Annotated in this window: 47 protein-coding genes, 1 tRNA gene and 1 pseudogene (1 of these 49 only partly in view); 21 read left to right on the top strand and 28 right to left on the bottom strand. The window is 71.3% G+C overall.

Going from position 1 to position 57,220, the window contains the following annotated elements; translation table 11 throughout:
- Positions 1-118: 118 nt before the first annotated feature.
- The 9 genes from F7Q99_RS05665 (at position 119) to F7Q99_RS05625 (ending at position 13,359) form a co-directional block, all read left to right on the top strand.
- The gene (locus F7Q99_RS05665; RefSeq protein WP_153460335.1) at positions 119-364 is read left to right on the top strand and encodes a hypothetical protein; all 246 of its coding nucleotides are present in this window, start codon (positions 119-121) and stop codon (positions 362-364) included.
- Between the two features lie 139 nt (positions 365-503).
- On the top strand, positions 504-1,022 hold the full coding sequence (locus F7Q99_RS05660) for a MauE/DoxX family redox-associated membrane protein (protein ID WP_153465835.1): 519 nt from the start codon (positions 504-506) through the stop codon (positions 1,020-1,022).
- Positions 1,023-1,071: 49 nt separating this feature from the next.
- On the top strand, positions 1,072-1,950 hold the full coding sequence (locus tag F7Q99_RS05655; protein ID WP_326846298.1) for a DsbA family protein: 879 nt from the start codon (positions 1,072-1,074) through the stop codon (positions 1,948-1,950).
- Between the two features lie 141 nt (positions 1,951-2,091).
- Positions 2,092-3,111: a prolipoprotein diacylglyceryl transferase gene (gene lgt / locus F7Q99_RS05650; RefSeq protein WP_153460334.1), complete on the top strand. Its 1,020-nt coding sequence runs from the start codon at positions 2,092-2,094 to the stop codon at positions 3,109-3,111.
- Between the two features lie 161 nt (positions 3,112-3,272).
- Positions 3,273-3,995 (top strand): VIT1/CCC1 transporter family protein, encoded by a 723-nt coding sequence (locus F7Q99_RS05645; protein ID WP_153465833.1) that lies wholly within the window; start codon positions 3,273-3,275, stop codon positions 3,993-3,995.
- 441 nt (positions 3,996-4,436) lie between these two features.
- A complete protein-coding gene (gene gltB / locus F7Q99_RS05640) occupies positions 4,437-9,038 on the top strand; it encodes a glutamate synthase large subunit (RefSeq protein WP_195911201.1) in 4,602 nt (1,533 codons plus the stop codon).
- Positions 9,031-10,491 (top strand): glutamate synthase subunit beta, encoded by a 1,461-nt coding sequence (locus tag F7Q99_RS05635; protein ID WP_153460332.1) that lies wholly within the window; start codon positions 9,031-9,033, stop codon positions 10,489-10,491. Before gltB ends, F7Q99_RS05635 begins: the two co-directional genes overlap by 8 nt.
- Before the next feature lie 390 nt (positions 10,492-10,881).
- Entirely contained in the window at positions 10,882-11,748 is an 867-nt protein-coding gene (locus tag F7Q99_RS05630; protein ID WP_153460331.1) for a helix-turn-helix domain-containing protein, read from the top strand.
- A 153-nt stretch (positions 11,749-11,901) separates the two neighbouring features.
- Positions 11,902-13,359 (top strand): aldehyde dehydrogenase family protein, encoded by a 1,458-nt coding sequence (locus F7Q99_RS05625; protein WP_153460330.1) that lies wholly within the window; start codon positions 11,902-11,904, stop codon positions 13,357-13,359.
- A gap of 9 nt (positions 13,360-13,368) precedes the next feature.
- Here the strand turns inward: F7Q99_RS05625 and F7Q99_RS05620 are convergent.
- From F7Q99_RS05620 to F7Q99_RS05600, 5 genes and pseudogenes are all read right to left on the bottom strand, one after another.
- Positions 13,369-13,677, bottom strand: a pseudogene (locus F7Q99_RS05620) (helix-turn-helix transcriptional regulator); the annotation flags it as partial.
- A gap of 298 nt (positions 13,678-13,975) precedes the next feature.
- Positions 13,976-15,814, bottom strand: a complete 1,839-nt coding sequence (locus tag F7Q99_RS05615) for a bifunctional metallophosphatase/5'-nucleotidase (protein WP_153460329.1) — start codon at positions 15,812-15,814, stop codon at positions 13,976-13,978.
- Between the two features lie 285 nt (positions 15,815-16,099).
- Positions 16,100-16,627, bottom strand: a complete 528-nt coding sequence (locus F7Q99_RS05610) for a hypothetical protein (RefSeq protein ID WP_153460328.1) — start codon at positions 16,625-16,627, stop codon at positions 16,100-16,102.
- Positions 16,614-18,275: a VWA domain-containing protein gene (locus F7Q99_RS05605; protein ID WP_326846297.1), complete on the bottom strand. Its 1,662-nt coding sequence runs from the start codon at positions 18,273-18,275 to the stop codon at positions 16,614-16,616. Before F7Q99_RS05605 ends, F7Q99_RS05610 begins: the two co-directional genes overlap by 14 nt.
- Complete coding sequence (locus F7Q99_RS05600) at positions 18,272-19,366, bottom strand: hypothetical protein (RefSeq protein ID WP_153460327.1); 1,095 nt, start codon at positions 19,364-19,366, stop codon at positions 18,272-18,274. The genes F7Q99_RS05605 and F7Q99_RS05600 overlap by 4 nt, the downstream gene beginning before the upstream one ends.
- Before the next feature lie 278 nt (positions 19,367-19,644).
- Between F7Q99_RS05600 and pyk the strand changes: the two genes are divergently transcribed.
- Entirely contained in the window at positions 19,645-21,075 is a 1,431-nt protein-coding gene (gene pyk, locus F7Q99_RS05595; protein ID WP_153460326.1) for a pyruvate kinase, read from the top strand.
- 57 nt (positions 21,076-21,132) lie between these two features.
- Positions 21,133-21,267, top strand: a complete 135-nt coding sequence (locus F7Q99_RS42470) for a hypothetical protein (protein ID WP_268267533.1) — start codon at positions 21,133-21,135, stop codon at positions 21,265-21,267.
- Positions 21,268-21,282: 15 nt separating this feature from the next.
- Here F7Q99_RS42470 and F7Q99_RS05590 read toward each other — a convergent pair whose 3' ends face one another.
- A complete protein-coding gene (locus F7Q99_RS05590) occupies positions 21,283-21,918 on the bottom strand; it encodes a hypothetical protein (protein WP_326846296.1) in 636 nt (211 codons plus the stop codon).
- Between the two features lie 257 nt (positions 21,919-22,175).
- A tRNA-Leu gene (locus F7Q99_RS05585) sits at positions 22,176-22,248 on the bottom strand.
- A 140-nt stretch (positions 22,249-22,388) separates the two neighbouring features.
- Between F7Q99_RS05585 and F7Q99_RS05580 the strand changes: the two genes are divergently transcribed.
- A complete protein-coding gene (locus F7Q99_RS05580) occupies positions 22,389-23,003 on the top strand; it encodes an ANTAR domain-containing response regulator (RefSeq protein ID WP_153465831.1) in 615 nt (204 codons plus the stop codon).
- Between the two features lie 55 nt (positions 23,004-23,058).
- Here F7Q99_RS05580 and F7Q99_RS05575 read toward each other — a convergent pair whose 3' ends face one another.
- The 6 genes from F7Q99_RS05575 to F7Q99_RS05550 form a co-directional block, all read right to left on the bottom strand.
- Positions 23,059-23,775, bottom strand: coding sequence for an ABC transporter ATP-binding protein (locus F7Q99_RS05575; RefSeq protein ID WP_326846295.1), 717 nt, complete (start codon positions 23,773-23,775; stop codon positions 23,059-23,061).
- Positions 23,772-24,614 carry an ABC transporter ATP-binding protein gene (locus F7Q99_RS05570; protein ID WP_153465830.1) on the bottom strand — a complete coding sequence of 281 codons (843 nt, stop codon included), beginning with the start codon at positions 24,612-24,614 and terminating at the stop codon, positions 23,772-23,774. The genes F7Q99_RS05575 and F7Q99_RS05570 overlap by 4 nt, the downstream gene beginning before the upstream one ends.
- A gap of 8 nt (positions 24,615-24,622) precedes the next feature.
- Positions 24,623-26,554 (bottom strand): branched-chain amino acid ABC transporter permease, encoded by a 1,932-nt coding sequence (locus F7Q99_RS05565; protein ID WP_153460324.1) that lies wholly within the window; start codon positions 26,552-26,554, stop codon positions 24,623-24,625.
- Positions 26,555-26,559: 5 nt separating this feature from the next.
- A complete protein-coding gene (locus F7Q99_RS05560; RefSeq protein WP_326846294.1) occupies positions 26,560-27,489 on the bottom strand; it encodes a branched-chain amino acid ABC transporter permease in 930 nt (309 codons plus the stop codon).
- A 116-nt stretch (positions 27,490-27,605) separates the two neighbouring features.
- Entirely contained in the window at positions 27,606-28,841 is a 1,236-nt protein-coding gene (locus F7Q99_RS05555) for a branched-chain amino acid ABC transporter substrate-binding protein (protein WP_326846293.1), read from the bottom strand.
- Positions 28,842-29,459: 618 nt separating this feature from the next.
- Positions 29,460-29,924, bottom strand: coding sequence for a PaaI family thioesterase (locus F7Q99_RS05550; RefSeq protein ID WP_153460323.1), 465 nt, complete (start codon positions 29,922-29,924; stop codon positions 29,460-29,462).
- A gap of 301 nt (positions 29,925-30,225) precedes the next feature.
- Here F7Q99_RS05550 and polA point away from each other — a divergent pair, with 301 nt between their 5' ends.
- From polA to F7Q99_RS05535, 3 genes are all read left to right on the top strand, one after another.
- Entirely contained in the window at positions 30,226-32,913 is a 2,688-nt protein-coding gene (gene polA / locus F7Q99_RS05545; RefSeq protein WP_153465828.1) for a DNA polymerase I, read from the top strand.
- Positions 32,914-33,046: 133 nt separating this feature from the next.
- Complete coding sequence (locus F7Q99_RS05540) at positions 33,047-33,808, top strand: GNAT family N-acetyltransferase (protein ID WP_153460322.1); 762 nt, start codon at positions 33,047-33,049, stop codon at positions 33,806-33,808.
- A gap of 318 nt (positions 33,809-34,126) precedes the next feature.
- A complete protein-coding gene (locus F7Q99_RS05535; protein WP_153465827.1) occupies positions 34,127-35,284 on the top strand; it encodes a UDP-N-acetylglucosamine--N-acetylmuramyl-(pentapeptide) pyrophosphoryl-undecaprenol N-acetylglucosamine transferase in 1,158 nt (385 codons plus the stop codon).
- Between the two features lie 55 nt (positions 35,285-35,339).
- Here F7Q99_RS05535 and F7Q99_RS05530 read toward each other — a convergent pair whose 3' ends face one another.
- The 10 genes from F7Q99_RS05530 to F7Q99_RS05485 form a co-directional block, all read right to left on the bottom strand.
- Positions 35,340-35,999 carry a formyltransferase family protein gene (locus F7Q99_RS05530; protein ID WP_326846292.1) on the bottom strand — a complete coding sequence of 220 codons (660 nt, stop codon included), beginning with the start codon at positions 35,997-35,999 and terminating at the stop codon, positions 35,340-35,342.
- Positions 35,996-37,120, bottom strand: a complete 1,125-nt coding sequence (locus F7Q99_RS05525) for a DegT/DnrJ/EryC1/StrS family aminotransferase (RefSeq protein ID WP_153460321.1) — start codon at positions 37,118-37,120, stop codon at positions 35,996-35,998. Before F7Q99_RS05525 ends, F7Q99_RS05530 begins: the two co-directional genes overlap by 4 nt.
- A gap of 33 nt (positions 37,121-37,153) precedes the next feature.
- Positions 37,154-38,152 carry a dTDP-glucose 4,6-dehydratase gene (gene rfbB, locus F7Q99_RS05520; RefSeq protein WP_153460320.1) on the bottom strand — a complete coding sequence of 333 codons (999 nt, stop codon included), beginning with the start codon at positions 38,150-38,152 and terminating at the stop codon, positions 37,154-37,156.
- Between the two features lie 121 nt (positions 38,153-38,273).
- Entirely contained in the window at positions 38,274-38,861 is a 588-nt protein-coding gene (locus tag F7Q99_RS05515; RefSeq protein ID WP_153460319.1) for a hypothetical protein, read from the bottom strand.
- A gap of 14 nt (positions 38,862-38,875) precedes the next feature.
- Entirely contained in the window at positions 38,876-39,307 is a 432-nt protein-coding gene (locus F7Q99_RS05510) for an ATP-binding protein (protein WP_153460318.1), read from the bottom strand.
- Between the two features lie 83 nt (positions 39,308-39,390).
- On the bottom strand, positions 39,391-39,816 hold the full coding sequence (locus tag F7Q99_RS05505; RefSeq protein WP_153460317.1) for a hypothetical protein: 426 nt from the start codon (positions 39,814-39,816) through the stop codon (positions 39,391-39,393).
- Between the two features lie 103 nt (positions 39,817-39,919).
- Positions 39,920-41,119, bottom strand: coding sequence for a helix-turn-helix domain-containing protein (locus F7Q99_RS05500; protein ID WP_153460316.1), 1,200 nt, complete (start codon positions 41,117-41,119; stop codon positions 39,920-39,922).
- A 99-nt stretch (positions 41,120-41,218) separates the two neighbouring features.
- Positions 41,219-41,893 (bottom strand): HAD family hydrolase, encoded by a 675-nt coding sequence (locus F7Q99_RS05495; protein ID WP_153460315.1) that lies wholly within the window; start codon positions 41,891-41,893, stop codon positions 41,219-41,221.
- Between the two features lie 58 nt (positions 41,894-41,951).
- On the bottom strand, positions 41,952-44,465 hold the full coding sequence (hrpB, locus tag F7Q99_RS05490) for an ATP-dependent helicase HrpB (RefSeq protein ID WP_153460314.1): 2,514 nt from the start codon (positions 44,463-44,465) through the stop codon (positions 41,952-41,954).
- A gap of 8 nt (positions 44,466-44,473) precedes the next feature.
- Positions 44,474-45,328 (bottom strand): class I SAM-dependent methyltransferase, encoded by an 855-nt coding sequence (locus F7Q99_RS05485; protein WP_195910997.1) that lies wholly within the window; start codon positions 45,326-45,328, stop codon positions 44,474-44,476.
- Positions 45,329-45,742: 414 nt separating this feature from the next.
- Here F7Q99_RS05485 and rpsA point away from each other — a divergent pair, with 414 nt between their 5' ends.
- Positions 45,743-47,233, top strand: a complete 1,491-nt coding sequence (gene rpsA, locus F7Q99_RS05480) for a 30S ribosomal protein S1 (protein ID WP_153460312.1) — start codon at positions 45,743-45,745, stop codon at positions 47,231-47,233.
- Between the two features lie 224 nt (positions 47,234-47,457).
- Positions 47,458-49,662: an MMPL family transporter gene (locus tag F7Q99_RS05475; protein WP_153460311.1), complete on the top strand. Its 2,205-nt coding sequence runs from the start codon at positions 47,458-47,460 to the stop codon at positions 49,660-49,662.
- A gap of 13 nt (positions 49,663-49,675) precedes the next feature.
- Here the strand turns inward: F7Q99_RS05475 and F7Q99_RS05470 are convergent, their stop codons facing one another.
- Positions 49,676-50,119 carry a MarR family winged helix-turn-helix transcriptional regulator gene (locus F7Q99_RS05470; RefSeq protein ID WP_153460310.1) on the bottom strand — a complete coding sequence of 148 codons (444 nt, stop codon included), beginning with the start codon at positions 50,117-50,119 and terminating at the stop codon, positions 49,676-49,678.
- A gap of 62 nt (positions 50,120-50,181) precedes the next feature.
- Between F7Q99_RS05470 and F7Q99_RS05465 the strand changes: the two genes are divergently transcribed.
- Entirely contained in the window at positions 50,182-50,823 is a 642-nt protein-coding gene (locus tag F7Q99_RS05465) for an MBL fold metallo-hydrolase (protein ID WP_153460309.1), read from the top strand.
- A 31-nt stretch (positions 50,824-50,854) separates the two neighbouring features.
- Positions 50,855-51,457, top strand: a complete 603-nt coding sequence (gene coaE, locus F7Q99_RS05460) for a dephospho-CoA kinase (RefSeq protein WP_153460308.1) — start codon at positions 50,855-50,857, stop codon at positions 51,455-51,457.
- 57 nt (positions 51,458-51,514) lie between these two features.
- Here the strand turns inward: coaE and F7Q99_RS05455 are convergent, their stop codons facing one another.
- Positions 51,515-52,735: a sensor histidine kinase gene (locus F7Q99_RS05455; RefSeq protein ID WP_195910996.1), complete on the bottom strand. Its 1,221-nt coding sequence runs from the start codon at positions 52,733-52,735 to the stop codon at positions 51,515-51,517.
- Positions 52,736-52,826: 91 nt separating this feature from the next.
- On the opposite strand from F7Q99_RS05455, the gene F7Q99_RS05450 reads away from it, so the two are divergent.
- Together F7Q99_RS05450 and F7Q99_RS05445 are read left to right on the top strand one after the other, a co-directional pair.
- A complete protein-coding gene (locus F7Q99_RS05450; protein WP_153460306.1) occupies positions 52,827-53,420 on the top strand; it encodes a LysR substrate-binding domain-containing protein in 594 nt (197 codons plus the stop codon).
- A 126-nt stretch (positions 53,421-53,546) separates the two neighbouring features.
- Positions 53,547-54,104, top strand: a complete 558-nt coding sequence (locus F7Q99_RS05445) for a hypothetical protein (RefSeq protein ID WP_153460305.1) — start codon at positions 53,547-53,549, stop codon at positions 54,102-54,104.
- Positions 54,105-54,218: 114 nt separating this feature from the next.
- On the opposite strand, the gene F7Q99_RS05440 is transcribed toward F7Q99_RS05445, so the two are convergent.
- The 3 genes from F7Q99_RS05440 to F7Q99_RS05430 all read right to left on the bottom strand — a co-directional run.
- The gene (locus tag F7Q99_RS05440) at positions 54,219-55,031 is read right to left on the bottom strand and encodes a hypothetical protein (RefSeq protein ID WP_153460304.1); all 813 of its coding nucleotides are present in this window, start codon (positions 55,029-55,031) and stop codon (positions 54,219-54,221) included.
- A 502-nt stretch (positions 55,032-55,533) separates the two neighbouring features.
- The gene (locus tag F7Q99_RS05435) at positions 55,534-56,793 is read right to left on the bottom strand and encodes an alpha/beta hydrolase (RefSeq protein WP_153460303.1); all 1,260 of its coding nucleotides are present in this window, start codon (positions 56,791-56,793) and stop codon (positions 55,534-55,536) included.
- A gap of 89 nt (positions 56,794-56,882) precedes the next feature.
- A protein-coding gene (locus F7Q99_RS05430) for a class I SAM-dependent methyltransferase (protein ID WP_153460302.1) crosses the window boundary here: on the bottom strand, positions 56,883-57,220 show its final stretch. The gene runs 391 nt beyond the window's last position; the window shows 338 of its 729 coding nt (coding positions 392-729); its start codon lies off the right edge, out of view — the gene reads right to left on this strand; its stop codon occupies positions 56,883-56,885.

Genomic DNA, 57,220 nt, shown 5'->3' with positions numbered 1-57,220 from the left:
CAGTGGCGGGGACACGCACCAGCCGGGGTTGACCGGCGTTGACTGGAGGGACGAGTGCACGGGCGACGTGCACGGGCGACGTGCACGGGCGTGGCCGAGCGAGCGAAGGGGTGAGCCGGTGCGAGGACTCCACCGAGCCGTCCTGCTGCGGGCGGCGGCAGCCGCGCTGACCCTCGGCGCCGCCGTCGGGGCACACCCCGAGGTGGGGCAGGCGCTGGCCAGGGCGGGCGCCGAGCGGGCCGAGCGGGACGCGTCCGCGTGCGCCGAGGCGGCCCGCTGGGACGCCGCCGTGCGGGCCGCCCACCCGCACCACCAACGACGGGCCGACCCGCCCGACCCTGGCCGCGCGCACGGCTGCCGCTGACGAGCGGGCGTTCGAGCGGATTCGGACGGAACGTCAGCAGACATCACTCCTACGGCTTAATTCCGGAAAACGGAGCAACCACCCCTCACCCCTCACGGTTCATCAGGAAGTGAACGAGCTTCCCCAGGGGGGTCCCCTGATGGCCGGCCCGGCGGCGCCGCCCGGCGACTGCGTGCCCACGCCGGCAGCGCGGCGAACCGTTCCGGCGTGGACGCAGCCGCTCGGCACCGCCGTCCGGCTCGGGCTCGCGGTGGTCTGGGGCTGGGCCGGACTGGCCAAGATCGCCGACCCTGCGGAGGCCGCCCAGGCCGTCCGCGCCTACGAGCTCCTGCCCGAGGCGCTGGTCAAACCGGTCGGCCACGCGCTGCCCTTCCTGGAGCTGGCGCTCGCCCTGCTGCTGGTGATCGGGCTAGGCGTCCGGCTCGTCGCCGGCGTCTCCACGCTGCTGCTGCTCACCTTCGTCGCCGGGATCGGCTCCGCCTGGGCGCGCGGCATCTCGATCGACTGCGGCTGCTTCGGCGGCGGAGGGCACGTGGACGCCTCGCAGACCGAGTACCTGCAGGAGATCCTCCGCGACACCGGGTTCCTGCTGCTGGCCGGGTGGCTGCTGTGGCGGCCCCGCACCAAGTTCTCGGCGGACGGATGGCTGGCCGGCTGACCGTCCCCTCCCACCGCACCCCACCCCCCCCGACCCGGAGGCCCCGACCGTGGACGTCAAGGCAACGAGCGAGAAGAACCGAGAGGGCAAGCGCAACGCCCGCGAGCGCATGCAGGCGCAGCGGGAGGCCGACGAGGCCGCCTCCCGGCGCAGGAAGAAGCTGATCGCGGGCGGCTCGGTGTTCGCGGTGATCGCCGCCGCCGTGGTCACCGGCGTGATCGTGCAGAACCAGCGCTCCGAGCCGGAGACGCCCGCCGCCGCCCCGGCCGGGACGACCGGCGACAAGAACCTGGTCATCCCGGTCGGCGCGGCCAACGCCCCGTCCGTCCTCACCGTCTACGAGGACCCGCGCTGCCCCGCATGCGGCAGCTTCGAGCGCGAGTTCTCCGCGACCATCGACCAGCTGGAGGACCAGGGCAAGATCTCCACCAACGCCCACATCGTCTCGTTCATCGACCGGGCCGTGCCGGGCAAGGGCTCCAAGAGCGGCGCCAACGCCCTGGCGTGCGCCCAGGACGCCGGGCACTTCCGGGACTTCCACGACGTGCTCTACCGCAACCAGCCGGAGGAGACCAACGACGCCTTCGGTGACAAGGCCGTCCTGATCAGCCTCGCCAAGCAGGTCAACGGCCTGGACACGCCCGCCTTCGAGGCCTGCGTCAACGAGGACAGGTACGGCGGGTGGGTGTCCTCCGTGCAACAGGACTTCGACAAGTCCGGCTACCGGTCCACCCCGACCGTGCTGCTCAACGGCCAGCCGATCTACCCGAAGAACGGCAACGACCAGATCACCCCGGCGAACCTGGCGAAGTGGGTGGACGCCGCCAACCAGGGCAAGCAGCTCGGCACCCCGGGCTCCAACGGGCAGACCCCGGCGCCCACCGCCGCCGCCCCGGAGGCCAACAACCCGTCGCCGAACGCCGGCTGAGCCGCGTACGCCGCCGGACGGCCGCCGCCGTCCCCGCCCAGTCCGGAGGCGGCGGCGGGGCGGTTCGTCGCCCGTTGTTCGAGTTCTGTGACACCAGGGGTGTCCGGCGGGGGCCGCCGACCCTGTAGCGTCGGAGCTGCCATGGATATCGCCTACATTCCCAGCCCGTCGCGGGGCGTCCTGTACCTCGGACCGATCCCGCTGCGCGCCTACGCCTTCTGCATCATCCTCGGTGTCGTCGTCGCCGTCTGGCTCGGCAGCAAGCGCTGGGTCGCCCGGGGCGGTGCCAAGCACACGGTCGGCGACATCGCCGTGTGGGCCGTACCGTTCGGCCTGGTCGGCGGCCGTCTGTACCACGTGATCACCGACAACCAGCTGTACTTCGGCGAGGGCAGGAACCCCTGGAACGCCTTCAAGATCTGGGAGGGCGGCCTCGGCATCTGGGGCGCGATCGCGCTGGGCGCGGTCGGCGCCTGGATCGGCGCCCGCCGCCGGGGCGTGCCGCTGCCCGCGTACGCCGACGCCATCGCGCCGGGCATCGCGCTCGCACAGGCGATGGGGCGCTGGGGCAACTACTTCAACCAGGAGCTGTACGGCCGGTCGACGACGCTGCCGTGGGGCCTGGAGATCGACAAGAGGCTGCCGAGCGGCGAGATCGTGAAGGGCGTCTACCACCCGACCTTCCTGTACGAGTCGCTGTGGTGCGTCGGAGTCGCGCTGCTGGTGATCTGGGCGGACCGCCGCTTCACGCTGGGCCACGGGCGGGCCTTCGCGCTGTACGTGGCCGCGTACACGGTCGGCCGGGCCTGGACGGAGTGGCTGCGCATCGACGAGGCGCACCACTTCCTGGGCGTGCGGCTGAACGACTGGACGGCGGGGATCGTGTTCGTCGCCGCCGTGGCCTACCTGGTGATCGTCGGTAAGACGCGGCCCGGCCGCGAGGACCCGGCGAGCATCGACCCGGCCGCGCACGCCCCGGAGGAGCCCGGCGAGGGCGCGGCGGCGGAGAAGCCCGAGAAGCCGTCCGAGAACAAGCCCGCGAAGAAGTCCGCGGAGACGACCGAGAAGAATTCGTCCCGGCCGGCGGAGAAAAAGGTGGACGGCGAGCTTGCTGAGGCGGCCGCCGAGAAGGCCGAGAAGAAGTCCGAACACCTGACCTGACCTGCGACGTTCCCGCACCTTCGGCCGCCCCCGCGACACTCGCGGAGGGCGGCCGAAGCGCTGTTCGGACAGCCTTACTTTGCTGGAAATGCCCAGTTCAGGAGGGCTACGTTCGAAACAGACGAACGAAACGGAGGGGACGAATCGTGAGTGCGACCACCCTGGAGCCCGAGGCCGTGAACCACCCCCGCGTACCGGCCGCGGGGCACCACCGGGACGTCAACGGCGGCTGGCTGCGGCCCGCCGTGTTCGGCGCGATGGACGGACTGGTGTCCAACTTCGCGCTGATGACCGGCGTGGTCGGCGGCTCGGTGTCCAGCGGCACGGTGGTGCTGACCGGGCTCGCGGGCCTGGCCGCCGGCGCCTGCTCGATGGCGGCGGGGGAGTACACCTCGGTGGCCTCGCAGGCTGAGCTGGTGCAGGCCGAGATCGAGGCCGAGCGGCTGGAGCTGCGCCGCAACCCGCACGGCGAGCTGGCCGAGCTGGCGCAGCTGTACATCGCCCGTGGGGTGGAGCCGAAGCTGGCCCACGAGGTGGCCCGGCAGCTGTCCGCCGACCCGGACCAGACGCTGGAGATCCACGCGCGGGAGGAGCTGGGCATCGACCCCAACGACCTGCCCTCGCCGTGGGTCGCGGCCGGGTCCTCGTTCGTGTGCTTCGCGGTGGGCGCGCTGCTGCCGCTGCTGCCGTACCTGCTGGGCGCGACCTCGCTGGTGCCGGCGCTGCTGCTGTCGGTGCTCGGCCTGTTCCTGTGCGGTGCGCTGGTGGCCCGGGTGACGGCGCGCAGCTGGTGGTTCAGCGGGCTGCGGCAGTTGCTGCTGGGCGGCACGGCGGCGGGGGTGACGTTCCTGCTCGGCTGGCTCATCGGCGGGCACGTGGGATGACACGGCGGAGTGCATGACTATGCCGGCCGATGCGTGACGTTCCGCACATGGTCGTCACGTATCGCCTGGCCAAGTCTCATCATCCGATCCGCCGGCCCGCAGATTCGTATCTGTGGGCTGGCCCCGGGAATGGATTCGCAGGCGGCCTTGATCGGCTTCTGTGGCGGTCCGGTTTCGCCCCTGTTTCAGGCGGCCGACCGCCGGGCACAATCGTCGGGACGTGCACTGTGGCACGTCCTTTCGCACATCCCTTGACCTGCGGATCCGTCCCGCCATGTGGACGACATATTCCGCTTCCCGGGATCTTGGGCATCATGTAACTTGCACGAAATCGCATCAGGGCCAACGTCGTCCCTACTGCACCAGCTCCCCCAGCCGCCGGCTGGGAGGTGCCCCCAAGCCGAAATGACGACGACGGGAGAGCCGATGCTGCCTGCATCCATGCACTCCGCCAACGAGCTCCAGGCCGGCGCCGCCCGCCCGCCGTACGCGCTCGTTCCGGATGCGCGACCTGCTGCTCAGGGCCTGTACGACCCGCGAAACGAGCACGACGCCTGTGGCGTCGGTTTCGTCGCCACGCTGACCGGCAGCGCCGACCACACCATCGTCGAGCAGGCGCTGACCGTCCTGCGCAACCTGGAGCACCGCGGCGCCACCGGCGCCGAGCCCGACTCCGGTGACGGCGCGGGCATCCTCACCCAGATCCCGGACGCCTTCCTGCGCGGCAAGGTCGCCTTCGAGCTCCCGGCCGCCGGCTCCTACGCGGTCGGCATCGCCTTCCTGCCCGACGAGGACACGGCCGACGCCGCCGCCGTCGCGCAGATCGAGGCCATCGCCGCCGAGGAGGGCCTGACCGTCCTCGGCTGGCGCGACGTGCCGGTCACCCCGGACCTGCTCGGCGCCACCGCCCGCAGCGTGATGCCCCGCTTCCGTCAGCTCTTCCTGAGCAAGGACGGCCTGGCCGGCATCGAGCTCGACCGGATCGCCTTCGTCGTCCGCAAGCGCGCCGAGCGCGAGGCCGGCGCCTACTTCCCGTCGCTCTCCGCCCGCACCATCGTCTACAAGGGCATGCTGACCACCGGCCAGCTGGAGCCCTTCTTCCCCGACCTGTCGGACCGCACTTACGCGTCCACCATCGGCCTGGTGCACTCGCGGTTCTCCACCAACACCTTCCCGAGCTGGCCGCTCGCCCACCCGTACCGCTTCGTCGCGCACAACGGCGAGATCAACACGGTCAAGGGCAACCGCAACTGGATGCGCGCCCGCGAGTCCCAGCTCGCCACCGACCTCATCCCGGCCAACAAGAACGGGCAGGGTCTGAGCCGGATCTTCCCGATCTGCACCCCGGACCACTCCGACTCGGCCTCCTTCGACGAGGTCCTGGAGCTGCTCCACCTCGCCGGCCGGTCGCTGCCGCACTCGGTGCTGATGATGATCCCGGAGGCGTGGGAGAACCACGCCACCATGGACCCGGCCCGCCGCGCGTTCTACCAGTACCACTCCAACCTGATGGAGCCCTGGGACGGCCCGGCCTGCGTCACCTTCACCGACGGCACCCAGATCGGCGCCGTCCTGGACCGCAACGGCCTGCGCCCGGCCCGCTACTGGATCACCGAGGACGGCCTGGTCGTCCTCTCCTCCGAGGTCGGCGTGCTCGACATCGAGCAGGAGAAGATCGCCAAGAAGGGCCGCCTCCAGCCCGGCCGGATGTTCCTCGTCGACACCGTCGAGGGCCGCATCGTCGAGGACGACGAGATCAAGTCCGCCCTCGCCGCCGAGCACCCCTACGAGGAGTGGGTCGCCGCCGGGCAGATCCAGCTCGCCAAGCTCCCCGAGCGCGAGCACATCGCGCACACCCACGCCTCGGTCACCCGCCGCCAGCAGACCTTCGGCTACACCGAGGAGGAGCTGCGGGTCATCCTCGCGCCGATGGCCAGGACCGGCGCCGAGGCGCTCGGCTCGATGGGCACCGACTCGCCGATCGCCGCGCTGAGCGAGAAGCCGCGCCTGCTGTTCGACTACTTCGTGCAGCTCTTCGCGCAGGTCACCAACCCGCCGCTGGACGCGATCCGCGAGGAGCTCGTCACCTCGCTGCTCAGCAACCTCGGCCCCGAGGGCAACCTGCTGACCGCCGAGGCCGCCTCCTGCCGCTCGGTCGGCATCACCTTCCCGGTGATCGACAACGACGAGCTGGCCAAGCTCGTCCACATCAACGCCGACGGCGACCAGCCCGGCCTCAAGGCCGTCACCCTGTCCGGCCTCTACAAGGTCGCCACCGGCGGCGCCGGCCTCGCCTCCCGCCTGGCCGAGATCGCCGCCGAGGCCGACGCCGCGATCGCCGACGGCGCCCGGATCATCGTGCTCTCCGACCGCCACTCGGACGCCGAGCACGCCCCGATCCCGTCGCTGCTGCTCACCTCCGCGATCCACCACCACCTCATCCGCACCAAGCAGCGCACCCAGGTGTCGCTGCTGGTCGAGGCCGGCGACGTCCGCGAGGTGCACCACGTCGCGCTGCTGGTCGGCTACGGCGCCGGCGCGGTCAACCCGTACCTGGCCATGGAGTCGGTCGAGGACCTGGTCTCGCAGGGAGTGTTCATCCAGGGCGTCGAGCCCGAGAAGGCCATCAAGAACCTGATCAAGGCGCTCGGCAAGGGCGTGCTCAAGGTCATGTCCAAGATGGGCATCTCCACCGTCGCCTCCTACCGCGGCGCCCAGGTCTTCGAGGCCATCGGCCTCTCCCAGGAGCTGGTGGACGGCTACTTCGCCGGCACCACCACCAAGCTCGGCGGCATCGGCCTGGACGAGATCGCGCGCGAGACCGCGGCCCGCCACGCCAAGGCCTACCCGGCCTCCGGCATCCCCGCCGCGCACCGCGCGCTGGAGATCGGCGGCGAGTACCAGTGGCGCCGCGAGGGCGAGCCGCACCTGTTCGACCCGGACACCGTCTTCCGGCTCCAGCACTCCACCCGCAACCGCCGGTACGACATCTTCAAGCAGTACACGGACCGGGTGAACGAGCAGTCCGCCCGCCTGATGACGCTGCGCGGCCTGTTCGACCTGGACGCCCTCGGCCGGACCCCGATCCCGGTCGACGAGGTCGAGCCGGTCTCGGAGATCGTCAAGCGCTTCTCCACCGGCGCCATGTCGTACGGCTCGATCTCCCTCGAGGCGCACGAGACCCTCGCCATCGCGATGAACCGCCTCGGCGGCAAGTCCAACACCGGTGAGGGCGGCGAGGACCCGGACCGCCTGTACGACCCGCAGCGCCGCTCGGCGATCAAGCAGGTCGCCTCCGGCCGGTTCGGCGTCACCTCCGAGTACCTGGTCAACGCGGACGACATCCAGATCAAGATGGCCCAGGGTGCCAAGCCCGGCGAGGGCGGCCAGCTGCCCGGCCACAAGGTCTACCCGTGGGTCGCCAAGACCCGGCACTCCACCCCGGGTGTCGGCCTGATCTCGCCGCCGCCGCACCACGACATCTACTCGATCGAGGACCTGGCGCAGCTCATCCACGACCTCAAGAACGCCAACCCGGTCGCCCGCATCCACGTGAAGCTGGTGTCCGAGGTCGGCGTCGGGACGGTCGCCGCGGGTGTCTCCAAGGCGCACGCGGACGTCGTCCTGGTCTCCGGGCACGACGGCGGCACCGGTGCGTCGCCGCTGACCTCGCTCAAGCACGCCGGCGGCCCCTGGGAGCTCGGCCTCGCCGAGACCCAGCAGACCCTGCTGCTCAACGGCCTGCGCGACCGCATCGTCGTCCAGACCGACGGCCAGCTGAAGACCGGCCGCGACGTCGTCATCGCCGCGCTGCTCGGCGCCGAGGAGTTCGGCTTCGCCACGGCCCCGCTGGTCGTCTCCGGCTGCATCATGATGCGCGTCTGCCACCTGGACACCTGCCCGGTCGGCGTCGCCACGCAGAACCCGGTGCTGCGCGAGCGCTTCTCCGGCAAGCCCGAGTTCGTGGTCAACTTCTTCGAGTTCATCGCCGAGGAGGTCCGGGAGATCCTGGCCTCGCTGGGCTTCCGCTCGATCGAGGAGGCCGTCGGCCACGCCGAGCACATCAACGCCCAGGCCGCGATCGACCACTGGAAGGCCGCCGGGCTCGACCTGGCCCCGCTCTTCCACGTCCCCGAGCTGCCCGAGGGCGCGGCCCGGCACTGCACCACCACCCAGGACCACGCGCTCGACAAGGCCCTGGACAACCAGCTCATCGAGCTGGCCGAGGACGCCCTGGAGCGCGGCGACGCCGTCCGCATCCAGCTGCCGATCCGCAACGTCAACCGCACGGTCGGCACCATGCTCGGCCACGAGGTGACCAAGCGTTACCGCGGCGAGGGCCTGCCCGAGGGCACCATCGACGTCACCTTCACCGGCTCCGCCGGGCAGTCGTTCGGCGCCTTCGTGCCGCGCGGTGTGACCCTGCGGCTGGAGGGCGACGCCAACGACTACGTCGGCAAGGGCCTGTCCGGCGGCGTCGTGATCGTCCGCCCGGCCCGCGACGCCGCCGCCATCGGCAACGACGCGCAGAACCACGTCATCGCCGGCAACACCATCGGCTACGGCGCCACCTCCGGCCGGATCCACCTGCGCGGCAAGGCCGGTGAGCGCTTCGCGGTCCGCAACTCCGGTGCCACCCTGGTCGTCGAGGGCGTGGGCGACCACGGCCTGGAGTACATGACCGGCGGCCGGGTCGTCATCCTCGGCGAGACCGGGCGCAACCTGGCGGCGGGCATGTCCGGCGGCATCGCCTACGTCCTGGACCTGCGTCCCGCGAACGTCAACGACGGCCTGGTGGGCATCGAGGCCCCGACCGCCGCCGACCGCGACTGGCTGCGCGAGACCGTGCAGCAGCACTACGAGGAGACCGGCTCCACCGTGGCCGCCGAGCTCCTGGCCGACTGGGGCGGCGGGGTCTCCCGCTTCTCCAAGATCATGCCGACCGACTACAAGGCAGTGCTCGCCGCCAAGGACGCCGCTGAGCGCGATGGCCTCTCCGAGGCCGAGACCACTCGCAAGATGATGGAGGCGGCACATGGCTGACCCCAAGGGCTTCCTGACCACGCCCAAGCAGCTGGCGGAGCGTCGCCCGGTCGACGTCCGGATCCGGGACTGGAACGAGGTCTACGTCGAGCGCAGCCTCCTGCCGATCATCACCAAGCAGGCCGGCCGGTGCATGGACTGCGGCATCCCGTTCTGCCACAACGGCTGCCCGCTCGGGAACCTCATCCCCGAGTGGAACGACCTCGCCTACCGGGACGACTGGTCCGGCGCGATCGAGCGGCTGCACGCGACCAACAACTTCCCGGAGTTCACCGGCCGCCTCTGCCCGGCGCCCTGCGAGTCGGCCTGCGTGCTCGGCATCAACCAGGACGCGGTGACCATCAAGAACGTCGAGGTCACCGTCATCGACAAGGCCTGGGACGGGGGCGGCGTCACGCCGCAGGTCCCGGAGCGGCTGTCCGGGAAGACCGTGGCCGTCGTCGGCTCCGGCCCGGCCGGCCTGGCCGCCGCCCAGCAGCTCACCCGGGCCGGGCACACCGTGGTGGTGTACGAGCGCGCCGACCGCGTCGGCGGCCTGCTGCGCTACGGCATCCCCGAGTTCAAGATGGAGAAGCGCCACATCAACCGCCGCGTCGAGCAGATGCGGGCGGAGGGCACCCGGTTCCGCACTGGCGTGCACGTCGGCGAGGACATCACCGGGCAGCAGCTGCGCGAGCGCTTCGACGCCGTCGTGGTCGCCGCCGGTGCCACGACCGCGCGCGACCTGCCGGTGCCCGGGCGCGAGCTCAAGGGCGTCCACCAGGCCATGGAGTACCTGCCGCTGGCCAACAAGGTGCAGGAGGGCGACTTCGTCGAGTCCCCGATCAGCGCCAAGGGCAAGCACGTCGTCGTCATCGGCGGCGGCGACACCGGCGCGGACTGCGTCGGCACCGCCCACCGCCAGGGCGCGGCCTCGGTCACCCAGCTGGAGATCATGCCGCGCCCGGGCGAGGAGCGCCCCGGCCACCAGCCGTGGCCGACCATGCCGATGACCTACAAGGTCACCTCCGCGCACGAGGAGGGCGGTGAGCGGATCTACTCCGTCAGCACCACCCACTTCGCCGGCGATGAGGACGGCAACGTCCAGGAGCTGCACCTCGTCGAGGTGGAGTTCAGGGACGGGCGGTTCGAGCCGGTGCCCGGCACCGAGCGGGCCATCCCGGCCCAGCTGGTCACCCTGGCCATGGGCTTCACCGGGACGGACGTCAGGAACGGGCTGGTCGAGCAGCTCGGCGTCGACCTCGACGCGCGCGGTAACATAGCCCGCGACGGCCGGTTCGCCACCAATGTCGATGGCGTGTACGTCTGCGGAGACGCCGGCCGCGGCCAGTCGTTGATCGTCTGGGCCATCGCGGAGGGCCGTTCGGCCGCCGCCGCGGTGGACAGGTACCTCGGCGGCAAGACCCCGCTTCCCGCCCCGATCCGGCCCACCGACCGCCCGCTGGTGGTCTGACGGCCCGACCGGCCACCCCCGAACGCCCGGCGCCGCATCGCCGGGAGCTCAACCCGCTGCCCCCGCCAGCGTCGCCGGGCCAACGCGGTCTCCTGGCGCCCGCCCTCTTCCCCGACCAGTTGGAGGGCGGGCGCCGTCATGCCCTCGTCCTGGCTGCCCGGAAGGCGCCGGTGGCTGCGTCAACTACCCGGCACCCAGCACCAGTTCGGCCGCCTCGGTGCGCAGGCACGGGCCGGTGGGCAGCGGCGATCGTCCCATCCTCCCCGCCACCGCCGGCGGTCCCGCATGCTCCGGCCGGAACGCACCCCCTGACGGGCTGTTGTTCGTCGGTGCCAGATGGCAGACTGCGCCCGACGGCCGGGGGGCTGCGCGAGTGCGGAGGTTGACGCGATGAGCACGACTCAGGCAGGCGGGGGCGCCACGGTGCGGCGCCTGCTGCTGGGATCCCACCTGCGCCGGCTCCGTGAGGCCAGGGGCGTCAGCCGCGAGGAGGCCGGGTACTCGATCCGCGCCTCCGAGTCCAAGATCAGCCGGATGGAACTCGGCCGGGTCGGCTTCAAGGAACGCGACGTCGCCGACCTGCTCACCCTCTACGGCGTCGAGGCCGAGCACGAGCGCGCCGGCGTCCTCGCCCTGGTCCGCGACGCCAACGCCACCTCCTGGTGGCACGGCTACGGCGACGTGCTGCCGCCCTGGTTCCAGAACTACGTCGGCCTGGAGGAGGCCGCCACCGAGATCCGCAGCTACGAGGTCCAGTTCGTCCACGGACTGCTCCAGACCGCCGACTACGCCCGCGCCGTGATCTCCGCCGGCGGCCACGTCACCGAACCCGCCGAGATCGAACGCCGCGTCGAGGTCCGGCTGAAGCGCCAGCAGGTGCTCACCGCCGAACGCCCGCCCCGCCTGCTCGCCGTCCTCGACGAGGCCGCGCTGCGCCGGCCCTGGGGCGGGCCCGAGCTGATGCGGGACCAGATCGACCGGCTGCTCGAACTCACCGACCTGCCCCACGTGCGCCTCCAGGTGATGCCGCTCGGCTTCGGCGGGCTGCGCGCCGAGGGCGGCGCGTTCACCGTGCTCGGCTTCGCCGAACCGGAGCTGCCCGACGTCGTCTACCTGGAGCAGTTCACCACCGCGCTGTACGTCGACAAGCCCGCCGAGGTCGCGTCGTACACCGCCGCGATGGACGGCCTGCTCGCCGACAGCCTCAGTCTGGAGCGCACCCGGGAACTTCTCCGCTCCGTACGCCAAGAGCTGTGACCCGTCAGTACGATGAGCACTGATCAGATCCGATCACCGCTCGATTCATGTGTGCTGCACGTGGCTCACGCCTGATCCAGATCCGATCGGTGGCGTCCCGGGTGGTGTCCCGGGGCGTTCCAGAGGCTCTTCAATCGGCACGAGAGGGATCGGATGTCGTACTTCTCCGAGTTGGCGGCGCAGTACATCGACGGTGAATGGTGCACCGGAAACGGCTCCTGGGACATCGTCGACGTCGACCCCTACACCGGCGACAAGCTCGCCACGGTCACCATCGCCACCGTCGAACAGGTCGACCGGGCCTACCGTGCCGCCGCCCGCGCCCAGAAGGAATGGGCCGCCACCAACCCGTACACCCGCCGCCTCGTCTTCGAACGCGCGCTGCGCATCATCGAGGAGCGCGAGCAGGAGATCACCCGGGCCATCATGGCCGAACTCGGCGGCACCGCCCTCAAGGCCGGGTTCGAACTCTCGCTCACCAAGGACATGCTGCGCGAGGCCATGCAGCTGTCGCTGCTCGCCGAGGGCCGGCTGCTGCCCTCGCCGGTGGACGGCAAGGAGAACCGGCTCTACCGGCTGCCCGTCGGCGTGGTCGGCGTGATCAGCCCGTTCAACTTCCCGCTGTTCCTCTCGATCAAGGCCGTCGCGCCCGCGCTCGCGCTCGGCAACGGCGTCGTCCTCAAGCCGCACCAGGAGACCCCGGTCATCGGCGGCACCCTGATCGCCAGGATCTTCGAGGACGCGGGCCTGCCGGCCGGCCTGCTCAACGTCGTGGTCACCGACATCGCCGAGATCGGCGACGCCTTCATCGAGCACCCGGTGCCCAAGGTCATCTCCTTCACCGGCTCCGACAAGGTCGGCCGGCACGTCGCCACCGTCGCCGCCTCCCACTTCAAGCGGACCGTCCTCGAACTCGGCGGCAACAGCGCGCTCATCGTGCTCGACGACGCCGACCTCGACTACGCCGTCGACGCGGCCGTCTTCAGCCGCTTCGCCCACCAGGGCCAGGTCTGCATGGCCGCCAACCGGGTGCTCGTCGACCGCAGCGTCGAGGCCGAGTTCACCGAGAAGTTCGTCGCCAAGATCGCCTCGCTCACGGTCGGCGACCCCAAGGACCCGGCCACCCAGATCGGCCCCCTGATCAACCCCGTCCAGGCCGACTCCATCAGCGCCCAGGTCGACCAGGCCGTCGAGGCCGGCGCCACCGTCCTGCTGCGCGGCGAGACCAACGGCAGCCTCATGGACCCGGTCGTCCTCACCGGACTGCCCCTGGACGCGCCGATCCTCCAGTGCGAACTCTTCGGCCCGGTCGTGCTCGTGGTGCCCTTCGACGGCGAGGACGAGGCCGTCCGGATCGCCAACGACACCCCCTTCGGCCTCAGCGGCGCGGTCCACACCGGCGACATCGACCGCGGCGTGCGGGTCGCGCAGCGGATCGAGACCGGCATGATCCACGTCAACGACGGCACCATCGCCGACGAGCCGATCGTGCCCTTCGGCGGCGAGAAGAACTCCGGCCTCGGGCGGCTCAACGGCGACTACACGGTGGACGCGTTCACCACCGTGAAGTGGATCTCCATCCAGCACGGGCGCAGCCGCTTCCCGTTCTGAGAACCCTCGTTACGCGGCGCGGGCCTCCCGGCGGTAACCGCCGGGGGCCTGCCCATACTCGCGCTTGAACGCCTTCGCGAAGGCGTACTCCGAGCCGTAGCCGGTCCGCGCCGCCACCGCCGTCAGCGGCGCCTCCGACTCGCGCAGCAGCCGGGCCGCGGTAGTCATCCGCCAGCGCGTCAGGTACGCCATCGGCGGCTCGCCCACCATCGACGTGAACCGGCGGGCGAACGCCGCCCGGGACAGCCCCGCACGGTCCGCCAGCGACTCCACCGTCCACGCCGTCGCCGGCGCCTCGAGGATCGCCGCCAGCACCGGGCGCTGCGCCTCGACGACCTCCAGGACCTCCGGCCCGCCGAACGCCTTCTGGATCACTGCACGCATGCGGACTCTCCCTGTCCGTAGCCGGCCCTTCGCCGGGGGCCGTTCGCGATGCCTCTGCGTTAGGGAGATCGAATGAGCGGCTGAATATCCTCCAGTCTCCAGAAGATGTCCCATCGTCTCGCCGAGGAGCCGGTCAGGACGGACAGCGAAGCAGCGCGTCACCGCGAACGACACGAAGGCCGTCGGCCCGAGGCGGGTGCCTCGGGCCGACGGCCGTTCGGTGCGGGGTGGATCAGAAGACGGGCTGGCCGGAGCGGACGAGGCGCCAGGAGTTGGTGAAGAAGTCGGCCGGGTCGATGACGCCCTTGGCCTTCACCCAGGCGATCATCGTGTTGCGGATCTCGTCGGAGTTCGCCCAGATCTGCTTGGCCTTCGCGACGTGCGGGAAGTTGCCGCCGCCGTTGGCGCGGTAGTTGTTGACCGCGAGGACGAACTGGGCGGCCGGGTCGATCGGCTTGCCCTGGAAGGTCAGGTTGACGATCCGGCTGCCGGTCGGCTGGGCGATGTCGATGTCGTAGCCCAGGCCGTAGACCGAGTCGTAGTTGTAGTCCGGGGTGGTCTCGGCGCCGGTCAGGGCGTCCTTGTCGACCGGGGCGCCCGCGGCGAGCTGGTGGTAGTACTTCGCCGAGAACTCCAGGTAGTCCTTCAGCTGGGCGCCCGTCAGGACGCGGGCCTCCAGGGTGTTCTCGTAGATGTACAGGCCGGCCGCGTCGCGCAGCTTGACCTGGCCGGCCGGGATCAGCGCGGTCCGGTTGAACGGGGACGCCTGGGCCAGCACCGGCAGGTTGCCGTACTGCCCGCCCGCCAGCGCCGCCTTCACGGTGTCGGCCATGACCCGGCCGATCAGGTCGATGATCGGGGTCGCCTTGAAGCGCGACTCGGCGATCGACAGCTCGGCCTTGCAGGTGCCGATCTGCTGGTTGACGTACGCCACGACCTTCTTGTGCTGGTCGGTGATCGCGTTCACGATCTCCGGGTTCTCCGGCGCGGTGTTGGAGTTCAGCACCCGGGAGGAGGCCGAGAGGACCTTCCACGCGCCGTCGACGAACTCGACCTCGAAGTCGAAGCAGCTCAGGCGCTGGCCCCAGCACAGCGGCTCGGAGAGCACGACAGTCCTGCCGGTCTTCTTGTTGACGATCAGCCGCTGCGGCACCTCCTTGTGGGTGTGACCCACCAGCACCGCGTCGATGTCCGCGACCTTCTCCGCCATCTCGCCCGAGGCGTCCTCCGGCCAGGGCAGCTGGTCGCCGTAGGTGGTCGGCTCGTCGATGCCGGAGTGCGCCGAGACCACGATCACGTCCGCGCCGGCCGCCTTCATCCGCGGCACGTACTTGGCCGCCGTCTCGACGATGCCCGGGAAGACCATCTTGCCGCTGACGTTGGCCTTGTCCCAGATCGCGATGCCCGGGTTGGTGAGGCCGAGGATGCCGACCTTCAGCGGGGTGTCCTCGTCCAGCCACACCTCCTTGATCACGTACGGCTTGAAGGCCGGCTTCTCGTTCTTCGCGTGCAGGGCGTTGGCGCCCAGCAGCGGGAACTCCAGCTGGTCCTCGAAGGCCTTCACGGTGGGGATGCCGTAGTTGAACTCGTGGTTGCCGAGCGCGGCGGCGTCGTAGCCCATGAGGTTCATGGCGACGGCCATCGGGTGGTCGGGCACGTTGTTGCCGTCGGTGGCGATCGGCTCGACCCGGGCGTAGTAGTAGGTCAGCTGGGTGCCCTGGATGATGTCGCCGGAGTCGATCAGCAGGCAGCGGTCCCAGCCCTTCTCCTCGCGGACCTGGTTGGCCAGCGTGGAGATCTTGGCGAGGCCGACGGCGTTGTGCGCCTTGTCGGCGTACTCGGCGTCGGTGAAGTAGTCCCAGTTGAGCACCCGGCCGTGCAGGTCGGTGGTGCCCATGACGGTGAAGGCCTGCTTCCGGCTCCCGCCGTCGTGCTTGCCCTTGGGCTGCGCCTTGCCCGGCTCGGCGGCCGCGGCGGCGGGGGCGGCGGCGAGGGCGGTTCCGCCGACCAGGGCGGCGCCGGCGGCGGTGGCGGCGGACCGGGTGACGAAGTCACGACGGTTCAGGGACATGGACGACTCTCCCGGGTGGGGACTGACTGGCGAATGGATCGTCAACTGGCGTTCGCAGGCATGGATGACCATTGACGCGCGTAGAAGGACGCGCGTAGAAGTCTGCCGCGCACCCGGCCGGATGGGTAGTCCTCCGACGTTTCCAACAGGTGAGATCTTGGCGACTCGTTCGTGACGTGAGTCGACCGGGCGGCGGGTGGTAATGGAGGAGTGGTGATGGACCCTCAGGCCAAGGACCCGGGGACGAACCGGGCGGACCCGGGGCAGATCCACCCCGGGTCCGGTTCAGGCCAGCTCGGCGGCCAGCCGGTCGACCTCACGCCCGAGTTCGGCCTCCGCGTCCGGCCCGCCCGGGCCGGTCCACGGCCGCCACGTGCAAGCCCGCAGATAGCCCGCCACCGCGAGCGGCAGCCGATCCCGGGCGATCCGCTCCACCGCCGGCCCCGGCTCGGCGGCGCGCAGCGCGTCCAGCAGGTCGTCCACCTTCGCCGACGGCGGCAGCGGCATCGTGCGCAGGTACGCGGCCAGAGCGTCCAGTTCGGGATCGGGCAGCGCTGTGGGCGGCGGCGCCGGCGCCGACTGGTCGGGCTCGAGGAGCTCGACCGGCTCGACCCGCTGCTGCGTCGGCGCCGGGCCGGGCGTGAGCAGCGCGCCCGCCGCGTACAGCCCCGCCACCACCGCCGGCCACCACGCGCCGCCGAGCCCGGCGAAGTGCAGCACCAGCCCGATCGCGCCGCCCGCGCAGCCGACCAGGTTCCGGGTCGACTCCAGGTACCCCAGCACCCGCCGGCCCGCGCCCTCACTGGTAGCCACGGATCTCCTCGAACACCCCGTCCAGCGACCCCGTCCCGTCGAACAGCTTGCCGCCGGTCAGATCCGCGATCCCCTGCAGCTGGCCCACCGCCGCCTCACCGAACCTGATCGGGAACACCGGGACGGCCTTCTGCCCGGCCGGCAGCCCGTCGTGGAACTTCCGGAAGTCCCCGTCCGTGGCCCCCTCGTTGCTCTCCCCGTCGGTCATCAGCACGATCGACGTGAACCGGTCGTCCCCGGCCGTCTTCTGCTGCCGGTCGATCACCCGGTACGCCTCCTCCAGCGAGTCGTACAGCGCCGTGCCGCCCTCCGCCGCCAGCGACTGCACGTCCGCGTTGATCGACGCCAGCTCCGCCTGCGGGCCCGGCTGCGCCCCCGAGGCCGGCACCGCGTGCGTCTTCGTCCACTTCACCCCGGACGCGAAGGAGATCAGCGTCACCTCCTCGCGGTCCCGGAACCGGCGCGCCCCGCGCGTGTCGTCCGTCCCGGTCAGCCGGCCCAGTGCCGCCTTCAGCGCCTCGATCCGCGCACCCGCCATCGACCCCGAGGTGTCCAGCACGTACACCGTCCGCGACGGGCGGCGCAGCTCGTTCTGGTACGACGCCAGCAGCCCGTCCGCGACCCCCCGGCTCCCCGGGAACGGCAGCTCCCGGCGGCGGTCCGACGGCAGCCCCGCCGCGGGCGACGCCCCCGGCGTCACCGGCCGGCGCAGCGTCACCTCGGAGATCCGCTTCTGCACGTCCTCCCTGAGCAGGTACTGGGTGAGCCGCTGGAAGGAGTCGCGCTCGGTCTGGGCGGTCGAGGAGAGCAGGGAGAGCGGGTAGTCCGCCGACACCACGCCGTCCACCGGCCGGACCACCGTCAACTGCCGCTCCGCCGGCAGCGTCCTGTTCATCGACAGCAGCACCGACTCGTAGTTCACCAGCGCGCCCACCTTGCCCGGCTCGGCCCGGGAGTACGCCTGCGCCAGCCAGCCCGAGGAGCCGGACGTCAGCTTCTGCCCGGTGAAGAACCTCTTCAGCGACGGCGCCGCCTTCTGCACGTCCGCCTCGGTCAGCGCCGCGCCCGCGCCGGAGAACGCCGAGGCGACCGCCACCAGGGTGGAGAAACCCGAGTTCGAGCGGGACGGATCGGCCATCCCGTACGACAGCTTCCCGGCCGACGCCGCGTCCCCGATCTGCGCCCAGGTGACCTTCGAACCGTCGCCCCAGCCCAGGTCGCCGAGGACGGACGAGCGCACGCCCACCGCCACCGGGGAGACCATGACCGGGGTCTCGGAGAGGAGCTTCGCCCGGCCGGCGTCGTCCAGCCGCAGGTACTGGTTCGACGGGAACCAGACGGCGTCGTACCTCCCGTCCGCCCGGCCGGAGGAGACGGCGTCCGCGCCGTCCAGCGACCCCGTCCAGGCGAACTGCACGGTCACGCCGGTGGCCTTCCTGGCGTCCTCCAGGATCGGCGCCATGTCCTGCAGCTCGCTGCCCGCCAGGACCCGCAGCACTCCCGGCCGCGCGGTCGGCGCCGGCGCGTCCGTCGGCTTCGGCGCCGGGGGCGTGCCGCCCCCGGAGGACGAGGTGCAGGCGGTCACCACGAGCAGGGCCAGGGCGGAGCCCAGGAGTCGCCAACTCCTCTGCTTCATCGGGCTGTTCACTGGACCGCCTTCCCCTTGGCCGCCGCGACCAGCCTGAGCAGGAAGTCCTGCGCGGGCACCTGCGGCTGCTTCACCTTCGCCGCCGTGAGATCGGGTGCGAAGACCGGTTTGCGGAAGTCCTTCACCGCCTTGGCGAAGGCACTCGGATCGGCCTGCGGCCGGAACCCGAACCTGGCCTCCAGCGTGCGCAGTTGCTCGTCCTCCTGGAGCAGGCTCGCAAGCTTGGCGCCCTTCTCGTTCCGGGCGACGAGGGTGTGGTCCGAGTAGATCGTGGTGTCCGGGTACAGCACCACCATGTCGCCGGTTGACGTGCCGTTCATCGCCAGCTCGGCGACCTGCGACTCGTAGGCGAACACCAGCGGATTGCCGACGCCCGCGCTGAAGTCCTTGAACGGCTCGTCGCTGCTGCTCTTCTGCCCGCCCTGCAACGCGGTCGCGGTGCGCAGGACGTCCTTGGTGGCGTCGACGCCCGCCTGGTCGGACACCACATGACGATTGTTCAGAACATAGGAGAGCAGGGCGATGTACATCGCTCCCGAGGACGAGCTCTCCGGGTCTGTGGTGGTCACGAAGATCGTGCCGGACAGCTCCGGATGGGCGGCCGCGCCCGCGAGATCCTGCCACCTGCGACCGGACTTCAGCGCGGCCAGGTAGTCGTCCATCTTGAACGTCCAGACCCCGGAGTCGTCCTGGGTGGCCAGGGCGTTCTGCCGCAGCACCTGCGCGACCGGCTCGTGGGTCAGGACCACCAACGGGGAGTAGAAGGGCACCAGCGGCGAGTCCTGGAGGCCCCAAATGCGCTGGATCTCCTTGACCGGCGAGGCGCTGGCCGGGAAGGCGAAGTCCAGGCCGGGCTGCTTGGCCTTGTCGACCATCGTCCAGGAGCCGGTGGAATCGGCGTGGACCTCCAGCCCCTGCTTCGCCAGCTCGTCCTTGACCTGCTGGTTCTCGAAGAAGGCGCGTTTCTCCGAGCCGATCAGGCCGTTGACCTTGACGAGCTCCCTGGGCTCCGGATCCGGATCCGGGATCAGTGCGTACGTCACCCCGCCGAGCAACACCAGCGCCGCCAACACCCCTAAGGCGCGTCTCATACCGAACGGTTCCCCTCGTCCGCTACGTCAACCGGGTGGTCCCCGGGTGAAGAGCGTCCCGCCGGGCCGGGAGCGGCAGCCGAAGCAATGGTGAACCATACGTGAACACCCCTTCACGGAATCGCATCGGCGGACCGCTCCGGCGCGGTGCCGGACGGAGGCCGTCGCACACCGGTCCGACTGTGAGTCAGATTGTTCAACTCCCCTTACGGCAACGGTCATCCCGCCGTGCGGACCCACGTCGTGGTTACGCGCCGGTAATGCCTAGTCTCAGCACCATGCGCCGAGCAAAAATCGTCTGCACCCTCGGGCCCGCCACCGACTCGTACGACCAGATCAAGGCCCTGGTCGACGCCGGAATGGACATCGCCCGCTTCAACCTCAGCCACGGCTCCCACAGCGAACACGAGGAGCGCTACCGCCGCCTCCGCAAGGCCGCCGACGAGACCGGCCGCAGCGTCGGCGTCCTCGTCGACCTTCAGGGCCCGAAGATCCGGCTCGACACCTTCGCCGACGGGCCCGTACTTCTCGAACGCGGCGACGAGTTCACCATCTCCACCGACAACGGCGTCGTGGGGGACCAGGACATCTGCGGCACCACCCACAAGGGCCTCGCCGCTGACGTCTCCCGCGGCGAACGCATCCTCGTCGACGACGGCAGGGTCACCCTGGAGGTCGTCGAGGTCGACGGGCCGCGGGTGCGCTGCATCGTCATCGAAGGCGGGCTCGTCTCCGACCACAAGGGCCTCAACCTCCCCGGCGTCGCCGTCTCCGTCCCCGCCCTCGGCGACAAGGACGTCGACGACCTGCGGTGGGCGCTGCGCACCGGCGCCGACCTCGTCGCGCTCTCCTTCGTCCGCAGCGGGCGCGACATCCAGGACGTCCACCGGATCATGGCGGAGGAGGGCCGGTTCGTCCCGGTCATCGCCAAGATCGAGAAACCGCAGGCCGTCGACAACCTGGACGCCATCGTCGACGCCTTCGACGGCATCATGGTGGCCCGCGGGGACCTGGGCGTGGAGATGCCCCTCGAAGAGGTCCCCCTCGTCCAGAAGCGCGCCATCAAGCTCGCCAAGCGCAACGCCAAGCCGGTCATCGTCACCACCCAGATGCTCGACTCGATGATCAACTCGTCCCGCCCGACCCGAGCCGAGGCGTCCGACGTCGCCAACGCCGTCCTCGATGGGACGGACGCGTTGATGCTCTCCGGCGAGACGTCGGTGGGCAAGTACCCCGGCGAGGCGGTCAGGACCATGAGCCGCATCATCGAGGCCGTCGAGACCGACGTCCTCGCGGCCGGACTGCCCCCGCTGACGGCGGGCAGCAAGCCGCGCACCCAGGGCGGCGCCGTCGCCCGCGCGGCCGCCGAGATCGGCGACTTCCTGCAGGCCAAGTACCTCATCGCCTTCACCCAGTCCGGCGACACCGCCCGTCGCCTCACCCGCTACCGCTCACCCATCCCCGTCCTCGCCTTCACCTACGAACCCGCCGTCCGCAGCCAACTCGCCCTCACCTGGGGCGTGGAGACCTTCCTCGGCCCGTTCGTCCCCACGACGGACCAGATGGTCGAACAGGTCGACGCCGCCCTGCTGTCCCTCGGCCGCTGCCGGAAGGGCGACATCGTCGTGATCACGGCCGGCTCCCCGCCCGGCCTCGCCGGCTCCACCAACCTCGTCCGCGTCCACCACGTGGGGACATTGGACGCCTGACAGGCCTCGGGCGGCATCCCTCGTGCGAGGGATGCCGCCCACACGAGGAGGAATGCAATGCACGAGCACACGCTCTGGCGGGAACTCCGCGAGGAGATCCTCAACTGGCCTGGCGCGGGCGCGGCCTACGAGGCCGCGAGAGCCCGCTTCGAACGCGAAGAGCAGATTGAACCGGAGCCAGAGGACGGCTGAACCGCTGCGCCGCCGTCAGTACTTGGGGCCGATGTGGGCGTCCATGAGGGCGACGGAGTCCCTGCGGGCGATGGAGACGTTGATGGCACCGGTGGGGCGGGCGACGGATTTCCACCGGACGCCGACGGCGTCGAGGGTGGCCGTGAAGAGGCCGACGATGTCGGCCGAGGTGTTGGTGAAGAAGTAGCGCGGGTACTCGTAGCGCTTCTGGACGCCGCCGACCGTGCGGGTCGTCCAGTTGGTGATGCGGCAGCCGTCGGAGTGGATCAGACCGCGCAGGAACTCCCACGGGTGGGCGGCGGTGATCTCCTGCTGCCACGGCGCGAGGGCGATCGGCCGCAGATGCTTCGGGCCGCGGCCGTGCTGCGGAAAGAGGCACGGCCAGTGCTTGCTGGTGCTGACGACGCTGGTGCAGCCGGGCGCGTGGGCGCGCTGGACCTTGTTGTGCGGCATGACGGCCGAGATGGCCAGTGCGCACGCGTCGATGAGACCGGGCCAGGCGTCGCAGCAGGCGATGCGGAGGGCGTAGACCTTGCGACGGCCTTCGCTGATACAGCCGTCGCCAAGGTAGAGGCCAAGCAGATAGGCATAGTCAGGGCGTGGCCGTGCGGGATCGAGGCGGCCGTCGCCAACCGGGCACTCGGCGGTCATGCGTGGGCTTGGCACGGCACCGGATGCCCACTCGCGGATCGCAAATCGAGATATTCCGGTCGCACGGCTGACTTGGCTGACGGTCAGCCCGGATGCGCGGAGGTCAAGCGCTCGTTGCCTTGTGGCCATGTCGTACATGTGACCGAGATTGCACACTCGGATGGACGTCGGCCTGCGAACAACGGGATCTTCACTCGCTTGGGTGAAGATCCCCAGCGGTGGCGCCGGATCGACATTCCTTCGATTTAAAGGAAAAGTGCCCCGAGTGGGATTCGAACCCACGCTGTATGGTGTTTGAGACCATCGCCTCTCCCGCTGGGCTACCGGGGCATTCGCAGTTTCGAAGGCTGGCCCCGACCCTGCGACACCAAACATACCGTGTCTAGGTACCCTCATGCATGCAGTACCCCGCCGGAACGAGGAGCCCCGTGAGCGCCGCCGACGAGCAGGCACAGCCGCTTGAGACCGATATGCCCCAGATCACTCGGATTGTGATCGCCGAGGACGAGGCGTTGATCCGTCTTGATCTCAAGGAGATGCTCGAAGAGGAGGGTTACACCGTCGTCGGCGAGGCCGGGGACGGGGAGACGGCGGTGCGGCTGGTCGAGGAGCTCCGCCCCGACCTGGCGATCTTCGACGTGAAGATGCCGATCCTGGACGGGCTCTCCGCTGCCGAGCAGATCCACGAGAAGCACCTGGCGCCGGTGCTCATGCTCACCGCGTTCTCGCAGCGCGAGCTGGTGGACCGGGCCCGTGACGCGGGCGCGATGGCGTACATCGTGAAGCCGTTCAGCAAGTCGGACCTGGTGCCGGCCATCGAGATGGCCGTGTCGCGGTACACCGAGATGCGAGAGCTGGAGAAGGAGATCGCCGATCTCTCCCAGCGGCTGGAGACCCGGAAGCTGGTGGACCGGGCGAAGAGCGTGCTGCAGACGAAGTTCGGGCTGAACGAGCCCGCCGCGTTCCGGTGGATCCAGAAGACGTCGATGGACCGTCGGATGACGATGGCCGCGGTGGCCGAGGCGGTCATCGAGGAGGGCGAGGCCCAGGACCGCAAGAAGGCCGAAGAGGCCAAGGGGGAGTAGCGAAGACAGCGAGAAGGGCCCGCCGGCACCGGCGGGCCCTTCTTCGTGGCTGGGCTCAGTCCTCGCCCAGGTAGGCCTTCCGCACCGACTCGTCGTGGAGCAGGTCGGCGCCCGTGCCCGTCAGGACGATGCGGCCGGTCTCCATGACGTAGCCCTGGTCGGACAGGGACAGCGCCGCCTGGGCGTTCTGCTCGACGAGCAGGATGGTCGTGCCGCTCGCCTTTAGCTCGACGATCGTCGCCATGATCTTCTGCATCATCAGCGGCGACAGGCCCATGGACGGCTCGTCGAGCATCAGCAGCTTGGGCTGGGACATCAGCGCCCGGCCCATCGCGAGCATCTGCTGCTCACCGCCGGACAGCGTTCCCGCGGCCTGCTTGCGGCGCTCGCCGAGGATCGGGAAGAGGCCGTAGGCCCGTTCCACGTCCGCCTGGATGCCGGCCGTGTCGCTGCGCAGGAACGCGCCGAGGAGGAGGTTCTCCTCGATGGTCATGCGCGGGAAGATGTGCCGGCCTTCGGGGGAGTGGGCGAGGCCGAGGGACACGATCTTGTGGGCGGGTACGGCGGAGAGGTCCTGGCCGTCGAAGGTGACGCGCCCGCTGGTGGGCTTCAGCAGCCCGGACAGGGTGCGCAGGGTGGTGGTCTTGCCGGCGCCGTTGGTGCCGATGAGGGTGGTGACCTCGCCCTGGTTGACGGTGAAGCTGATGCCCTTGACGGCTTCGATCTTGCCGTAGGCGACGCGGAGGTCCTCGACCTCGAGGAGTGCGGTCACTGGTCGGTCTCCGTAACGGTCTCCGCAACTGCGGTGGTGGTGCTTTCGAGCGGGGCGCCGAGGTAGGCGGTGATGACGCGTTCGTCGTTCTGGACGGTCTCGCGGTCGCCTTCGACGATCTTCTGGCCCTGGACGAGGACGGCGGTGCGGTCGCACAGGTTGAAGATGAAGCGCATGTCGTGCTCGATGACGAGGATTGAGACGCCCTTGTCGCGGATGGCGAAGACGAGTTCCTCGGCGGCTCTGGTCTCCTGGGGGTTCATGCCGGCGGTGGGTTCGTCGAGCAGGAGGAGACCGGGGTCGGAGGCGAGGGCGCGGGCGATCTCGAGCTTGCGCTGCTCGCCGTAGGGGAGGTTGCGGGCGAGGTGCTCGGCCTTGTCGGCGAGGCCGGTGAAGGCGAGGAGTTCCATGGCCTTCTCGCGGCTCTCGGCCTCGGCGCGGTGGTAGGAGGGGCCGCGGAGGATGGCGGAGAAGATGCCTTCCTTGGTGCGGCTGTGGCGGCCGACGAGCACGTTCTCCAGGACGGTCATGTTGGCGAAGAGCCGGATGTTCTGGAAGGTGCGGGCGATGCCGGCCTGGGTGACGAGGTGGGGCTTGGGCGGCAGGACGGTGTCGCGGTAGCGGACGACGCCCTCGGTGGGGACGTACAGGCCGGTGAGGCAGTTGAAGAAGGTGGTCTTGCCGGCGCCGTTGGGGCCGATGAGGCCGATGATCTCGCCCTCGCCGACGGTGAGGGAGACGTCGTTGACGGCGGTGAGGCCGCCGAAACGCATCGTGACGTTGGAGACTTCGAGCAGGGGCTTGACGGCCTGGGGCTGCTCCACAGCGGTGGTGGTCATCTGGCTGGTCACGCCCCTGCCTTGGTGAGTGCTGCGGTGTCGGCGATGGGCTGGGCCGGGATGGCGGCCTCGTGGAACTCCAGCTGCTGGCGCCGGTTGGGGATGAGGCCCTCGGGGCGGACGCGCATCAGGACGATGAGGGCGATGCCGAAGGCGAGGAGCTGGTAGTCCGAGAGGAACTCGAGCTTCTTGGGGATGAGGAAGAGGAGGGTGGCGCCGGCGAGGGGGCCGCTGATGGTGCCCATGCCGCCGAGGATGACGGCGGCGAGGAGGAAGGCGGAGTTGGGCGGCAGGGCCTCGGCGAAGGTGTACTGGTCGGGGGTGACGGTGTAGCTGACGTGCGCCTGGACGGTGCCGGCGAGGCCGGCGAGGCAGGCGCCGAGGGCGAAGGCGAGGAGCTTGAGGCGGAAGCCGTTGATGCCCATGGCCTCGGCGGCGGTCTCGTCCTCACGGATGGCGACCCAGGCGCGGCCGATGCGGGAGTTGCCGACCCGGGCGAAGACGAGCACGACCAGGGCGGTGACGAGGAGCATCAGCAGGTAGTAGTTGGAGAAGCGCCCGAGTTCGATGCCGGCAATCGTGTGGGGCTTGCCGAGGTCGAAGCCGAAGATCTCCAGGTCGGGGATCCGCGGGATGCCGTTGGAGCCGTTGGTGATCTTGGGGCCGGTGGTGCCGTTCAGGTTGAGCATCGTGATGCGGAAGATCTCGCCGAACCCGAGGGTGACGATGGCGAGGTAGTCGCCGCGCAGTCGCAGGGTCGGGGCGCCGATGAGGACGCCGAAGACCATGGAGACGGCGGCGCCGGTGAGCATCGCGGCCCAGAAAGGGAACTGGACGTGGATGGGCGAGGCGGGGGAGCCGGAGACCAGGGCGGCGGCGTAGGCGCCGACGCCGAGGAAGGCGACGTACCCGAGGTCGAGCAGGCCCGCGAGGCCGACGACGATGTTGAGGCCGAGGGCGACGGTGGCGAAGATCAGGATGTTGGCGGCGACCGAGGTGTACTGGTCGCTGGTCTGGGTGAACGGGAAGCTGGCGGCGGCGGCGAAGGCGGCGCCGGTGGTGACCGGACGGTGCTTGACGGTCAGCGCGCGCAGCCGGGCGAGCAGGCCGGACTTGGCGAGGGCGGCGACGATGAAGGCGGCGAGCAGCAGGTAGCCGGTGAAGAGCTCGCCGTACTCGGTGTCGATGCCGAAGGTGATCGCGAAGAGGCCGAGGCCGAAGGCGACGACGATCAGCAGGACCTCGGCCCAGGACGGGAGTTGGCGCGGCGCGGTCAGCGGCCGCTCGACGGTGCCGAGGCGCAGCCAGCTGTTGGCGAGGTGGCCGAGCTGGACGAGCAGGATGGCGCCGGTGGCGATGGCGAGGCCGCCGGCGAGGGCGGTCATGACCGGGGCGACGGGCTTGTCGTCGGGGATGGCGTGGGCCGCGTACCAGCCGACGGGGGCGGCGGGGACGAGGAGGAAGAGGCGCCGGTCGAGGACGCGCAGCGGGACGTGGGTGCGCCGGTCGAGGGGGAGGCCGAGGGCGCCGAGGACGGTGAGGATGCCGCCCGCGCCGAGGACCCAGCCGCCGGGTTCGAGGTTGGCGAGCCCGCCGAGTTCGACGGAGATGGCGGTGACGGAGAACAGGCTGATGGCGAGCGCGCCGGCGGCGGCGTACAGGACGGCGTTGTGGCTGCGGGTGGGGGCGGCCCAGCGCAGGCCGGGGGTGCCCTGGGCGGCGAGGAGCAGGACGAGGGTGAGGAGGCCTGCCGTGAGGGCGAGCCACTGGAGGCCGGCGGGGGAGCCGGTGTAGGTGAGGTCGCCGGGGAAGTCGGAGGTCCAGGTCCAGGAGAGGGCGGCGGAGGCCGCGGTGGCGAGGGCGCCGAGGCCGGTGAGGGCGGCGGCGGCCCGGGCCGGCAGGGGGATGACCGGGGTGGTTTCGGTGCTGGTGGTGGTCATGGTGGTCACGCCCTGTCCGCGACGCGCTCGCCGAGCAGGCCCTGGGGCCGGACGAGGAGCACGAGGATGAGGAGTACGAACGCCCAGACGTCCTTCCAGGCGCCGCCTCCGAAGAGGTGCATGCCGGGGAGGTGCTGGATGTAGCCGGTGGCGAGGCTTTCGGCGAGGCCGAGGGCGACGCCGCCGAGCATGGCGCCGTAGATGTTGCCGATGCCGCCGAGGACGGCGGCGGTGAAGGCCTTGAGGCCGAGGAGGAAGCCCATGCGGAAGTCGACCTGGCCGCTGCGCAGGCCGTAGGCGACGGCGGCGACGGCGGCGAACGCGGCGCCGATGGCGAAGGCCATGACGATGATGCGGTCGGTGTCGATGCCCATGAGCTTGGCGGTGTCGGGGTCCTGGCTGGTGGCCTGCATGGCGCGGCCGGAGCGGGTGCGGGTGACGAACCAGCCGAGGGCGAGCATGCAGAGCGGGGCGGCGATGATCAGGAAGACGTCGCTGCGCTGGATGGTGATGGAGCCGAGGCTGAAGGGGTCGCCGGGGATCTTGGGGAAGACGCGGGCCTTCTTGGCGTCGGGGTAGAAGGAGAAGACGAGCTGCTGGAGGAGGATGGACAGCCCGATCGCGGTGATGAGGGGGGCGAGTCGGGGGGCGCTGCGCAGCGGGCGGTAGGCGAAGCGCTCGGCGGCGACGGCGGTGAGGGTGGAGACCAGGATGCCGGCGATCAGCATCAGCGGTAGGGCCAGCCAGAGTGTGGTGCCGCCGGGGAGGGCGAGGTAGGCGGTCAGCGCGCCGAAGCCGCCGACCATGACGATCTCGCCGTGGGCGAAGTTGATGAGCTGGACGATGCCGTAGACCATCGTGTAGCCGATCGCGACGAGCCCGTAGAGGGCTCCGAGGATCAGGCCGTTGGCCAGCTGCTGCGGTAGGTCGTGCACCGCTGGGCCTCCGTTGTGCGTTCGGGGTGTCCGCGTGGGTGGTGGATGTGGGCGCGCGCGGGGGCACTCGTGGCACCCCCGCGCGCTTGTGGTGCTGGAGAAGTGGGGCCGACGGCTCAGCCGCTGAAGGTGCCGGACTTCTCCACGGCCCACTTGCCGTCCTTGACGGTGTAGACGGTGAGCTGCTTGTTGGTGGTGTCGCCGAACTCGTCGAACGAGACCTTGCCGGTCACGCCGTCGAAGGAGACCTTCTGGACGGCGTCGACGACCGCGGCGCGCGGGCTGCCGGGCAGCTTGCCGTTGTTGGCGGTCACGACGTTCTTGAGGGCCTCGATGATGGCCCAGGCGCTGTCGTAGGAGTAGCCGCCGTAGGTCTCGTAGGCGTCCTTGTAGCCGGCGGCCTTGTAGTCGGAGATGAACTTGGCCGCGGTGGGCAGCTGCTCGACGGGCAGGCCGACGGCGGTGGCGTAGTCGCCCTGGCTCTTGGGGTTGAGCTTGATGAAGTCGCCGCTCTGGATGCCGTCGCCGCCCATCAGCGGGATGGCGACGCCGGCCTCCTTGAGCTGGAGGGAGAGCGGGCCGGCGGCGGGGTACTCGCCGCCGTAGTAGACGGCCTCGGCGCCGGAGCTCTTGACCTTGGTGACGATGGCGGCGAAGTCGCGGTCGTCCGGGTTGACGTGCTCCTCGCCGACGATGGTGCCGCCCTGCTTGGTGAACTCTCCCTTGAAGGTGGCGGCGAGGCCGGCGCCGTAGGTCTTCTGGTCGTCGATGAGGAAGACCTTGGTCTTCTTGGCGTCCTTGACCAGGAACTGGGCGGCGAACGGGCCCTGGACGGCGTCGGTGGTGGCGGTGCGGAAGTAGGACTTGAAGGGGCGCTTCTTCTCGCCGCTGGCCCACTTCTCGCCCTGGCTGAGGGCGACGCCGGTGTTGGCGGGGGAGATCTCGACGAGGTTGGCGTCGTTGAAGATCTGCTGCATCGACTGGGCGACGCTGGAGTTGAGGGGGCCGACGACACCGACGACGCTGTTGTCGGCGACGAGCTGGGTGGCGTTCTGCTGGCCGGGGGCGGGCTTGGCGGTGTCGTCGAGGGCCTTGATCTGGAACTTGACCCCGGGGACCTCGTTCTGCTCGTTGGCCTTCTTGACCGCGAGCTCGACGGAGTTGCGGATGCCGAGGCCGAGGGCGGAGAGGTCGCCGGTGAGCGGGGCGTCGACGCCGATGGTGACGGTGGTGGCGGAGCCGCCGTTGCCGCCTCCGTCGCCGGACTTCTTCTCGCCGCGCGAACCGCACGCGGAGAGGCTGAGGGCGCCGATCACGGCAATGCTCACGACAACTGCTGAACGATGACGCACGAGGGTGTCCCCTTCTGTTCAGAAAGGCGCCGCGCCTGAAATGGCGGGAGCCGAGGTGCGCGATGGGCCTGGCCCAATCCGGTGGCGCGGTGACTGGCCGTGACTCTAGATGCCGCCGGGGCGGCTCCGGCAGGGGTGTGGCGAGGCTGTGATTCTCTTGTTATGAGCACACGTAGCAGTTGTCTCAACATGTGGTCGTTCAAGCGCGACCGACCCGGTGGTTTCGGGCCCTCAGGCGCTGGTAGAGCCATGTAAGGGCTGGAAATGGGGGTTGCTGCTGGATACACCGGTAATCGGACGAGAGCGTTCGGTGTGCAGGTTTCGGGCGTTGAGGTCCGTAATACGGACATCAACGCGCCTGTCAAGGGGCTCCGGGAGTGCTTTCGAGCTCCGGAGCTGACGGGTCGTCTGATTTCTCGATTGTTACGGAGCGTTATAAAGTTTAAAAACTGTGTAGCCGGTGTCCGGAAATGACACCGCCCCCTTGTTCGGACCAACGCCTGCCCAGGGCAGTCGATGGTCAAACAAGGGGGCGGAAAAGGGACTTGATGATCCGTCGGCTATCGGGATTGCCGTCGGGATGGCTGACGGGGAGGCGCCGGAGAGGCGCCGGGGACGTCAGAGGTCGCGCAGCATGCAGGTCAGCCGACAGCTGGTCACGCGCTTGCCGGTGTCGTCGGTGATCGCGATCTCGTACGTGGCGGCGGTGCGCCCCTTGAACACGGCGGTCGCGACCCCGGTGACCAGCCCGGAGGTGGCCGAGCGGTGGTGCGTGGCGTTGAGGTCCACGCCGACCGCGTACCGGCCGGGGCCGGCGTGCAGCATGGCGCCGATCGAGCCCAGCGTCTCCGCCAGCGCGGCCGACGCGCCGCCGTGCAGCAGCCCGTACGGCTGCTGGTTGCCCTCGACCGGCATGGTGCCGACCACCCGGTCGCCGGAGGCCTCGACGATCCGGATGCCGAGCTTCTCGCCGAGGTGGCCGCCGGAGAAGGTCTCCGGGGTGACGCCGAGCTTGGCGAAGTGGTCCAGCACGTCCTGCGGGACCTTCAGGACGGGGGCTGCGTCGGGGGCCGCATCGGTCATGGGGGGAAACTCCTGCCGCTCGGGGGTCACGTCGTCGTGTTTGCCTGTGATCGTACGACCGCCCTACTCCGCGGTAGTGATCGCGTCCCGGGAGCTGGCGTGGCGGGACGGACTGCGCGCCCTTCGGCCGCGCCCCGCGCCCGTCCTGCGCCCGGCCTGCACGGCGCCCCTTTTGTCGGTGCCGGGCCATAGGATCGGTGGCCGGTAGTGGAATCGGCAGGAACGGGACGTTGACGTGGCTACGCAGAGTACGGACAAGGGCGCGACGGGTGGCGGCGGGGCCGGCCCGCGACCCCGGCTGATGCTGCTCGACGGGCACTCGATGGCCTACCGGGCCTACTACGCCCTGCCCGTGGAGAACTTCAACACCTCGACCGGCCAGCCGACCAACGCGGTCTACGGCTTCGCCTCGATGCTCGCCAACACCGTCCGGGACGAGCGGCCCACCCACCTCGCGGTCGCCTTCGACCTCTCCCGCCAGACCTTCCGCTCCGTCGAGTTCCCCGACTACAAGGCCAACCGGGCCAAGACGCCCGACGAGTTCCGCAGCCAGATCGGCCTGATCGGCGAACTGCTCGACGCCATGAACGTCCCGCGGCTGACGGTCGAGGGCTTCGAGGCCGACGACATCATCGCCACCCTGGCCACGGCCGCCGAGGCGGCCGGCTTCGACGTCGACATCGTCACCGGCGACCGGGACTCGCTCCAGCTGGTCACCGAGCACGTCACCGTCCTCTACCCGACCAAGGGCGTCTCCGAACTCACCCGCTACACCCCGGAGAAGGTCGCCGAGAAGTACGGCGTCACCCCGCGCCAGTACCCGGACCTCGCCGCCCTGCGCGGCGACCCGTCGGACAACCTGCCCGGCATCCCCGGCGTCGGCGAGAAGACCGCCGCCAAGTGGGTCAACCAGTTCGGCTCCTTCGACGAACTCGTCGCCCGCGCCGACGAGGTGAAGGGCAAGATCGGCGAGAAGCTGCGCGACCACCTCGACTCGGTCAAGCGCAACCGCGTCCTCACCGAGCTCGTCCGCGACGTCGAACTCCCGCTCGGCGTGGCCGACCTGGCCCGCGTGGCGTTCGACAAGGCCGCCGTCGGCACCCTGATGGAGTCGCTGGAGTTCCGCAACGCCAACTTCCGCGACCGCGTCTACGGCATCGACCCGGCCGCCGGCCAGGAGGCCGCGGAGGCCGAACTCGCCCCCGGCGTCGAGGTGGACGGCGAACTGCTCACCGACCCGGGCACCCTCGCCGCCTGGCTGCGGCAGCACGCCTCCGACGGCAAGACCACCGTCGCCCTCGCCGCCGTCTACCAGTGGGCGCTCGGCACCGGCGAGGTCACCGAAGTGGCGCTCGCCGCCGGGCCGTCGGCCGCCTGGTTCGACCCGGCGCTGCTCGCCGAGGAGGACGAACGAGCCTTCGCCACCTGGCTCGCCGACGCGGCCGCCCCCAAGGCCCTGCACATCGCCAAGCAGGTCATGCGCGCCTTCGCCGAGCGCGGCTGGACCATCGAGGGCGTCGTCGCCGACACCGCCCTCGCCGCCTACCTCGACAAGCCCGGCCGCCGCACCTTCACCCTGGAGGTGCTCGCCGAGGAGTACCTGGCCCGCTCCCTCGCCCCGGCCCCCGCCGCCGAGACCGGCCAACTCGCCTTCGACGCACCGGAGGAGGACCCGACCGCACACGCCCAGGCCCTGATGCTGCAGGCCCGCGCCGTGCTCGACCTCGCCGCGCACTTCGACACCCGCCTCGCCGAGGTCGGCGCCACCGAGCTGATGCGCGACATGGAGCTGCCGATCGCCGCCCTGCTGGCCCGCATGGAGCGCTACGGCATCGCCGCCGACCGCCCCTGGCTCACCACCCTGGAGACGCAGTTCGCCGCCGAGATCCAGCGCTGCGTCGAGGAGGCGCACGCCGCCGCCGGGCACGAGTTCAACCTCGGCTCGCCCAAGCAGCTCCAGGAGATCCTCTTCGGCGAACTCGCCCTCCCCAAGACCAAGAAGATCAAGACCGGCTACACCACCGACGCCGACGCGCTCACCTGGCTCGCCACCCAGACCGACAACGAACTGCCGGTCATCCTGCTGCGCCACCGCGACCAGGCCAAGCTGCGCACCACCGTCGAGGGCCTGCTCAAGACCGTCTCGCCCAAGGGACGCATCCACACCACCTTCAACCAGATGGTCGCCGCCACCGGCCGGCTCTCCTCGCAGGACCCGAACCTGCAGAACATCCCCGTCCGCACCGAGGAGGGCCGCGCCATCCGCCGCGCCTTCGTCGTCGGCGAGGGCTACGAGTCGCTGCTCACCGCCGACTACTCGCAGATCGAACTGCGCATCATGGCCCACCTGTCCGAGGACGAGGCGCTCATCGAGGCCTTCGCCTCCGGCGAGGACCTGCACACCACCGTCGCCTCCCAGGTCTTCGAGGTCCCCGGCGCCGCGGTGGACGCCGAGATGCGTCGCAAGATCAAGGCGATGTCCTACGGCCTCGCCTACGGCCTGTCCGCGTACGGGCTCTCGCAGCAGCTCGGCATCAAGCCGGCCGAGGCGCAGGGCCTGATGGACACCTACTTCGAGCGCTTCGGCGGCGTGCGCGACTACCTGCGCCGCGTCGTCGACGAGGCCCGCGCCACCGGCTACACCGAGACCCTGCTCGGCCGCCGCCGCTACCTGCCGGACCTCAACAGCGACAACCGCCAGCGCCGCGAGATGGCCGAGCGGATGGCCCTCAACGCCCCGATCCAGGGCTCGGCCGCCGACATCGTCAAGATCGCCATGCTGCGGGTGGACGACGCGCTGCGCGCCGCCGGCCTCACCTCCCGGATGCTGCTCCAGGTGCACGACGAAATCGTGCTGGAACTGGCCCCGGGCGAACGCGAGCAGGTCGAGGCGATCGTCCGCGAGCAGATGGCCGGCGCCTACCCGCTGCGCGCCCCCCTGGACGTCTCCGTCGGCATCGGCCCCAACTGGGAAGCCGCCGCGCACTGACGGACCGCCGTCGAACGGGCCCGGACGCGTGCAGCGTCCGGGCCCGTCGCCGTCCGCGGCCCCGGGGGTGGCCCAGGCCGCTCGCCTGGAACTGGTCCCTACGATCGGTCAATTTCGTACTAGCGTGGGCGCAATGACAACGGGATCCACTTCGACCGACCAGTCCATGTCCCTCGCCGAGGCGCCGACCGGCCAGGCCCGCAACTCCGCCGCCTTCTGGACCGCGACCGGCCGGAGCCGGGGGCACGAGGTGATCCGGCGCCGCGGATTCGTCGCGGTCGACGGCGACGAGCACGCGGGCCTGCGGGTCCTGATCCAGGAACCCGACCTCGACCCGGGCGAACTGGCCGAGGTGGGCGAGCTGGTCCGCGGGGCCACGGGGACGGCCTACGTCGAGGACCCGTTCAGCTCGACCGACCTGAACCACCTTGGCCTGCGCAACTGGCAGATGCCGATCATGCTGCGCCTGCCCGGGCCCGTCGCCGAACCGGCCCTGGACGTGATCCGGGTGCAGCGGCCCGAGGACCTCCGGACGGCCGAGCAGGTCGTGATCGAGGGCTTCGAACTGGACGGGTTCCAGCCCTACCGCCCCGGCGAGCTCTTCCCTCCGGCGCTGATCGAACAGCCGGGCGTGGACGTCTTCATCGCCTCGATCGACGGCGAGACCGCGGGCGTCGGCGTCAGCGTCCTGGCCGACGGCGTCGGCAGCCACTACTGGATCAGCACGTCGTCCGCGTTCCGCTCGCGCGGCGTGGGCCGGGCCGTCATGCTCGGCGCCCTCGCCCACCTGTCAGAGCTGCCCGCCACCCTCACCGCCTCGAAGCTCGGCAGGCCGCTGTACGAGTCGCTGGGCTACACCGTCGCGGCGCCCTCGACCTGGTGGGCCTCCTCCTGAGCGACAGCGACGGCGACGGCGTCGCGCCGGAGCCGGCCGGCGACGGGGTGACCTCCGCTGCGGGTACGGGAGTTCCGGGCTGTCAGGCCGGTGGGGGCGGTCGGCGGCCGCCCTGCCGGGAGGTGGGTGTGGCTCGCGGTGTGTTGCACAGGTGTCCACGATGGGATGAAGTTGCCTACGGCATCGCACAGCTCGAGTAGCGATGGCGACCATGACTTCTGTGTGGCTGCTATCGTCCGCCGTGTTCGGCCGCCGCTTTCCAGGTGCGAACGGATGGGGAGTCCTTCTGTGATCAGCGATGCCGTCGACCGTCTCCCGATGCGGCCTTTCCGGCTGATCGTGACGGGTGGCGGAACCGGCGGGCACACCTACCCGGCGCTCACTGCGGTTCGCACGGCGCGGGCGAGACTCGCCACTGCCGGCCGGGCGCTGGACGTCCTGTGGGTCGGCACGGCGGACAGCCTGGAATCCCGTGTCGCGGCGAGTGAAGCTATCGAGTTCGCCGCGGTTGCCACGGGGAAGATCCGACGCCACCGGAACCCGCTCAGGATGGTCTCTCCGGCGAACGTGCGGGACATGGCGCGGGTGCCGATCGGTGTCGCCCAGGCCCGCGCCGTGGTTTCCCGGTTCCGCCCCGACGTGGTACTGGCCACGGGCGGATACGTCGCCGTGCCGGTGGGCATCGCCGCTTCGCTGTGTCGTCGCCCGCTCGTCGTCCACGAGCAGACGGTGCGCCTGGGCCTGGCCAACCGGACGCTCGCGGGACGGGCGGCACGCATCGCGGTGTCCTCCGAGTCCACGCTGCCGCTGCTACCGGAGGCGTCCCGTGGGATCGCGGTCGTCACCGGCAACCCGGTGCGACCCGAGGTGCTGACCGGTCATGCGGACAAGGCGATCCAGGCGCTCGGGCTGCACGGATTCCGCCAGGACCGCCCGACCGTGTACGTCACCGGTGGCGCGCAGGGCTCGGAGCAGATCAACGGACTGGTGGCCGACGTTCTGCCCTGGCTGCTGACCAGTGCCAACGTGATCCACCAGTGCGGCCCGGCGAACGTCGAAGCCCTGCGGGCCCACGCCGTGACTCTTCCCCCGCATCTGGCGTCCCGGTATCTGCTCACCGGGTTCGTCGGTCCCGAGTTGCCCGACGTCCTCGCGCTGGCCGATGTGGTGCTCTCCCGCAGCGGGGCGGGCACGATCGCGGAGCTGACGGCGCTGGGTAAGGCTGGGGTCCTGGTTCCCCTCGCCAGTTCGGCCGGCAACGAGCAGGCCCACAACGCCGGCCACCTGCACGATGCCGGGGCGGCGGTCGCGCTCCTGGGTGATGTGACGGCAGAGCGCCTCCGTGAGGCGGTCGACCCGCTGCTGACCGACGCCCACCGGCGTGCGGGCATTGCTGAGCGGGCGCGCTCCTACGGTCGGCCGGACGCCGCTGACCGGTTGGTGGACCTGCTCCTCTCGGCCGCCGTCGAGCACTGACGAGCAGCCATCGCCGGGAGCCCGGGGCGAGGGTTCGCCCCGGACTCCGGGGTTCTCAGGCACTGCGGACGCTGGTCCCGTCTGCGGACTCTGCCCGCGTCCAGTCGCTGCGTTCGCCGAGTTCGGCGTTGTCGCGGCTGTAGTGGGTGACCGCTGCGGATGCCTCCTGCGGGCGGGGCACGATCCGCTCCAGCCTGGGCAGCGTGTCCGAGATGAGAAGCCGCCCGTGTTGCATGGCCCGCCGCCACACGTCCTTGACCTCGTCCACGTCCGGCCAGATGGAGAAGGCCGCTTCGGCGAGGACCGGCCCGGAGTCGATCCCGGAGTCGATGACGTGGATCGTGATGCCATGCAGGTGCTCGCGATTGCGCAGCGCCCAGTTGACCGGCCGAACGCCCCGGTAGTCGGGCAGGCGGCCGGGATGGCAGTTGATGATGTGCTCGGTGGCGTCGATCAGCTCAGGACCGATGATCTTGTCATAGAGGACGCTGAACACCAGGTCGCAGCGGCCCGGCTCCAGGTCCTGCCAGTCGCCCGAGCGCAGGATGCGGGTCGTCGGCCAGCGCTCGGTGACGTAGTCGGACAGCCGTACGTCCCAGTCCGGCTCGACCGCGTTCGGGATCACCGTGTCCAGTACGGTGTCGGTCAGAGCGGCGATCGTCTCGCAGGCGTGTGCGGCGAGGGCACCCTTCCCGAGGACGGCCGCGCGCCTCACCGCCCGCTCCCGATTGCGCGCTTGAGGGCGGAGGCGACGTGGCGGACGTCGTCCTCGGTCATGTGCTGGTGGAACGGCAGCGACAGGATCTCCTTCCCGATCTGCTCGGTGACCGGCAGGCTTCGCCGCCACTGGGCGAAGGCGGGCTGGAGGTGGTTGGGCGGGTAGTGGACGCCGACCGCGATCCCTGCGGCAAGCATCTGCCGGAAGACCGCTTCCCGGTTGGCGACCCGCACCACGCACAGGTGCGGCACCGTGTGGTCCACGTCCACGTCCACCAGGGTCACGCCTACCGTGTGGTGCAGCTCCGCACGGTAGGCCCGCCACAGTTCCTGCCGGCTGACCTCGGTGCTCTTGAACCTGGGGAGCTGGGTCAGCCCGATCGCCGCGTTGATCGAGGACAGCTGGTAGCGCAGGCCGAAGCCCTCCACACGGTAGGACGTGGCGGCCTGCCGTGCGGCCTGCGAGGTGACGACACCGAGCAGCCGCAGTCTGCGAACCGTGGCGGCCTCCTCTGGGGTGCGGGGGATGACCATCCCGCCCTGGCCGCACGTCAGGTTCTTGACGGGTCCGAAGGAGAAGCACGTCAGATCGCCGGTGTTGCCGACCCGGGCAGGGCCGCTGTGGGAGCCGAAGGCGTGGGCGGCGTCCTCGATGACGGCGATGCCCTGCTCGTCGAGCGTGCTCCGGATGCTGGAGAGGTCAATGGCGCGGCCCCCGAACAGAACGGGCATCACGGCCCGGGTGGCGGGGGTGATCGCCTCCGCCACCGCATCCGGCTCGATGCACAGGGTGTCGGGGTTGACCTCGATGAAGCGCGGCGTGGCACCGCAGGCCAGGATCGCCTGGATGGTCGCGCAGAACGTCAGCGAGGGGACGATCACCTTGTGCCCAGGGCCGATGCCCGCCGCGAGGAGCGCGGTGTGCATCGCGGCGGTGCCGGAGGTGACGGCCACCGCCTCCCGCACACCGAGGAACGCGGCGACCTTCTGCTCGAACTCCTCGGTGACCTCGGTGTGTCCGTACTGGCCGGCCTCAAGCACGCGGGCCACTGCCGCGGTCTCCTGGCCGTAGAGGAAGGGGGTCGCGTTGCGCCGGTACTCGGGGATGGTGCTGTTCAACGAATCGTCCTTTCCGTTGTCGCGAGTTGGGGCTCACACGGGGTGGTGGATGGGCTTGCGGGCCTCGGCGGGGATGCGCAGGAGCGGCGCCCACCGGTCGGGGTTGTTCCGGTACCAGTCCGCGGTCTCCGCGAGGCCGTCCTCCAAGTCCCTGCCGGGCTGGTAGCCGAGGGCAGCGGTCTTGGACCAGTCCATGGCGTAGCGCAGGTCGTTGGCGGCCCGGTCGGGGATGTAGCGCACCTGGTCCCAGTCGGCGTCGAACAATCGCAGAAGGATGCCGGTCAGCTCCTTGCTGGTCAGGTCGGTGCCGCCGCCGATGTTGTAGACCTCGCCGGGCGTGCCGCTGCGGAGCACGAGTTCGATGCCGCGGCAGTTGTCCTCGACGTGGAGCCAGTTGCGCACGTGCTGGCCTCGTCCGTGGAGGGTGAGTTCGTGTCCCTTGAGGAGGCGGGTGATGAACAGCGGGATGATCTTCTCGGGGTGCTGGCGCGGCCCGTAGTTGTTGGAGGAGCGGGTCACGCACACCGGCACGCCGAACGTCTGGAAGTAGGACAGCGCCACGAGGTCACTGGCGGCCTTCGACGCGGCGTACGGCACGCTCGGCCGTACAGGGTCTTCCTCGATGGCTTGACCGGTTGCCAGCGGCCCGTAGACCTCGTCGGTGGACACGTGGACGAAGCGGCGGATGCGGGCCTTCCTGGCAGCTTCCAGCAGCGTGTAGGTGCCCAGGACGTTGGTGGAGAGGAAGTTACCCGCGTCGAAGAAGGACCGGTCCACATGCGACTCGGCAGCGAAGTGGACGACCGCGGTGTGCTCCTGGGTGAGCCGTTCGACCAGCAGGGCGTCGAGGATGTTGCCGGCGACGAACGCCAGTTTGGGCGACAACATCGCCTCGCCCAGGTTCTCCACGCTCCCGGCATAGGTGAGGGCGTCGAGTACGGTCACGCGGGTCACGTCGTCACACCGCAGCAGCCGCCTGGCGAAGTGCGAGCCGATGAAGCCCGCGCCGCCGGTGATCAGCACCTTTTCCATGGCTGGACCTTTCGTCCGTGGTGGTCTTGATCGGGTTTGAGCAGATGTCGTTCAGGTGGTGCTTGTGCTGCACAGGAGGTCGGTGGGGCCGACTTCCTGTGCGTGGCAGTTGTGCTGCGGCTCAGGGGCGGGTGGCTTTGGTGGCTTGGGTGTGGCAGTGGGTGAGGGCGAGTTTGATGCGGGTGTCGGGGGTGGGGGTGGTGGTGAGGAGTTCGCCGGCGGTGGTGAGGGCGGTCCAGTAGCGGGCGGGGTCGCCGGTGCGGGGCAGGGGTCGGGCGGCGGCGAGGGAGAGGTAGGCGGCGGTGAGGTTGCCGGTGGTGAACCAGCGGGTGAGGCCGTGGCGGTGTCCGGGTCGGATGCCGCCCATGGCGTCGATGGCGACGAGGAAGAGGTCGACGACGGCTTGTCCGGTGGGGTCGAGGGGTTGGGGGATGTCGAAGACGCCGAGGGCTTCGAGGAGTTCGCCGGTGTCGGCTTCGGAGTTGGGGCGGGAGCCCGGTTGGGGGTCGGTGAGGAGGGCGTCGTGGCAGTCGTCGAGGCGGTGGGTGGCTTCGGCGTGGGGGATGCCGAGGGCGAGGCAGACGGCGCGGGCGGAGGGGAGGGGTTGGCCGGTGCGGCGGGCGAGGAGGGCGTAGGCCTGGGCGGGGGTGGCGCCGCGTTCGAGGGCGTGGCGGGCGAGGGTGGTGGGGCAGGGCTGTTGCTGTGGCATCGGGGGCGCGGCTTTCAGGCGGTGACGGTCGGGAGGACGGGGGCGACGAGGGCCCAGACGAACTTGCCGATGCCGCCGGAGCGGGGGCAGCAGCCCCAGCGTTCGGCGAGTTCGTTGACGAGGAGGAGTCCGCGTCCGTGTTCGTCGTCGGGGGTGGCGGTGTGGAGGGTGGGTCGTCCGGTGCCGGCGGCGTCGTGGACCTCGATGCGGAGGCGGTCGCGGGTGACGGCGAAGCGGATCTCGATGAGGCGGTCGGCGGGGGCGTCGGAGTGCTGGACGGCGTTGGCGAACAGCTCACCGAGGAGCAACTCCGCGATGTCCGAGTAGCGTTCGCCGGCGGGGAGGGCGGCGAGGTAGGCGCGGAGGAGGTGGCGGGCGAGGGGGGTGGAGTCCGTACGGGAGTCGAGCCGGGCGGCGAACGTGCGGGGACGACGGGTCGCGAGCATGGCGAAGTACCTCAGGGGGGCGGTTGGGGGAGCGCGAAGGTTGCGCGCATTCGCACTGTTATGCAGAGAAGTGCGTTCCGGTCTCAACGGTCCGGGGTGCGGAGGTGCGGTGATGGCCGCAAGGGGTTGCCGGGCGCGTGGCTGTCGTCGTGGCCCGAGGCGGCGGCGATGAAGCCGCCCCGGTCGCCGAGGACCGTGGCGAGGCGGTCGAATGCCTCGGCGGCCAGGTCGGCTTGGCCGCCGGTCACCATGTCGCGGGTCCAGGTGATCACGCCCTTGATGGTGCGGGCGTTCAGGGCGTCGATGACGATCTGCCAGCCGGGCCGCTGGTCGAGCGGGCGCGTGGGGTCGTTGTCCACCGTGGCGAGGGTGACCGTCCAGTCGCGGGCCTCGGCGAAGGCGCGGGCGTAGCTGGTGAGGAGGTGGGCGGTGGCATCGTTGCTGGTTGCGGTGTACAGGGCGACGGGGACGCGTCCGACGGGCGGCCGATCGGACTGATTGAGCATCATGAAGCCTAGGCTGCCGCGTGGTTGGACGGCACTGAAGGTGCGGAGCGTGCCACTTCGGGAAGTCGTACTGGCCTCGGGTGATACGTTCCGTGTCGGTACGGTCTCAGCGAGCGAACAGACTGATGCCGAGGATGCCGCCGAGCTTGCGCACGCGGGTGGTACTGGAGTGGCCAGCACGCTGCATGATCGCCCCGGGAAGGGCCTGATGGCGGGCCCAGTCCGGATGCTGGGTGCAAACCTGCAGCAGAGTGTCCAGGGCGGCGTCGTACTGTCGGGTGTCGGCCTGGGCGAGGGCGATGTCCAGGGCGAGCCGGTTGCGGGCGGCCTGCGGCAGCGGGGACAGGTCGCCGAGGTTGCGGGCGAGCGCCAGGGCCTTGCCGGGGTCGCCCATGACGGTGTGGATGCCGATGGCCTGCGCGGTTACCGTGGTCGGCCCGTAGCTGGTGCCGTTGATCATCACATCGCGACCCATCCTCGCTGCAACCGCGTGTCCTTGGGAGAGCAGGTCACGGGCCCGGTCGGCGTGGCCGTGGCGGGAGGCGACCACGGCGGCGAAGGTGACGTGCCACCCGTAGGTGGCCAGCGTTTCCGGATCCCGTTCCGCGTAACGGGGTTCGATCGACGCGAACGCTTCTTCGGCGGTGGTGGTTGCCTGGTCGAGGCGGGCATCGCGCATGTAGATCCAGGACCGGCCACAGTCCACCATCGCGGCCCGGAGCGGGTCCGCGGCCAAGTGGACGTGGTGGCGGGCGTGGCCGATCGCCGCGTACGCGAGGTCTCGGGCGCCGTGGAACTGGGCAGTGTAGGAGGCGAGTCGGTAGGCGTCGGCGAGGATGCCATGAGCCGCGCACCGCTGGCCGTCCGGTACGGATCGCAGAAGGGCTGCGGCCTCGACGATGGCGGGGGCGGCGAGGCCACCGGCCCGGGTGTAGTCCCCAGCCCGGTAGTCCGCCCATGCCCGCGCCAGATCGGCTCGCAGTGCCGCGGCGTCCGGCGGTGCGACGTCGGTTCCGACTCCTGCGGCGGTGTCGTGCACGGTGCGGGACAGCCCTCGTAGCATCGCCCTGTCGCCGATCAGCGATGACCTCCGGGGCGCCTGTTGCCCGAGGATCACCGACACGTCCGCGTGCAGCGCAGCGGACAGTTTGAGTAGCGACGGCAGCCCGATGCTGCCCCCCTCTTTCTCGGCCTTGCGGACGGTCGGAACGGACACCCCGGCGGCCTCGGCGAGTTCTTCCTGCGTCATGCCGGCCCGCAACATCTTGATGCGCTGGCCGGTGGAGTAGTCGGACCACTGCGTCATGGGTGCCTCCGAAGGTGAGCGGCCTCAAAGCGGACCGTACTCCCGTCATCCCGCGCCCGGGACCGGAACGGCACGACTATCAGCCGTGTTGATGGCTGCTCAGGGCGCCGCAGGGACACCGAGCAGGGACGCGATGTGTGCTGCGGTGCCGGGCTGGCCGTCGGCGAGGACGGTGGTGATGCCGAGCGCTTCAGCCGGGGGCAGGTTCCTCGGATGGTCATCCACGAACAGGCACGCCTCGCCGGGCAGCCCGAGCCTGTCCAGGGTGAGCCGATAGATCGCCGGATCGGGCTTGGCGATGCCCTCGCGCTCGGAGATCACCGCCACGTCGAACAGCTCCCACACGCCCAGAGCCTCGTACGGGTCGTAGGGGTCAAGGCCGAAGGAGTTGGACAGCAGCGCGACCTTCAGGCCGGCTCGCCGTGCCGAGCGGGCGAGCGCGATCATGTCGGCTGCCGGTCGGACACCCGCCCACGCCCGGCCCATCAGGTTCTTGTGCTCCGGCACGCCGAGGATGGGGGCTACTCGCCGGTTCCACTCCGCCTGGCTCAACTGCCCGGCTTCGAGTTCCGTGTAGAGGCGGCTGGCTTCCGGGTCGTGGTTGAGCGTGCGCCGCCACGCCTCGGCGTCGAGGTCCTGGGCGAGGCACCACGCGCGGAGTGCAGCCCCGGCATCAGCGGTCAGTACGCCGACGAAGTCCAGGATCAAAGCCGCGAAGGGAAGCTCGGGTTCGGCTTCGCGGGGGCGGGCGACGGCAGGGGCGGTCAGTGTCATGGCGGGTGTCGTCCTCCGGTGGAGTGGCCTCCCTAGGACCGTACCCGCTGGACTTCCGTCACTTCCGGGCGTTGGTGCGGCGGGTGGGTTCGGCTGTGGTCGGGTCTTCGGGCCAGGGGTGGCGGGGGTAGCGGCCTCTGAGGTCGGCGCGGACGGCGTGGTAGCCGTTGCGCCAGAAGCTCTCCAGGTCGCCGGTGACGGCGGCGGGGCGGCCGGCGGGGGAGAGGAGGTGGATGGTCAGCGCGACGCGGCCTCCGGCCAGGGTGGGGGTCACTGTCCAGCCGAAGAGTTCCTGCAACTTGACGGCCAGCACGGGGCGTTCGGTGGTGTAGTCGATCCGTATCTTCGAGCCGGACGGGACCGTGATGCGTTCGGGGGCGAGTTCGTCGAGTCGGCCTGCCTCGCCGGTCGTCCAGGGGAGGAGGCGTTGCAGAGCGGCGGTGGTGTCGATCCTCGCGAGGTCGGTGCGGCGGCGGGCGCCGGAGAGTTCGGGTTCCAGCCATTCCTCGGCGCGGTCCAGCAGTGCCTCGTCGGAGACGTCGGGCCACGGGTCGCCGATGGCGGTGTGGAGGAAGGCGAGGCGTTCGCGCAGACCCGGAGAGGGCCAGGTTAGGAGGGTGCTGATGCCCTCGCGGGCGAGGCCTTCGAGGAGGGCTGCCCGGACGAGGGCTCGGTCGGGGCGGTTGAGTGGCTTCTCGGAGAGTTCGATGGCGCCCAGCGACTCGACCTGGCGGGCGGTGACTTCGTCGCGGCGGGTGTCCCAGTGGACTTCGGCACGGTCGGTGAGTAGCGGTGCGCCGGCGAGGAGGGCGGTGGACTCGTCCAGTGCCGCGGCGTGCAGGATGCGGGCGGAGTGCGACCCCGCCGGGCGGTCGGCGACGGCGACGGCGAGCCAGGGCAGGGCACCGAGTCGGGTGCCGGGGGCGAGTTCGGCGGCGGTGCCGGAGGCCATCAGGTAGGGGCTGCGCTCGCCGGGGGCGGGCCGCTCCACCCGGGCGCGGGCGATGCGTTCGGGGAAGGCGAGGGCGACGACGAGTCCGATGGCAGCCGCGTCGGGGAGGTCGGTGGCGGGTTCGTCGCCGGCGGCGCGGAGCAGGCGGCGGACTTCCTCGCGCCAGCGTGACGCGTAGGGGTCACTGGAGGAACGGACCGTCCGCCACACCGCGCCGAGGTCGTCGCCCAGCGCACGTGGCGGCTCCTCGGAGAGCAGCGCGACGACCTCGGCCGCCCGGCGGGCGCCGACTGCCGCCGCGCCGTCGACCAGGGCGCGCCCCAGCCGGGGGTGCAGCCCGGTGCGGGCGAGGCGGACGCCGCGCGCCGTGGCCCGCCCGTCCGGGGAGACCGCGCCGAGGGCCAGCAGGGTCTGCCGGGCGGCGGCCATCGCCCCCGCCGGGGGCTGGTCGGGGAGGGCGAGCCCGGTGGCGTCCGGGTCGCCCCAGCAGGCGGCCTGGAGGGCAAAGCTGGTGAGGTCGGCGAGGGCGATCTCGGGGGTGGGGAAGCGGGCGGCGCGGGCGTCCTCGGCTTCGTGCCAGCAGCGGTAGACGGTGCCGGGGGCCTCGCGCCCGGCCCGTCCGGCGCGCTGGCGGGCGGCGGCGAGGGAGGCGCGGACGGTGACGAGGGCGGCGAGGCCACGCGCGTGGTCGGTACGGGGTTCGCGGGCTAGCCCGGCGTCGACCACGACCCGTACGCCGGGCACGGTGAGCGAGGACTCGGCGACGGCGGTGGCGAGCACGACCCGGCGCCGGTCGGAGGGGGCGAGCGCGGCGTCCTGGACGGGCTGCGGGGCGCGTCCGTGCAGTTGCAGGACCTCGGCGGCGACGGAGCCCAACTGCCCAGCCACCCGGGCGATTTCGCCGACGCCGGGGAGGAAGCAGAGCACGTCGCCCGCCTGCTCGTCCAAAGCCCGCCGTACGACAGCGGCGACGTGGTCGAGCAGCGCCCGGTCCACCCGGGTGCCGTGCGCGGGGCGGACGGCGCGCGGGGGCGGCGCCCAGACCACGTCCACCGGGTGGGAGACCCCGTGGGCCTCCACCACCGGGGCGCCGCCGAGAAGTTCGGCCCAGGCCTCGGTGTCGGAGGTCGCCGAGGCGCAGACCAGCCCGAGTTCGGGCCGCAGCGCCGCCCGGACGTCCAGCAGGAAGGCGAGCGCGGTGTCGGCGTCCAGGTGCCGTTCGTGGCACTCGTCCAGGACGACGACGTCGACCCCGGGCAGCTCCTGGTCGCGCTGGAGCCGTTGCAGGAGCACGCCGGTGGTGACCACCTCGACCACGGTGTCCGGGCCGACCTTGCGGTCCCCGCGCACGGTGTAGCCGACCCGGCTGCCCACGGACTCGCCGAGCAGCCAGGCCATCCGCCGGGCGGCGGCCCGGACGGCGAGGCGGCGCGGTTCGGCGACGAGCACCCGGCGTGCCGGACGCCCGGGATCGAGCAGCCCGGCCAGGGCGAGCGGCACGAGCGTCGTCTTGCCGGTGCCGGGCGGGGCGGCGAGGACGGCGGTGCCGTGCTCGTCCAGCGCGCGGTGCAGGGCGGGCAGGGCGGTGCGGACGGGCAGGTCGCGCCACGCGGGGTTCATGGAACGGCTCAGCCCCGCTCGGTGACGAAGATCGCCGTGCCGGGGATCAGCCGCCCGCGCAGCGGGGACCAGCCGCCCCACTCCTGCTCCAGGCCCGCCGGCCACTGCGGTTCGACGAGGTCGACCAGCCGGAAGCCGGCGCCGACGAGTTCGCGCACCCGGTCGCCGAGGGTGCGGTGGTGCTCGACGTAGGTGGCGTGCCCGTGCTCGTCCTGCTCGACGTACGGGGTGCGGTCGAAGTAGGACGCCACGGCGGTGAGCCCCTCGACGCCCGGCTCGTCGGGGAACGCCCAGCGGATCGGGTGGGTCACCGAGAACACCCAGCGCCCGCCGGGCCGCAGCACCCGGTGCACCTCGCGCATCAGGGCGGCGGTGTCGGCGCTGAACGGCACGGCGCCGTACGCGGAGCAGGCCAGGTCGAAGGAGCCGTCGGCGAACGGCAGGACGGCGGCGTCGGCCTGGACGACCGGGACAGGGGCGGCGCCGCGGGCGAGGTCGATCCGGCGGGAGTGCTGCAGCTGGCGGTAGGAGATGTCCAGGGCGACCGGCCGGGCGCCGTTGGCGGCCAGCCAGCGCGAGCACTGGGCGGCGCCGGCGCCGAGCTCCAGCACGTCCTTCCCCGCCACCTCGCCGAGCAGCCGGGCGTCGGCCTCGTCCAGGCCCTCCGGGCACCAGGTGAAGCGGTCGTCGCCGAGGAACTCGCCGTGTTCGTCCTGGTACTCGTCGGCGTTGCGGTCCCACCAGTGCCGGCTGGCCCGGCTGCTCTCGCCCGTCCCGGCGGCGCGCCTTACCGCGTCGTCGCCGTCGTCGTCAAGATCGTGGAGCTCGGACTGGGGGGTGGTGGCCACGGTGATAATGCCCATCGCGTAGGGTGTGGACTGCGGAAGCGCCGCTGCCGCGAACCGGCCCGTGAGGGTTCCGGCTCCAGGCGGTGGCATCCGGGGAAGGGCTCCCTGCGGGCGCCGCCGTAAGGTGCGCAATCGGAGGATATGGCCTGATCAGCACCGGGCTCCACCGTCTTGCCGTCCTTGGCATTGACCGTGCCTGGCCGTCCCCGTATGCTACAAGTTGCGCTGCGGGCCTGCGCGCCTCGGACGGAGCAGGTCGCGCTCGCATTCTGTCGAAGACCCCACGGTCGCAAGACGGACGCCGGTTCTCGTTGAGCGGGAAGCCCGGTGTGCCGTGTTCTTGGCTGTCCGGCTTTCGGTGGGAGCGATACGGGCCCTCCGCGTGGCATTACCTACGACTTTCATGTCCGTACCGGAGCCCTTTTCCTAATGACGAGCCCCACCGACTCCTCGCTCAGCACCACCCCGCAGGTCGCGGTCAACGACATCGGCGACGCGGAGGCCTTCCTCGCCGCGATCGACGAGACCATCAAGTACTTCAACGATGGCGACATCGTCGAGGGCGTCATCGTGAAGGTCGACCGTGACGAGGTGCTCCTCGACATCGGTTACAAGACCGAGGGCGTCATCCCGTCCCGCGAGCTCTCGATCAAGCACGACGTCGACCCGCACGAGGTCGTCGCCGTCGGCGACAACATCGAGGCCCTGGTTCTCCAGAAGGAGGACAAGGAGGGTCGTCTCATCCTGTCCAAGAAGCGCGCTCAGTACGAGCGTGCCTGGGGCACGATCGAGAAGATCAAGGAAGAGGACGGCATCGTCACCGGTACCGTCATCGAGGTCGTCAAGGGTGGTCTCATCCTCGACATCGGCCTCCGCGGCTTCCTCCCGGCCTCGCTCGTCGAGATGCGCCGTGTCCGCGACCTCCAGCCCTACGTGGGCAAGGAGCTCGAGGCCAAGATCATCGAGCTGGACAAGAACCGCAACAACGTGGTCCTGTCCCGCCGTGCCTGGCTGGAGCAGACCCAGAGCGAGGTCCGCCAGACCTTCCTCACCACCCTGCAGAAGGGCCAGGTGCGCTCCGGCGTCGTCTCCTCGATCGTCAACTTCGGTGCCTTCGTGGACCTGGGTGGCGTCGACGGCCTGGTGCACGTCTCCGAGCTGTCCTGGAAGCACATCGACCACCCGTCCGAGGTCGTCGAGGTCGGCCAGGAGGTCACCGTCGAGGTTCTCGACGTGGACATGGACCGCGAGCGCGTCTCCCTGTCGCTGAAGGCGACCCAGGAGGACCCGTGGCAGCAGTTCGCCCGTACCCACCAGATCGGCCAGGTCGTCCCGGGTAAGGTCACCAAGCTGGTTCCGTTCGGTGCGTTCGTCCGCGTGGACGAGGGCATCGAGGGTCTGGTCCACATCTCCGAGCTGGCCGAGCGCCACGTGGAGATCCCGGAGCAGGTCGTCCAGGTCGGCGACGAGATCTTCGTCAAGGTCATCGACATCGACCTCGAGCGTCGCCGCATCAGCCTGTCGCTGAAGCAGGCCAACGAGGCGCTGGGTGCCAACCCGGCCGAGGTCGAGTTCGACCCGACCCTGTACGGCATGGCCGCCTCGTACGACGACCAGGGCAACTACATCTACCCGGAGGGCTTCGACCCCGAGGCGAACGACTGGCTGCCCGGCTTCGAGAAGCAGCGTGAGGAGTGGGAGCGCCAGTACGCCGAGGCGCAGTCCCGCTTCGAGCAGCACCAGGCCCAGGTCATCAAGAGCCGCGAGGCCGACGCCGAGGCCGCTGCCGAGGGTGGCGACGCGGTTGCCGCCGCCGCCGGTGGCTCGTACTCCTCCAGCAGCGACGAGGGCTCCGGCGCTCTCGCTTCGGACGAGGCCCTGGCTGCCCTGCGCGAGAAGCTGGCCGGCGGCCAGAGCTGATCGCGGCCTGAGGGCTGAGCGTGCGGCCTGAGGGCCGACACCAGGCGGGACCCCCGCTCGGATCACCGAGCGGGGGTCCCGCTTTTGTTTATGTCCTTATGTGTTCTGCTTTTGCTTATGTGTTCCCCATGTGAAGGAAATTGTGAGATGCGGCTCATTACCCTTCTATAGGCCGAAGAACCGGTTGCGCCTACATTGGGTGGAGCTGCCCGAAAGGCTCCTTTATGCGCAACCCCTCCCCCGCTGCCGCCGACCCCAAGGTCGGCGGGAAGCTCGCCGCCGTCGGCCGGTTCTGCTTCCGGCACCGGCGCTGGGTGCTCGGCTTCTGGGCCGTGATCCTCGTCGTAGGCGTGCTGATCGGCGGCCGTGTCTTCGAGGGCACGGTGGCCGGTGCCTCCTCGTCAGGCTCCGAGGCCGACCGCGGCGGTGCGGTGGTCACCGCGGCCGACCCGGCCAAGGGCACCGTCACCGCGGTCGTGGACGGCACGACGGTGGACGACGCCGCGGTACGGGCGGCCGTCACCAAGGCCACCGCCGAGATCGGCGCCCTGCCCGGCGTCTCCTCCGTGCTCGACGCCTACGGGCCCGGCCCGGCCGCCGCCGCGCTGCACTCCACCGACGGCCACGCGAGCCTGGTCACCGTCCGGATGGCCGTCGCGAGCACCGAGGGGCAGTCCGACGCCGTCGCCGAGCGACTCGCCGCGCTGGACGGCGCGGGCGGCGCGCACGTCAAGGTCGGCGGGGACCTCGTGCTCCAGCAGGAGGTCAAGAAGCAGACCGAGAAGGACACCCGCTTCGGCGAGCTCGTCACCCTGCCGCTCACCCTGATCGTCATGGTGCTGGTCTTCGGCGGCCTCGCCGCGGCCGGCCTCCCGGTGATCGGCGCGGTCGCCTCGGTGGGCGGGGCGCTGCTGGCCATGTTCGGGTTCAGCCAGATCATGGACATCGACACCAGCGTGCTGCCGATCGCCACCGTGCTGGGGCTCGGGCTGTCGATCGACTACGCGCTGCTCATGGTGAACCGCTTCCGCGAGGAACGCGGGCACGGCGCCGGCATCGCCGCCGCCGTCGAGCGCACCGCCGCGACCGCCGGGCGCACCGTCGCCTTCTCCGGGCTGACCGTCGCCGTGGCGCTGTCCGGACTCTTCGTCTTCACCAGCCCGGTGCTCCGCGCCGTCGCCGCCGCCGGGGTGAGCGTGGTCGTCATCGCCGTCGCCGCCGCCCTCACACTGGTCCCCGCGCTGCTCGGCTTCGCCGGCACCCGGATCAAGGCGCCCGCCGCGCCCGTCCCCGACGAGGGCTTCTTCAGCCGCACCGTCCGCCGGGTCGGCAAACGGGCGGTGCCGGTCGCGCTCGCCTGTACCGCGCTGCTGATCGCCGCCGGTGCGCCCTTCCTGCACGCGGAGATGCGCAGCTCCGGTGCCGCCGTGCTGCCCACCTCCTCGGCCGGGCGCCAGGTCGCCGACACCATCGAGCAGCGCTTCCCGGACGTCGCGCCCGCGCCGATCACGGTCGTCGTCGAGGGCGGCGCGCCCGTCGCCCAGGCGTACGCGGACGAGGTCGTCGCCAAGCTGCCCGGCGTGAGCGGGGTGCGGGCGGTGACGCCGGTGAACGACTCCGTCTCCACCATCGACGTGCTCGTCCACGGCGACCCGCAGGGCGGGCAGGCGAAGAAGGTCGTCAAGGAGCTGCGGGCCGACCGGGGCGGGCTGAAGACCCACGTCACCGGCGGCGCCGCCTCGGTGGTCGACTTCACGAACGAACTGCTCTCGCGCGGGCCCTGGGCGCTCGGCCTGGTCGCCGCCGGGACGCTGGTGCTGCTGTTCCTGATGACCGGCTCGGTGGTCATGCCGGTCAAGGCCCTGCTGATGAACCTGCTCTCGCTGGGCGCCTCGCTCGGCGCACTCACCCTGGTGTTCCAGGACGGGTACTTCAGCGGGCTGCTCGGATTCAGCCCGACGGGCGGGCTGGAGACCTTCCTCCCAGTGCTGGTGTTCGCGTTCGCGTTCGGGCTGTCCATGGACTACGAGGTGTTCCTGCTCGCCCGGATCAAGGAACTGCATTCCCGCGGGTACAGCTCCAGCCGCGCGGTGGAGCTGGGCGTCCAGCGCAGCGGGCGGATCATCACCTCGGCGGCGCTGCTGATGGTGATCGTCTTCGCGGGGTTCGCGCTCGGGGACATGCTCATGGTCAAGCAGATGGGCATCGCGCTGGCCGTCGCGGTCGCGGTGGACGCCACCCTGGTGCGATGTCTGCTGGTGCCGGCCGCGATGAGCCTGTTCGGCGAGTTCAACTGGTGGGCGCCGGCCCCGCTGCGGCGCCTGCACCGACGCTTCGGGCTGAGCGAGCACGTCGAGCTGCCGGCGATCCAGCCGGCGGTGATGCCGGCTCCGCGCCCGGCCACTTCGCTGGTGAAGGCGACTTCCTAGGCCGCGGTGAGGCTCACTGCAGGCGGCGCAGCAGTTCGACGGCGGCGCGCAGGCGGTCCCGCTCCTCGGGGGTGAGGCGGGCCTCGATGGCGGTGGCGATGCGGGCCTCGCGGCGGGCGCGCTGTTCGAGGAGAGCGGCGCGGCCGGCCTCGGTGGCGGTGACGAGCAGCTTGCGGCCGTCGGTGGCGTGCGGCTGCTGGGTGACCAGGCCGGCCTCGGTGAGCAGGGCGACGGTGCGGGCCATCGACTGGTGCCGGACGCGCTGGCGGGCGGCGAGTTCGGCGACGGTGTAGGCGCGCTCGTCGCGGACCAGCAGGCCGAGGACGGCGGCCTGGTTCTGCGGCAAGGTGTCGTCGGGGCGCAGCGAGCGGACGAGTTCGCCGATGGCGGCGCGCAGGTCGGCGGCGAGTTCCAGGGTGTCCGGATGCGGGGCGGGGCCGGTGGCGGGTGTGGTCATGGGAGAAGTCTATCGGCAATCTGTACAGCAAAACTGTGCAGTCTTGCTGTAGAGTCTGGGTCATGCGAATCACCAAGTTCGGACACGCCTGCGTACGCCTGGAGCACGGCGGCACCACCGTCGTCATCGACCCCGGGATGTTCACCGACCCCGCCGCGCTCGCCGGGGCCGACGCCGTCCTGATCACCCACGAGCACGTGGACCACTTCGAGGAGTCCCGGCTGCGCGCCGCGCTGGAGGCCGACCCGGCGCTGCGGGTGTGGACCAACGACGCGGTGGCCGCCCAGCTGGACGGGGTGGCGCGGCGCGTCACGGTCGTCGGTGAGGGCGACGCCTTCGAGCTCGGCGGGATGGGCGTGTCGGTGCACGGCGAGTGGCACGCGGTGATCCACCCGGACATCCCGCGGGTGAAGAACATCGGCTTCCTCTTCGACGGCCGGCTGTTCCACCCCGGCGACGCGCTGACCGTGCCGCCGCACGCCGTCGAGACGCTGCTGCTGCCGATCGCGGCGCCGTGGAGCAAGGTGTCCGAGCTGATCGACTACGTCCGTGAGGCGGGCCCGGCGCGGGCGGTGCCGGTGCACGACGCGGTGCTGAGCCCGGCCGGGTTCGCCGTGCACACCCGGCTGGTCGGCCCGGAGGGGCCGGGGGCGGTCGCCGAGCTGCGCGCGCTCGGCGACGGCGAGAGCCTGGACCTCGGCTGACCGCGCCGGCCGGCGCCGGTAGCCTGGCGCCATGCTGAAGATCGGACTGACGGGCGGCATCGGCGCCGGCAAGAGCGAGGTGTCCCGGCTGTTCGCCGCGCACGGCGCGGTGATCGTGGACTCGGACGTGATCGCCCGCGAGGTGGTCGCGCCCGGGACGGCCGGACTGGCGGCCGTGGTGGCCGAGTTCGGGTCGCGGGTGCTGCGGCCGGACGGTTCGCTGGACCGCCCGGCGCTCGGCACGGTCGTCTTCGGCGATCCGGAGCGGCTGCGGGCGCTGAACGCCATCGTCCACCCGCTGGTGCGGGCCCGCTCCGCCGAGCTGGAGGCCGCCGCCGCGCCGGACGCCGTCGTGGTGCACGACGTGCCGCTGCTCGCCGAGAACGGGCTCGGCCCGCTGTACGACCTGGTCGTGGTGGTGGACGCCACGGACGAGGCGCGGGTCGAGCGGCTGGTGACGCTGCGCGGAATGACCGAGGAGGAGGCCCGGGCCCGGATGGCCGCGCAGGCCACCCGGGCGGAACGGCTGGCGATCGCGGACATCGTGATCGACAACAGCGGTCCGCTGGAGGAGCTGGCGCCCCGGGTCGCCGAGGTGTGGGCGCGGCTGCGGCCCCGGGCGGCGTCCGCCTGACGCGGGTCGGTCAGCGGTTCGGCCGGCGTGGCTCGGGTCGGCGCGGCTCGGCGGTGATCACGCGGCGACCTCGGTGCCGTCCGCGGCGGCCAGCGGCAGGCGGGCCCGGACGGCGAAGCCGCCGTCGGGGGTGGGCCCGGCGTCCAGGGTGCCGCCGAGGTCGTCCGCGCGGGTGCGCATACCGTCCAGGCCGTGGCCGCCGGAGGGCAGTTCGGGCTCCTCGCCGCTGCCGCCGGGGGAGTTGACCACGGCGAGGCGCAGTCCGTCCCGGTGGACCTCGACGGTGACGGCGACCTCGGCGGCCGGGGCGTGCTTGTGGGCGTTGGTCAGCGCCTCCTGGACGATCCGGTAGGCCGCGTACTGGACGGCCGGGCCGGGGGCGGGCTGTCCCTCGGCGGGGCCGGTGACGCTGAGGCCGACGGCCAGGCCGGCCTGCCGGGACTCGTCGACCAGCGCGGGCAGGCCGCGCAGCGACGGGCCCTCGTCGGAGGCGGGGGTGAGCACGCCGAGCAGGCCGCGCAGCTCGGTGAGGGCCTGGAGGCCGAGCGTGCGGATCAGGCCGAGGGTCTCCCGGACGGCGCGCGGGTCGTCGGCGGTGGCCACCTGGCAGGCGCCGGCGTGCAGGGTGATCAGCGAGACCCGGTTGGACACCACGTCGTGCATCTCCCGGGCGAGCCGGGCGCGTTCGGCGGCGGCGGCGCGTTCCTCGGCGTGCCGGCGGGCCGCCTCCAGCAGCCGGTTGCGCTCGGCGAGCACGGTGACGGCGCGGGCGCGCTGGTGGGCGGCCAGCCCGAGGGCGATCGGCACGGCGCCGTAGACCAGCGGGTCCTCGACGACGTTGGCGAGGGTGGACAGCGTGGTGAAGTCGTCGAGGCCGAACGGGGTCGTCAGGCGCACCTCCGCGAGGACGGCGAGCACGGCGAACGTCCGGGTGGCGCCGCGCCGCGCGGCCAGGCCGTAGAGGGCGACGGCGAGCGGGAGTTGGCCGCTCAGCAGGGTGACCAGGGTGACCGCCGCCGGGGCCCGCCACCGGACGAGGAGGGCGAGCGAACCGGCCGCCATGAGAGCCGCGTTGAGCCTCGCGGAGGAGGTCGGCCCGACCTCCGGGTCGTGCGCGGCGAGCGGGACGAGCACCAGCAGCAGGAGGACGGTCGGAGTGAGGGCGACGACCGGGTCGGGCAGCCGGATCGGCAGGTTCAGCACCATGGTGGAGCGGTTCGAGGCCAGGAGGTCGGGGCCGGGGCGGGGATCGGGCGACTGGTCGGTGGGCTGGCGCATGGGGGCATGCTTCCACACCTGGGTCGTGCCGATACGATCAACCGCCCGGCCCCCGGGGCGTCGTGCATCACGCTGAGGTGGTCGCCCCCGCATGTGTGACGGCGGCGCGGGCCAGCGCGCGGATCATGGCGTGCGCCCGGGTGCCGTCGCCGGACAGCTCCTCGTCCGGGTGCTCGCCCAGGACGTCCTGCCCGCGCTGGTCGCCACCGGCGAGGTCGACCTTGCCCTGGTCGACGGCCTCGCCGCCCCCAGCGACCCGCTGCCGTTGCCCGAGGTCGGCCCCCTCATCACCGTCGCCGTCGCCGAGCAGCCCATCGTCGCCCTCCTGGCTGGGCACCCGCTGGCGGGCCGTCCCGGGGTCGCCCTCGCGGACCTGTCCGCTGCCCGCTGGCTGGACGCCCCCGACCTCGTCCCGACCGCCGCGCGGCCGCGTGCCGCCGCCGGCGTCGACGGCTTCCGCCCCGCCGCCCGCTACGAGGGCACCGACGTCCACGGCCTGCTCGCGCTCGTCGCCACCGGCCACGGGCTCGCCCTGCTGCCGGCGCCCGCCCTCGCCGGGATCCCCGGCGTCGCCTCCGTGCCGGTCGCCGCGCCGCGGCTGGTGCACCGCACCGAGCTGGTCCACGGCAGCCTGCCGGAGGGCCCGGCGGCGTTGCTGGCACGGGAGTTGGCGCAGCCACGGTGATCGTCGGGATGTGGAGGCGCGGTCACCACTCGTTCACGTCACGGGCCTGACGGTGGTCGTGATTCCGGTGCTGTCATGGCCACAGTCGCCCGGCACCAGGCCGGGCCGGCCCAGGAGAGGACCTCCATGATGCTTCGTCAGCACCTGGCCGCCGCCGCGGCGGCGACCACCCTCGCCGCCGCCGGGCTCGCCGCCGGCACCGGCACTGCCCAGGCCGCCACCGCGCAGCCGACCGCCAAGTCCGGTGCGCGCGCCGCCGGTTGCTCGCGCGCGTACCTGCCGCTGCCCGACCCGTCCTGCACCCCGGGCGCGTACAACCCGGCCGTCACCCAGGCGACCATCAGGAAGACGATCTGCGTCCCCGGCTGGACCGCCACCGTCCGCCCGCCGGTCAGCTACACCAACCCCCTCAAGGTGCAGCAGATCGCCCGGTACGGCTTCGCGGACACCGACCCGGCCGACTACGAGGAGGACCACCTCGTGCCGCTGGAGCTCGGCGGCGCCCCGCGCGACCCGCGGAACCTGTGGCCCGAGCCGCGTTACGGCAACCAGCCGGCGCAGAGCAAGGACACCGTCGAGAACCGGCTCAAGAAGGCGGTGTGCGGCGGCCAGGTCGGCCTCGATGCGGCGCGCAGAGCCATCGCCACCGACTGGACGACCGCGCTGAGCCGCCTCGGCCTCTGACGGCGCGTCCGACATGGTGGCGGGTGGGCCCGTCCGGTCCCCTGTGCCGGACGGGCCCACCCGTCGTGCCCCGGTATCGCGCCCGGGGCCGTTCGTTGGGCTGCTGTTTCCCGGTCAGCAGCCGGGGAAGGCCTCGCAGACCGGGGCCCGCAGCGTGTTGAAGACGTACCTGTCCTCGGAGTCGGGGTGCGTCCAAGCCTCCTTGGGCTGCGCGCCGCTCTTGGTGGTGACGAAGACGGACAGCTCGCCGACCGTGCCGCCGGCGTCGAGCACGTACTCGTGCAGGGTGACGGTCGAGCCGTCGGCCTGCGGGATCGTCACGGTGGCGGCGAAGTCGGCGAAGTTGTCATCGGCACCGGACACCTTCACCGTGGCGCCCGGCGCGGTCTTGGCGCAGTTCTTCACCGCGTCGGTGACGGTCGTGCGCACCATGCCGATGGCCTGCTGGGTGCCGCTGCTCTTGGCCCCGTCGCCGAGGTAGAGCAGGGTCTCCTGGGCTTGCCAGTGGTCGCCTCCGAAGCCGACGAGAGCCTTGCCCGCCGCCTGGCCGATGAAGAGCGGCAGGGAGGTGTTGGAGACCGCGGCGTGGCACAGCTCCATGCCCTTGAACGTGACCGGGCCGGTGATGGGCTTCGCGTTCGCGGCGAGCGGGGCCCAGTGGGTGGTGTCGTCCAGCGGAATGTCGTGGCTGCTCATCCAGGCCTTCTCCGGAATGCCGCCGCCGGTGGGCTTGCCCTGGCCGCCGGTGGGAGCCGGTGCGCCGGAGGGGGAGGCGGTGGCGCCCCCGGTCGGCGTCGCCGGTGCGGCGGTCGGCGCGGTGGTCTTCGACGCGTCCTGGTCGCCGCCGTTTTCGGGCCCGCAGGCGCTGAGGGCGCCGAGGCAGAGCAGGGCTGCGCTGGTGACCGTGACCAGTCGGGTGGTACGCAACTGATGCTTCCTCACGTATCCGGTGTCGTGGTGCGGGGTCTGGTGCGCGGCCGCGCCCGACACCGCACGTGCGGCACCGGCGATCCGTCCTCGCCGCCGGGTCGGCCCCTGGCTGCGGGCACTCGGCATGGCTGTTCCTCTCCCCCCGTAACGTCCTGCCGGACGGTGCTGCGCTGAGCTCTGAGGACTGCTCAGCTCGACCGCGCCGACGGCGGTCGAAATTTAGTGCTACCGGGCCGCCGCTGGCAAAGCGGTGTACCGGCCGGTAGCGCAACCCGCCGAACGGATGCACCTGCCCGGTGGCGAAGGTGTGCGCAGCCACGGAAGAAGCGATGGCCGAACGGCGGTGGGCCGCCCGGCCTGCCGGGCGCACCGGCGGGCCCGAGCCTTCGCCTGCCTGGTGGCGGCTCGCCGTGGACGCACCCGGACCGGTCATGTCAAGAGGATCGAGGCCAAGGCTTCCCCATGTGGTGTTCGTACGTGGAACAGGCGGCCCCGGACCTCAGGCGCGGGTGCCCGGGACGCCGAGCTGCTGGGCGAGCCAGGGGAGGGCCTGGACGAAGGTGGCGGCGCCGGTCTGCCAGGTGTGCTTGCCGGAGCCGACGGCCGTCGTGGTGCGTATGCCGTCCTTCTTGGCGGCCTCGTTGAGCTGCCTGGCCGACTCGATCTGGCCGTGCTCCTCGTCGCCCTGGCCGAAGTAGCCCGACACGCCCTGGTACTTGGGGTGGTGGGCGAGGACGGTCAGCGGGTCGTGCGCGGCCCAGGCCACGGCGTCGCCGCCGTACAGCTCCTGGATAGTGTGGTCCTTGTCGCCGATGTACGGGCCCTTGTCGCCCGAGAAGTCGCCGAAGTGCGTGAACACGTCGGGGTGTTCGACGGTGAGGTCGATCGCGCAGGTGCCGCCCATCGACCAGCCGGCCACGCCCCACTTGTGCGGGTCGGTGGCGGCGTTGAAGGTCTTCTGGATGAACGGCGGGACGTCCTTGACCAGGTGGCTCTCGGACTTGCCGTGCGGCCCGTCCACGCACTCGGTGTCCACCCGGAAACCGCCGGTGGCGTCCACGAAGACCAGGATCGGCGCGAAGCCGTTGTGCTTGGCGGCGAAGGCGTCCGCGGTCCTCACCGCGTCGCCGGAGCGGATCCAGTTGTCGGGCGCCGCGAACTCGCCGCCGATCATCTCCAGCACGGGCAGCTTCGGCCGGTTCTGGCTGCGGAACCACGCGGGCGGCAGGTAGACCAGCTCCTGCCGGTGGGTGAAGCCGCTCGCGGTGTCCGGGATGTCGACCTGGACGATGCGGCCGGTCTTCGTCTTCCCGTGGATCGAGCCGAGCTGGGCGAGGGTGATCTGGTCCGGCAGCGGGTCACCGCTCAGCTCGCCGATCGCGTCGTCGAGGGTCGGGTAGTAGCCGGTGGCGATGTTCAGGCTGTTCGCGGCCGAGAACAGCGCGAGGACGGCCGCGAGCGGCGCCAGCGCCCGCCGCCACCAGCGGGCGCCGCGCCAGCCGAAGCCGAGCACGCTGAACGCCGCGATCGCCACGCCGCTCCACAGCCAGACGCCGAGCGGGATCGGGTCGGTGATCCCGGCCAGGGTGAGCACCCCGACCGCGACGAGCGCGGTCAGGGTCACCGCCACCCCGAGGGCGATCGGGCCCCACTTCACGCGCCACGCGCGGTCCCGCCAGCCGAGCGCGGCCAGGAACAGGGCGACGGCGACGGCCTGCACGGTCCACGGGAACCAGCCGCCGAGCAGCGAGACGTTCATGCCGCGGAGGTTAGGGGCGGGACATGAGAGGTGGGTTAAAGGCTGGCAAGCCGCTGACAGCCCGCTGGGAGACGGCTGGGAGCCTCCGCCTACGGCCGCCGGAAGAGCGCGGTGAGGAGGAACGGCACGCCGAAGAGTGCGGAGTCGGGCTCCTGGGCGGCCATCGGGCGGATCTCGACTGCGGTGAAGTCCGAGAAGAGCGTGCGGAGTTCGTCCGGCGAGTAGGCGAGACCGCCCTCCAGACCACCGAGGCGGTACAGGTCCTCGTCGGTCCGCTCGGAACCCATCGCGCCGGCCGCGAAGGCGTTCACGACGAGGTGCCCGCCGGGCGCGAGGACGCGGTCGAGGAGGGCGAGGTAGCTGACCCGGCGGTGCGGGGGGAGGTGGTGGAGGCAGCCGGAGTCGTACACGAGGTCGTAGCGGGGGT

The sequence above is a fragment of the Streptomyces kaniharaensis genome (assembly GCF_009569385.1).
Lineage (GTDB): Bacteria > Actinomycetota > Actinomycetes > Streptomycetales > Streptomycetaceae > Kitasatospora > Kitasatospora kaniharaensis.
The sequence above is the reverse complement of the archived record's forward strand: the minus strand, read 5'-3'. Positions and strand labels throughout refer to the sequence as shown.

Bases quoted from the DNA above. Each gene is read 5' to 3' on its own strand.
- F7Q99_RS05660 (WP_153465835.1), top strand. From the start codon at position 504: ATGGCCGGCCCGGCGGCGCCGCCCGGCGACTGCGTGCCCACGCCGGCA.
- lgt (WP_153460334.1), top strand. From the start codon at position 2,092: ATGGATATCGCCTACATTCCCAGCCCGTCGCGGGGCGTCCTGTACCTC.
- gltB (WP_195911201.1), top strand. From the start codon at position 4,437: ATGCACTCCGCCAACGAGCTCCAGGCCGGCGCCGCCCGCCCGCCGTAC.
- F7Q99_RS05635 (WP_153460332.1), top strand. From the start codon at position 9,031: ATGGCTGACCCCAAGGGCTTCCTGACCACGCCCAAGCAGCTGGCGGAG.
- F7Q99_RS05630 (WP_153460331.1), top strand. From the start codon at position 10,882: ATGAGCACGACTCAGGCAGGCGGGGGCGCCACGGTGCGGCGCCTGCTG.
- F7Q99_RS05625 (WP_153460330.1), top strand. From the start codon at position 11,902: ATGTCGTACTTCTCCGAGTTGGCGGCGCAGTACATCGACGGTGAATGG.
- F7Q99_RS05615 (WP_153460329.1), bottom strand. From the start codon at position 15,814: ATGTCCCTGAACCGTCGTGACTTCGTCACCCGGTCCGCCGCCACCGCC.
- F7Q99_RS05600 (WP_153460327.1), bottom strand. From the start codon at position 19,366: ATGAGACGCGCCTTAGGGGTGTTGGCGGCGCTGGTGTTGCTCGGCGGG.
- pyk (WP_153460326.1), top strand. From the start codon at position 19,645: ATGCGCCGAGCAAAAATCGTCTGCACCCTCGGGCCCGCCACCGACTCG.
- F7Q99_RS42470 (WP_268267533.1), top strand. From the start codon at position 21,133: ATGCACGAGCACACGCTCTGGCGGGAACTCCGCGAGGAGATCCTCAAC.
- F7Q99_RS05590 (WP_326846296.1), bottom strand. From the start codon at position 21,918: ATGACCGCCGAGTGCCCGGTTGGCGACGGCCGCCTCGATCCCGCACGG.
- F7Q99_RS05580 (WP_153465831.1), top strand. From the start codon at position 22,389: ATGCCCCAGATCACTCGGATTGTGATCGCCGAGGACGAGGCGTTGATC.
- F7Q99_RS05570 (WP_153465830.1), bottom strand. From the start codon at position 24,614: ATGACCACCACCGCTGTGGAGCAGCCCCAGGCCGTCAAGCCCCTGCTC.
- F7Q99_RS05565 (WP_153460324.1), bottom strand. From the start codon at position 26,554: ATGACCACCACCAGCACCGAAACCACCCCGGTCATCCCCCTGCCGGCC.
- F7Q99_RS05550 (WP_153460323.1), bottom strand. From the start codon at position 29,924: ATGACCGATGCGGCCCCCGACGCAGCCCCCGTCCTGAAGGTCCCGCAG.
- polA (WP_153465828.1), top strand. From the start codon at position 30,226: ATGCTGCTCGACGGGCACTCGATGGCCTACCGGGCCTACTACGCCCTG.
- F7Q99_RS05540 (WP_153460322.1), top strand. From the start codon at position 33,047: ATGACAACGGGATCCACTTCGACCGACCAGTCCATGTCCCTCGCCGAG.
- F7Q99_RS05535 (WP_153465827.1), top strand. From the start codon at position 34,127: ATGCGGCCTTTCCGGCTGATCGTGACGGGTGGCGGAACCGGCGGGCAC.
- rfbB (WP_153460320.1), bottom strand. From the start codon at position 38,152: ATGGAAAAGGTGCTGATCACCGGCGGCGCGGGCTTCATCGGCTCGCAC.
- F7Q99_RS05515 (WP_153460319.1), bottom strand. From the start codon at position 38,861: ATGCCACAGCAACAGCCCTGCCCCACCACCCTCGCCCGCCACGCCCTC.
- F7Q99_RS05510 (WP_153460318.1), bottom strand. From the start codon at position 39,307: ATGCTCGCGACCCGTCGTCCCCGCACGTTCGCCGCCCGGCTCGACTCC.
- F7Q99_RS05505 (WP_153460317.1), bottom strand. From the start codon at position 39,816: ATGATGCTCAATCAGTCCGATCGGCCGCCCGTCGGACGCGTCCCCGTC.
- F7Q99_RS05500 (WP_153460316.1), bottom strand. From the start codon at position 41,119: ATGACGCAGTGGTCCGACTACTCCACCGGCCAGCGCATCAAGATGTTG.
- F7Q99_RS05495 (WP_153460315.1), bottom strand. From the start codon at position 41,893: ATGACACTGACCGCCCCTGCCGTCGCCCGCCCCCGCGAAGCCGAACCC.
- hrpB (WP_153460314.1), bottom strand. From the start codon at position 44,465: ATGAACCCCGCGTGGCGCGACCTGCCCGTCCGCACCGCCCTGCCCGCC.
- F7Q99_RS05485 (WP_195910997.1), bottom strand. From the start codon at position 45,328: ATGGGCATTATCACCGTGGCCACCACCCCCCAGTCCGAGCTCCACGAT.
- rpsA (WP_153460312.1), top strand. From the start codon at position 45,743: ATGACGAGCCCCACCGACTCCTCGCTCAGCACCACCCCGCAGGTCGCG.
- F7Q99_RS05475 (WP_153460311.1), top strand. From the start codon at position 47,458: ATGCGCAACCCCTCCCCCGCTGCCGCCGACCCCAAGGTCGGCGGGAAG.
- F7Q99_RS05470 (WP_153460310.1), bottom strand. From the start codon at position 50,119: ATGACCACACCCGCCACCGGCCCCGCCCCGCATCCGGACACCCTGGAA.
- F7Q99_RS05465 (WP_153460309.1), top strand. From the start codon at position 50,182: ATGCGAATCACCAAGTTCGGACACGCCTGCGTACGCCTGGAGCACGGC.
- coaE (WP_153460308.1), top strand. From the start codon at position 50,855: ATGCTGAAGATCGGACTGACGGGCGGCATCGGCGCCGGCAAGAGCGAG.
- F7Q99_RS05455 (WP_195910996.1), bottom strand. From the start codon at position 52,735: ATGCGCCAGCCCACCGACCAGTCGCCCGATCCCCGCCCCGGCCCCGAC.
- F7Q99_RS05450 (WP_153460306.1), top strand. From the start codon at position 52,827: ATGTGTGACGGCGGCGCGGGCCAGCGCGCGGATCATGGCGTGCGCCCG.
- F7Q99_RS05445 (WP_153460305.1), top strand. From the start codon at position 53,547: ATGATGCTTCGTCAGCACCTGGCCGCCGCCGCGGCGGCGACCACCCTC.
- F7Q99_RS05435 (WP_153460303.1), bottom strand. From the start codon at position 56,793: ATGAACGTCTCGCTGCTCGGCGGCTGGTTCCCGTGGACCGTGCAGGCC.